Below are 57,671 nucleotides of genomic sequence, written 5' to 3'. Positions count from 1 at the left end.
TGTATCTAGTTTAATACAAAAACATTACCCTTTAGTTCATCACCAAAATCAATAAGCTTATGGATAATTTATTTAATTCAGTTTCAGTAGGGTGTAGCAAATTAGTTACTAAATCTTACAGTACATCATTTACATTGGCGGTAAAAATGCTGGCCCCCTCAATAAGAGATGCAATTTATAGCATTTATGGTTTTGTGCGTTTTGCAGATGAAATTGTAGATACTTTTCATGAATATAACAAGGCAAATTTACTAGAAGAGTTTGAGCAAGATTATTACAAGGCATATCATGAAGGTATTAGTTTAAATCCCATTTTAAATGCTTTTCAACTCACTGTAAAAAAATATAATATTGATGATGATTTGGTGCAATCCTTTTTAAAGAGTATGCGACTAGATTTGACAAAGCATAATTATGATAAAAGTGAATATGAAGATTACATCTATGGTTCTGCCGATGTTGTAGGGCTTATGTGCTTAAAAGTTTTTGTGAAGGGTGATGAAAACAAATTTAATGAACTAAAAAAATCGGCAATGCGGTTGGGTTCAGCATTTCAAAAGGTTAATTTTTTAAGAGATTTAAAAGATGATATTGAAGTCTTAGATAGATCTTATTTTCCCAACATAGATATTCATAATTTAGATAATATTTCTAAATTGGAAATTATAGAAGAAATAGAGGAGGATTTTAAAATCGCATATCTAGGTATAAAAGACCTTCCAAATGAAGCTAAATTTGGTGTTTACACATCTTATATTTATTATAAATGTTTATTAAATAAATTAAAAAGAACACCAAGTAAAAAAATAATGAACACTAGAATACGAGTTTCAAATCCTCGTAAAGTTAGCTTATTAGCACAATCTTTTGTAACTTACAAATTGAATTTAATGTAAATGATAGTTTTAAAATTCATATTAATAACACTGGTTACTTTTCTATGTATGGAAGCGGTAACTTGGATAACGCATAAGTTTGTCATGCACGGATTTATGTGGTATTTTCATGCAGATCACCATCAACCTAAATATGAAAATACCTTTGAAAGAAATGATATTTTCTTTGTCATATTTGCCATACCTAGTATTTTACTTTTTTATTTTGGGGTTGATGGTGGTGTAAATTATTTATTCTTTATTGGTCTTGGGGTACTGTTATATGGTATCTCTTATTTTCTAGTACATGATGTGCTCATTCATCAAAGGTTTAAATGGTTTAAGAAAACCAAAATTAAATATTTAATAGGATTAAGAAAAGCCCATAAAGTGCATCATAAACATCTTGGAAAACAAGAAGGAGAGTGCTTTGGTATGTTGCTTGTTCCATTTAAATATTTTAAGATATAAATGTCACTTTACCTCCTTTTAAATTTAGCGTCTTTTAGTATCCCGTTTTTATATAGTTTTGAAAAACGCATGCATTATATTCAATGGTGGAAAGAAGTATTTTTATCCATTGTAATTGTAGCGACATTTTTTATCATATGGGATATCATCTTCACCATTGATGGTGTTTGGGGATTTAATGAGGATTATTTGATAGGCATCACTATATTTAGTTTACCAATAGAAGAATGGCTTTTTTTTATTTGTATTCCTTATGCGAGTATATTTATCCATTATGCATTTCAATATTTTTTTCCACAAACGCACGTTCCAATTAGACTGTCCAATATAATAACAATTAGTCTTGCTATTTTGTTATTTATAGTGGCCATTTTTAATTTCGATAAGGCGTATACTTTTTACAACTATATCATTTTAAGTACCGTGTTGTTTTATAGTTTTTTTACAAAAAATAAGCAATTACCTATATTTTATATTACTTTTTTAATCATCCTTATTCCATTTTTTATTGTGAACGGAATACTTACGGGTAGTTTTATTGAAGAACCTGTAGTATGGTATAACAATAGTGAAAATTTAGGAATTAGATTAGGTACCATTCCCATTGAAGATGCAGGGTATGCATTTACCATGCTTTTTGGTAGTATTCTGTTCATCGAATTTTTCAAAAAGAAAAGATTATTTTAAAATAAAATCGCCACCAGCGTTTTAAGGCTGATGGCGATTTCGCTATCAAAAAAACCAACCTATTATTTAGGCATTACTACTGAATCTATTGCATGTATAACGCCATTTGACGCTGCAACATCAGTCATAATAATGGTGGAAACGTTTCCAGATTCGTCAGTTAAGATAACATTATCCCCACTCATAGAGGCGATTAGATTACCACCTTGTACTGTAGGAATAGAAAAAGTACCATTATTGTCATTAATAGCTTTAACAACATCTGCAGCCATAAATTTACCAGTAACCACATGATACGTTAAAAGTGAAGTTAAAGCATCTTTACTTTCAGGTTTTAAAAGACCAGCAACGGTACCTTCTGGTAATTTATCAAAAGCAGCATTTACAGGTGCAAAAACAGTAAATGGTCCATCAGCACTTAAAGTCTCAACTAAACCGGCAGCCTTAACAGCAGCCACTAAAGTTGAAAAATCCTCATTGGCAGCTGCAACACCAACAATAGTTGGAGTTTTTTTAACGGCTTCTTTTTCGGTAACATCATCAGAGGTTACTTTCTCTGTTTCATTATGCACATTCTCTTTTTTAGTGTCCGCACACGCAGTGCTAAAAATAAATCCGGTCATGGCAAAAGCAATCATTAAATTTCTTGTTCTCATAATATTTATGTTTAAGTTTCAGCAAATATAGTTAAACAAAAATATGTAATTCAACATTTTATGTTTAAAGTTATGTTAAAAAACTTAAACACAATAATAAATTAGTATCTTGGTCTAATATATAATAGGTGTTTGATTGTATAGATGAGCACTATCGCAAATTATCAACTAGTTTTAAAAATATTATTATGAAAATTTTACTAACGGGTACAACAGGTTATATCGGTAAACGTCTAATTCCTATGCTATTAGAATTAGATCATCAATTGGTGTGCTGTGTTAGGGATATAGGACGGGTTCCTGAAATTGTAAAAAATAATAAGAAGATAACCTTAATTGAGGTAGATTTTTTAAAGGAAGAGACTTTAAAAGCAATTCCAAAGGATATAGATGTTGCTTATTATTTAATTCATTCTATGTCTTCTTCTTCCACAGATTTTGAAAAATTGGAAAAACAATGTGCTGGAAATTTTAAAAACCATATTGAATCTACTGATGTGAAGCAAGTTATTTATCTCAGTGGTATTGTTAATGATAGTAATCTGTCAAAACATCTAGCTTCTAGAAAAGAAGTAGAAAACACCTTGCAATCAAAAATATATGCTCTAACAACGTTTAGAGCAGGAATAATTGTAGGTAGCGGAAGTGCTTCCTTTGAGATTATTAGAGATTTAGTTGAAAAATTACCTTTAATGATTGTTCCAAAATGGGTAAATACTAAATCACAGTACATTGCCATACGTGATGTGTTGACTTTTCTTTCTAAGGCAATTGGTAAACAGGAATTGTACAATAAATCGTATGATATTTTTGGACCAGAAGTACTGACCTATAAAGAGATGATGTTGCGGTTTGCTGAAGTTCGTAAATTTAAACGATATATCTATTCAGTTCCTGTAATGACGCCAAAATTATCATCTTATTGGTTGTATTTTATAACTGCCACGTCTTACAAACTGGCAATTAGTTTGGTAGATAGTATGAAAGTGGAAGTCATTGGAATTGATAGTGATATAAATGAAATGTTGGGGGTTAACCCCATAACTTATAAAGAGGCTGTTCAAAAAGCCTTTATAAAAATAGAGCAGAACAGTAGTGTTTCAAGTTGGAAGGACTCTTTTGTAAGTGGAAGGTTTAATAAGAAATTATCACAATATATAGAAGTGCCTCAGTATGGTTGTTTTAAGGATATTAAAAAAAGGGAAGTAAAAAATGAAACTAGAACTCTAGAAAAGATCTGGTCTATAGGTGGTCATAACGGATGGTACTATGGTAATTTTCTTTGGAAAATGAGAGGGTATCTAGATAAAATATCTGGTGGAATAGGTTTAAGACGTGGAAGAACTCATCCAACCAAATTAAGTGCGGGCGATGCTCTCGATTTCTGGAGGGTTTTGTATGCCAATAAAAAGGAGAAACGTTTATTACTTTATGCAGAAATGAAATTACCTGGAGAAGCTTGGCTAGAATTTGTTATTATTGAGAACATATTATATCAACGTGCTGTTTTTAGACCTAAAGGTTTATTCGGACGATTATATTGGTATGCAGTAGCTCCCTTTCATGGATTTATTTTTAATGGAATGATTTCACGTCTTGTTAATAATTAACATTTTCTTAATAATCTTTCATTAATAATGTTTAACTTTGTACTACAAAAGTTAAACAAAATAATGTTAGATCAACAATATAAAACTTCTATAGTAAGAAAGGAACATTTTAATGCAGCCCATAGATTAAATAATGTCCATTGGAGTCAAGAAAAAAATAGCGAAGTTTTTGGTAAATGCAATAACCCCAATTATCATGGTCATAATTATGAGCTAGAAGTTAAAGTAATTGGCTTTTGCGATCCTGAAACTGGTTATGTCATAGATACTAAAATATTGTCCGACATCATAAAAAATGAAGTGTTAGAAAAATTAGATCACAAGAATTTAAATTTAGATGTTATAGAATTTAGAGAGCTGAATCCTACTGCTGAAAACATTGCCAGAGTAATTTTTACATTATTAAGAAAATATTTAGATAAAAAATTAGAGTTAAAAATTAAACTATATGAAACACCAAGAAACTTTGTTGAATACCCTGCTTAGCGAAAATCACCTTCATAATTTTTCTGATCATGAAATAGGTGACGACCATTTATATACTGGTTTGGAAACTCCACTTACGGCAGATGCATTTAGTATTTCTGATAGTGAAAAAAAGGAAAAAATAGCCTATTTATTTCAAGAAATAATGAAGGTAATGGGACTAGATCTCAATGATGATTCACTAAAAGGCACACCCAATAGAGTGGCCAAAATGTATATTGATGAAATATTTTCAGGATTAAATCCTGCAAATAAACCTAAAATTGCTTTGTTTGATAACAAGTATCAATATAACCAAATGTTAGTTGAAAAAAACATTACTTTTTATTCTAATTGTGAACATCACTTTGTACCTATTATAGGCAGAGCACATTTAGCTTATGTTTCTTCCGGTAAAGTTATTGGTTTGTCTAAATTAAACAGAATTGTACAGTATTATGCAAAAAGACCACAGGTACAAGAGCGATTAACGAATCAGATAGCAAATGAATTGGTAACTATTTTAGAAACTGAAGATGTAGCGGTTATAATAGATGCCAAACATTTATGTGTATCTTCTAGAGGAATTCAAGATGATACCTCAAGTACAGTTACGAGCTTTTATGGAGGGGTATTTAAATCACCATCCAAAATTGCAGAATTACAGAATAGTATTAACAATTAAAAACGTAATAAGTATTGATTTTTTATAATAAGATGATAAAAATGCAACATGTTTTAAGATTAATAATCTTCATTAAAAAATAATATTTAAATCTATTAGTAAATAAAAGCTAGCGAATGAAAACAATTATAATTATCGGTGGAAGTAAAGGGATTGGAAAGGCTATTGTTGAAAGTTTAATAGACCATTTTAAAATTATAAATATTAGCAGAAGTCCATCTCAAATAAATCATCAAAATTTTAGTCAATTCCAATGCGATGTTTTGGAAGATGAATTACCAGAAATTGAGGTAGCAGATTCACTAATTTATTGTCCAGGAAGTATCAACTTAAAACCAATTTCTAGATTAAGTTTAGAAGACTTTAAAACTGACTTTAATATAAATGTCTTAGGAGCTGTGAAAGCTATACAGCACTATTTGCCTATTTTAAAAAAAGGAAATAATCCGTCCATAGTTTTATTTAGTACTGTTGCTGTTAAAATGGGAATGCCTTTTCATTCTAGTATTGCGGTAGCAAAGGGTGGAGTAGAGGGCCTAGTCAAATCTCTAGCGGCTGAATTGGCACCTACAGTGCGAGTTAATGCTATTGCACCTACAGTTACAGATACAGGTTTAGCAGATAAATTATTGAGGAATGATAAGATGAAAGAAAAAATGATAGAAAGGCATCCTCTAAAAAAATACTTAGACCCAAAAGAAGTGGCAACCATGGCTGAGTTCTTAATATCAGAAAAAACAGCCTCTATATCAGGACAAATATTTGAGATGGATTGTGGTATTGTAACGCTAAAAATATAGACCAATGAAATTTAATATATTAGTTGTCATTTTTTTAGTCATAAATTTTGGTGCATTAGCCATTGGCAGTTGGTTAATGAATAATGGACCACAAACCGAATGGTATATTGGATTGAATAAAGCCCCGTGGACTCCACCAGGATGGGTTTTTGGAGCTGCCTGGACGATTATAATGATTTGTTTCTCAATTTATATGGCTCAGTTATATACCAATGAGAATACAGGGAAAATTATTATATTATTTATTTTTCAAGTAGTACTAAATGTGAGTTGGAACTATGTGTTTTTTAACCAACATGCAGTTAGCTTTGCACTGATAATAATTTCTTTACTTACCATATTAATAATCTATTTTTTAATCGCTTATTACAGTAAATTACACTTGATAAGTTTATTGCTATTACCTTATGTTATTTGGTTAGCTATAGCCACATCACTAAATTATTATATTTATACAAACAATTAAAAATCATATTATGTTCAACCTTTTTAAGAAACAATCACCAATAGATAAGTTAAATGATAAGTATAAAAAGCTTTTAGCAGACTCTCATCGATTATCGGCTACAAACCGTAAGGAAAGTGATCGTAAATACGCAGAAGCGGATGAAGTATTAAAACAAATTGAAGCATTAAATAAACAGTAAATGGCATTTTATCAATTATTAAAAGAACAAAAGATTAATAGCACCATTGATGAGATATGGGATTTTATATCATCACCAGCAAATCTTAAAGTAATAACACCTGATTATATGGGGTTTGATATTGTGTCAAAAAATCTTCCAGAAAAGATGTATCCAGGTATGATCATTTCATATAAAGTTAGTCCGCTTTTAGGAATAAAAACGCTTTGGGTAACAGAGATAACAAAGGTAAGAGATAAAAAATATTTCGTTGATGAACAAAGGGTTGGACCTTATTCATTATGGCATCATCAACATATTATTGAGCCCATAGAAAATGGTGTTCTAATGAAAGATATTGTAAGTTACCAACCTCCATTTGGATTTTTAGGAGCCATTGCAAATACATTGATTATAAAAAATAAATTAAAAGAAATATTCGATTATAGAACACAAGCAGTCGAAAAAAAATTCGGTATTTATGAAGAAAATTGAAATTTCAATCTTTTGGTATAGACGTGATTTACGTTTAGAAGATAATGTAGGTTTAAAATCAGCTTTAGAAAGTGGACTTCCGGTACTTCCTATATTTATTTTTGATGATGAAATTTTAGAAGATTTGCCTAAAAACGATGGAAGGCTTACTTTTATTTATACGTCATTGAGAAACATTCATCTAAAATTAAAAAATAAAAACAGTTCATTACTTATTAAAAAAGGAAATATAGGAGAAATTTGGAAAGCGTTAATAACTGAATATGATGTGAAAAAAGTTTTTTTTAATAGGGATTATGAACCATATGCCATTAAAAGAGATCAAAAAATAACTACTTTTTTAGAATCAAAGAATATTGAAGTACGTAATTTTAAAGATCAAGTAATTTTTGAAAAAAATGAAATTCTAAAAGCTGATGGAAAACCGTATACCGTTTACACGCCATATAAAAATAAATGGTTAGAAAAATTTAAACAGAATCCTTTTACTGTAGAAGATGAGAACAATTTAGATTGGGATAGTTTTTATAATTATGAAATGTTATTTCCTAGCTTAGAAAACATTGGTTTTGTAAAAAGTAAACAGAAAGTACAACCTGTTAATTTAAGTGTCATTTCAGATTATGATTTAAATAGAGATTTTCCCGCAAAAAACGGGACCTCTTATTTATCACCGCATTTGCGTTTCGGTACAGTAAGTATCAGAAAATTTGTGATGATTGCTTTGGAAAGGAATGCTGTGTTTTTAAGTGAACTTATTTGGAGGGAATTTTTTATGCAGATATTATTTCAATTTCCAAAAGTGGTAACTCATAATTTTAAATCTAAATATGATGGTATTAAGTGGAGAGATAGCAAAGAAGATTTTAAAAGATGGTGCGAAGGTAATACAGGATATCCTTTGGTAGATGCTGGTATGCGAGAATTAAATGAAACGGGATATATGCATAATAGAGTTCGTATGGTAACCGCAGGTTTTTTATGTAAGCACTTATTGATTGATTGGAGATGGGGTGAAGCTTATTTTGCTGAAAAATTATTGGATTATGAATTGTCTTCTAATAATGGAAATTGGCAATGGGCTGCAGGAACCGGTTGTGATGCCGCACCATATTTCAGAGTATTTAATCCAGCCTTACAATTAAAAAAGTTTGATACAAATTTAGAATATACAAGAAAATGGATTCCTGAATTTGATTTAGGATATTCTGAACCTATGGTAGATCATAAATTTGCCAGAGAAAGAGCATTATCTGCTTATAAAATAGGATTACAACAATAAAATGATTTTCAAAAAAGTAAATATTATAATTTTTTTAATCACTTCAATGGTTTCATGGTCGCAATCTACTTTTAATCTAAAAGTTTCAATTGAGGGTTTAAATTCTGATGAAGGAAAATTATTTGTTGCTATTTATGATCATCGAGATGATTTTTTGAAAAATCCATATCAAGGTGAAATTACAGAAATCATTAACGGGAAAGCAATGGTAGAATTTAACCAATTACCGCAAGGTACTTATGCGATATCCTCTTTTCATGATGAAAACAATAATGGTAAATTAGATAAAAACTATTTCGGAATACCAAAAGAACCGAATGCGTGTAGTAATAATGCGAAAGCAAGATTAGGTCCACCTAAATATGTGGATGCTAAGTTTAACTTAGAGAAAGAGAATACATCCATTAAAATCTTTTATTAGATTAAATTTTAAAAAAATCCTCATATAAATTATATGGCTCCTTCCGAAATTAGCATTTTGATGTGACCATCGTTACCCACTTTGTATTCTGTTTTAACAGTCTTTGTAAGAATTTGCTTTTCATCTTCAGGATCAAAACATGATTCATTATCAATGATAGTAATAGTGTAAGTTTCATCTATGGAAAACTGTCTATCCCAACTACAATCGTAATTAATACCACCAGCAAGTATTAATTTATCAATGACTTTATTGTTTTCATCTATGGTTTGAAGTTCAAAATAGGGTAGGGTCTCATGTTCATCTGTATTCTGATAGGTAAATACTAAGACTTTGATTTCATTTATATTTGGCAGACGCGTATAAAAATAACCTTCACCAATATAGGGGTAGTTTTCGCTATCGGTAATAAATAAATTTTCACTGTTCAAAAAAGTAGTAGAATCAGAAAAATAGGTATTAAGTTTAGCATTTTTGTCAATTAAATTCCTTCTTTCAAAAGACTCTAGGGTGTAATGATAATCCAGAATTGAATCTTTATCAAACGCAAAAGAAAATGGTAATTCTTGAACAGAAATACTATCAAAATCATTTAATGAAATAAGGTCTTTTACTTTTGGGTCTAATTTATTTTGCTTTTTACATGCTGCAAAAAATAAAAGTACAATTAGGGAGGCTACTAAACTCTTTTTAAGCATTATTCTTTGAAAATTTAGATTATTTTTTTATTGTAGGCCAGGTATACTTACCATTTCATTCGTATCTTTTTCATAATCTATTCCGTCAAAATTAAATCCAAATAGATTAAAAAACTCATCTTTATAGCCTTCTAAATCACCAATTTCAGATAAAGATTCCGTAGTTGCTTCTTTCCATAATTGAGCTACTTTTTCCTGAATATCATCACGCATTTCTAAATCATCAATTCGAATTCTTCCTTCGCTATCTACTGGAATTTCGTCAAGATACAATCGCTCTTTAAATAGTCTATAAATCTGTTCAATACATCCTTCTTGAAGGTTTTTTTCTTTCATTACTTTATATAGTAATGAAATATACAATGGTATTACAGGAATAGCAGAACTTGATTGTGTAACTAAGGCCTTATTAACAGAAACAAAAGCTTTACCTTTTATGTCTTTTAAGCCATCAGTAATGTTGAAAGCTGTAGCTTCTAAATGATCTTTCGCTTTACCAATAGTCCCTTTTCTGTAAACTGGTTCTGTAAGTTTAGGACCAATGTATGAATACGCTACCGTCTTAAAATTATCAGCAAGTAAGCCTTCTTTCTTTAGTTTGTCAATCCATAGTTGCCAATCTTCACCACCCATTACCGTAACTGTATTTACAATATCTTCTTCGGTGCAAGCTTCAATAGAAATTTCTTTAACTTCTCCGGTATGAAAATCAACCGTTTTATTTGTGTATGTATTGCCTATAGGTTTTAATGTAGATTTATAACGAACTCCCGTTTCTGGATGTGTTCTAACTGGTGAAGCCAAACTGTAAATTACCAAATCAATCTTACCTAGATCTTTTTTTATCAGCTGAGCAGTTTGCTCTTTAATTTCATTTGAAAAGGCATCCCCATTTATACTTTTAGCATATAAACCTGCTTTATGAGCTTGTTCTTCAAAAGCCGCAGTATTATACCAACCAGAAGATGCTGTTCTTCCTTCTGCTGGTGGTTTTTCAAAAAACACACCAATAGTAGCAGCATTTTCTCCAAAAGCACTGGTTATACGAGATGCCAAACCGAAACCTGTAGAAGCTCCAATGACTAGTACATTTTTTGCACCATCAATAGGGCTTTTTGATTTTATATAATCGATTTGGTTTTGTACATTTTTTGCACATCCTTCAGGGTGAGAAGTGATACAAATAAATCCACGTGTTTTTGGTTGTATTATCATTCGTTAGTTTTTTGTGTTATTTTCTAAACAATTGCTATTCATTTTTTATTTACTCTAAATATTTTTCTTCTCTATGAAATTGATCATTAAGTGTCAAATAGTGAATAGCAATAACTACTTTAGTCCGAATATCTGCAATTTCAAAGGATTTATAGTTAAAAATCAAATTAGCTACCAATGAAGGTCCGAGTCCCCGAACTTGCTTATAGGAATACATATATTGACCAATAGCTTTATTTTCTCTTGCAAATTTATTCAAAAATTTTATATAATTCCCATCAAAATTAAATTCAAGAAATTTCAATGTATCCTGTCTATCTCCTACAGGTAAACTTTTATGAAAACTCCAAATTTCTTTAAAAGTAGAATTATCTATTTTATTGTATAATTTTAATTGCTGTTTAAAATTTATTTTTGTCTTAAATTCAACGTTGGTTTCTGCTTGTTCTTTGATTTTAGAACAATAATCTAGGTAACATTCATTTAAAGATTTAAAGTTTTTTTTTCGCGAATCGCAAATTTGATTAATAAAGAAATCAAAGATTAATTGCAAATCTTTTATCTCCAATTCATTAAAATTATTTGAGATTAAATTATTTGATTTTAAGTCAATATTTTTTTTAGTTGAGCAAGAGATTAAAGTTGTAACTATTAATATGTAGATTATACTTTTCATAATGTCCTTGCTCAACCCATATATAGTCTATTTTATGTTTTAAAACTTAAATTAAAACTTAAATAATTAATTATCTAAAAATAGTTTGTTTTCTGTCTGGTCCAACAGATACAATCTTAACAGGCACTTGCACTTCTTTTTCTATAAAATTAATATAATCAATTAAATTCTTAGGTAATTGATCGGCAGTTTCCATTCCTGTTAAATCTTCATCCCAACCTTTAAATTCCGTATAGTTTACACTAACGTTTTCAGGTTCTATGTTGTAAGGTAAATGTGAAATTTCCTTACCTTGATAGGTATAAGATGTACATACTTTTAAAGTGTCAAAACCTGAAAGTACATCACCTTTCATCATATTTAATTGCGTTACACCGTTTATTTGAACAGCATATTTCAATGCCACTAGATCTAACCATCCACAACGGCGAGGTCTACCTGTAGTTGCTCCAAATTCATGACCAACTTTTGCCATGGCTTCTCCATCTTTATCGAACAATTCTGTAGGGAAAGGACCAGAGCCAACACGGGTTGTATAGGCTTTAAAAATACCATATACTTCACCAATTTTATTAGGTGCTACACCTAAACCAGTACAAGCACCGGCAGCAGTGGTGTTTGAAGACGTAACAAACGGATAGGTACCAAAATCTATATCTAATAAAGATCCTTGAGCTCCTTCTGCTAAGATTGTTTTATTATTTTTCATAGCGTTGAATAAATATTCTTCACTATCAATAAATGTCAATTGTTTTAATACATCAACAGCTTTACAGAATTGTTTTTCTAACTCTTCAAGATCAAATTGAATATCAACCTCAAAATAATTAAGCATTTTTAAATGCTTTTCTGTCAACGCTTTATATTTGTCTTTCCAATCTTCTAATTCAAGATCGCCAACACGCATACCATTTCTTCCTGTTTTGTCCATATACGTTGGACCAATACCTTTTAAAGTAGAACCAATTTTAGCTTTACCTTTAGAAGTTTCTGAAGCCGCATCTAATAATCTATGCGTCGGTAAAATTAAATGTGCTTTTCTAGAGATAAACAACTTTGATTTAAAATCAATATTGTAAGGTGCAAGATTCTCTAATTCTTTTTGAAAAATTACAGGATCAATTACTACACCATTACCAACAATATTTATAGCTTTATCGTGGAAAATACCTGATGGAATAGTATGTAAAACATGTTTGTTTCCATCAAAAATTAAGGTATGTCCTGCATTTGGACCACCTTGAAAACGAGCTATAATGTCATAATTTTTTGTAAGGACATCAACTATTTTACCTTTTCCTTCATCGCCCCATTGCAAACCGAGTAATAAATCAACCATTGTATATTAATTATTTTTTATTTATATCTTTATTTCTTTCACCATAAAAGTATAGTGAATGATTATTTACTTTTATGTCAAAAACTTCTTCTATTGTTTTTTTAATCGTTTGAATTCTAGGATCACAAAATTCAATTACTTCACCTGTATCAGTTAGGATAATATGATCATGTTGTTTATCAAAATAAGACTTTTCGTAATGAGCTTGGTTTTGACCAAACTGATGACGTCTAACTAACCCACATTCTAATAATAACTCTATCGTATTGTAAAGCGTAGCTCTACTTACACGATAGTTCTGATTCTTCATATAGATATAAAGAGATTCTATATCAAAATGATCGTTATGATCATAAATTTCTTGAAGAATGGCGTATCGTTCAGGTGTTTTTCTATGGTTATTTTGTTCTAAAAAATTGGTAAAAACACTTTTTACAATTTCCTGATTTTTAGAATTATCCATATTTATCTTTCATTAAAAAGCAAATTTACGTTTTAAAAATAAGTATTTCTCAAAGGTTTATTAAAAAGTTTAACAACTTTTGAACACCTAACTGTTTAGACGTGATATTTTATCAATACCGTCTATTTTTTTTAACTTTTGCATCAATTTTTTAAGTTGATCATTGTTTTTAATCCCAACTGTTATTTGACCTGTAAAGACACTTTGACCTCCTGAAATATTTATGTTATATATATTAACATTCATATTACTAGAGATAATATGAGTAACTTCATTTACCAAGCCCATATGATCAATACCTGTAAGTTTAAGTAGTACTTTATGTTCTTGCTGCGAAGAATCAATCCATTTTGCACTAATAACTCTATAGGCAAACTGCGATTGCATACTAATAGCATTAGGACAATTTTGTTTATGTACTTTAATCCCATCCGAAACAGTAACAAATCCAAATACTTTATCGCCCGGAATTGGATTACAACATTGAGCCAATTTATATTCTAGTTTTTCATCATCCTTTCCAAAAACAAGTAAATCGAACTTATCGGTTAGTTCATCATTTTTATTTTCACTTGGCTTTTTTTCTCCTCTTCTTATCGTGTTTTTAAAGAAATTATAAATAGCATTACTACGTTGACTTACAAAATTTTTAAGTTGTTGATTGTCTATACCTCCATTACCTAGTCTATAAAAAAGATCGTGACTCGTCTTTAATTTAAAATAACTAACCAATTCATTGATTGTTTTCTCATTAAAAGGAACTTTTAAATGACGAAGTTTACGTTCTAAAACTTCCTTACCATCATTAGCAACTAGTTTTTGATCTTCTTTTAAGGCTGCTTTAATTTTTGATTTTGCTCTTGCAGTTTGAGCAAAGTCAAGCCAACTTAATTTTGGTTTTTGACTAATAGAAGTAATAATTTGAACTTGGTCACCACTATTTAAGGTATGACTTAACGGTACTAGTTTACCATTTACTTTAGCACCTCTACACATCATACCAACATCGGTATGTATGGCAAAAGCAAAATCTAAAGGTGTTGACCCTTTTGGTAAGGATTTTATATCACCCTGAGGGGTAAATACATAAATTTCCTTAGCATATAAATTTAATTTAAATTGCTCAACAAAATCTACTGCATTTATATCAGGATTTTCTAAAGTTTCTTTTAATTTATTTAACCAATTTTCTAGTCCACTTTCCTTTTCATTACCGTGTTTGTATTTGAAATGAGCGGCATATCCTTTTTCTGCAATTTCATCCATACGTCTAGAACGTATTTGTACTTCTACCCATCTTCCTTTTGGGCCCATTACTGTAATGTGTAACGATTCGTAGCCCGTAGATTTGGGTTGAGAGATCCAATCTCGTAAACGATTTGGATTCGGATTAAAACTATCTGTTATAATGGAATAAATTTTCCAAGCATTGAATTTTTCATCAGGTAATTCTGAGCTATAAATAATACGAATAGCAAACTTGTCATAAATTTCATCAAAGGAAACCCCTTGATTCAACATTTTTTTTCGAATGGAATAAATGGATTTTGTTCTTCCTTTTATTACATAATCAAAATTTTCTTTATCTAATGTTTTCTCAACACTTTCGGTAAATGCTTTAATATATTCCTCCTGCTGTTCTTTACTCTCTTTTATTTTAGTGAGAATATCGTTAAAAACTTCTGGCTCGGTATATTTTAAGCCTAAATCTTCTAATTCTGTTTTTATATTATACAATCCTAATCGGTGAGCTAAAGGAGCATAGATATATAAGGTTTCTGAAGATATTTTTATTTGCTTGTGATGTGGCATGGCATCCATGGTCTGCATATTATGCAAACGATCAGCAATTTTTATGAGAATAACCCTAACATCATCATTTAACGTTAAGAGCATTTTTCTGAAATTCTCTGCCTGAATAGAAACTTCTTGCTCCTTATTTAAACGAGAAATTTTAGTTAAACCATTCACTATTTTCGCAACGGTTTCACCAAACAGCCCTTCTATATCTTCAAAAGTATAGTCTTCAGAGTCTTCAACTACATCATGCATTAATGCACACATAATTGAGGTAGCACCTAAACCAATTTCATTGGCAACTATTGAAGCTACAGCAATGGGATGATAAATATAAGGTTCTCCTGTTTTTCTACGCTGGTCTTTATGTGCATCGACAGCAACATCAAATGCCTTACGTATCATTTCCTTATCTGTTTTAGATAGGTGTTGATAAGTAGCACTGAGCATTTTTTTATAACGCCTTGCTATTTCTTTATTTTCCTCTTCGAGGGTTGCAGTGTATGCCATAGAATAAAAGTAAACTAAAGATTTTTATTGAGCAAGTTTTATTAGTTTTTAGTGGCGTGATCTTGCAGTTGTCTAAATACAAATCTAACTTAAAATAATCTAGATGACTACAGTTAAAACCAAGCTAATAAAAATAATTTTCCATATTTTAATTTAAGAACCAATAGTTGACGGATAGCAACATTTAAAGAGTCCAACCCTTCTTTACATCATCGCTTTAACCCTTTGTAATAATGTTGGATGTGAGTAATGCATAAAAACATATGCTTTATGCGGTGTTAAATTGCTCAAACTATTTTTTGATAATTTTTTTAACGAGGAGATTAAAGGTTTCGCACCAAAATGAGATTTAGCATAATCATCAGCTTGGTATTCAAATTTTCTGGAGAAAATATTCATGATTAACCCTGTAATTTCTGAAATGGGACTGTACAACACGCCGAATGCTATTAAACCAATATGGAAACTAGGGATAGCGACAGATAAAGCGTTGGCTAATAATTTACTATCTATAAAAAAGGATAAAAGATACAACGTTAATCCCGTTAAAAGGATAGAACTTATCATATTAAATACAACATGTTTCTTTTTATAGTGGCCAACTTCATGAGCCAAAACAGCAATAATTTCATCGGTATCTAAATCATTAATTAAGGTGTCGTATAAAACGATTCGTTTCTTTTTTCCAAACCCTGTAAAGTAAGCATTGGCTTTGGTAGAGCGTTTTGAACCATCTATAACAAAAATTTTATCGAGGTTGAAACCTACTTTTCCTGCAAAACTTTCTAAAGCTGTTTTCAGCTCACCTTCTTCCAACGGACTTTGTTTATTGAATAATGGCACTATCAACGTAGAATAAAAAAGCATCATAAATACTGAAAAGAAGGCCATAAATACCCAAGTATAGATCCAGAAGTTGTTACCTGTTAGTTGATAAAACCATACTATCAATGCTAAAATTCCACCACCAACAATAACCATTAATAACCATCCTTTAATTTTATCTAAAAAAAATAATTTTTTGGTGGTTTTATTAAATCCGTATTTTTCTTCAATAACAAAGGTTTGGTAGTAGGAGAGTGGTGTTGTTAAAATATCGCTACCTAACATTATAATTCCAAAAAACAATAGTGTAATTATCATTTCATTATCACTAAAACTTCGTGCCCATTGATCTACATAGGCAAAACCTTCCAAAAAGAAGAACGCTAATGTGAGTAGGAATGAAAAGGTACCCGTAATACTTGAAAATTTAAAGTTTTCTTTTTTATAAGCCTGAGATTTTATGTATTCTTTTTCATCATAAACATCCTCTAATAATGAAGGAATAGTATCATCAAAATGTTTAGAATTCAAATAATCTAAGTAATTATCAACAATAAAATTGATGACTAATATGCCAATAATAATGTAAAATACAGTTTGTGGAGTCATCAAATTAATAAATTAAAATACGTTTTGCATAACGGAATTTCTTTTTCCAATACACGTTATCCAACTTAGATTTGATTATACCTTTAGAAGTAGAACTGTGCATAAATAGGTTGTCTCCAACATAGATACCCACATGTCGATATTTTCTAGAAGGTCTGAAAAATATTAAATCACCAGGTTTTAAACTATGTTTGGAAACTTTTTTCCCCATAGTAGCCATGTCCTTCGTCATTCTTGGTAGCTGTGTTTTTAAGCCATCTTTATACACTTTACCTACAAAACCAGAACAATCAAAGCCTCTTCTATCGGTACCACCATATTTATAAGGAACTCCTTTATAGAGTTGATATTGTTTTTCTAATTCAAACTCAACCTTGGATACAGCCGCTGCTTTTTTAGAAGATCCACAACTTGTTAATAAAAGAATTAAAAGGGAAACAAATAGGAATTGAATTTTTGTCATACTGTAAAAAATATTCAGATAGTTATAAACGATTTCTAAAAGAAAGATTTAGGCAAATTTACGTTGTCTTTTGGCTTCAAAAATAAGAATTGCAGCGGAAACAGAAACATTTAATGAATCTATTTGTCCTTGCATTGGTATTATTATATTTTGTGTGGAGTTATTTAGCCATTCTTCACTTAATCCAGTTGCTTCTGTACCCACGACTATTGCGGAAGCCTCAGAATAATCAACTTTTTCATAAGATTTAGATGCTGTTAACGCGGCACAGTAAATATTTATATTGTTTTCCTTTAGATATGTAATTATTTCAGTTGTGGTACCTGTGGCGATTTGATTTGTAAACACGCAGCCTACACTAGACCTAATAATATTCGGATTAAACATATCCGTTTTAGGGTTGGCAATTAATACAGCGTCAACATGTGCAGCATCAGCTGTCCGTAATAAAGCACCAATATTACCTGGTTTTTCAGGAGCCTCAGCCACTAAAATTAATGGATTTTTTGAGGTTAATTTTAATGAGGTCAAACTGAAATTTTTACTGGTAGCAATAGCAATTATACCTTCCGTAGAATCGCGTTGAGCTATTTTTTGATAAACTTCCTTACTTATTTTAATAATTTCAGTTTGAAAATCATCGAGATTAGAATCGGTGTAAATTTCATCACAATAGAGTAGTTGCAATACTTCATAATTACCCTTTATGGCTAATGAAACTTCTCTTTTCCCTTCAATAACAAAACGTCCCGTATTTTTTCTAACACGAGACTTGCTTTGTAATTGAACAATTTCTTTTATAAAACTATTGTTTATGCTTGTTATTTCTTTATGCATTTTTTTATTATATGAGACATGGAGTATTGTATTGTTACTACCACTTATCAATCGTGTGTTTTAAATTTGAGGTTTTTTTAATTTTCTCTATTTACTATTTACTATTCTCTATTCTCTATTCTCTATTCTCTATTTACTATATTTATTACTGTATCTCTTCCACAATTCTGTTTGATGGGTTTCTAAACTTAATAGCCGACCATCAATATAAGCATGTGATAATTGATTGGTACGCATATCTAGAGCATCACCTTCACTAATAAATAAAGTGGCACTTTTACCAACTTCTAAAGTACCATAATCTTTATCAATACCTAAAATTTTTGCCGTATTGCCTGTGATTAGTTGCAATGCTTTTTCTTTATCAAGACCTTGACCAACTACTTGGCCGGCATAAAAGGGTAAGTTTCTACTATTCATTCGTTCCATTGAACCACTATTTTCTAAACCCACTAAAATTCCTGCATCAGTCAACAGTTTAGGGAGTTTATACGGAAAATCATAGTTATCATCATTATGGTTTGGTAAACTTTGTGTTCTTTGCACTAATACTGGAATGGAATGCTTTTTAAGTATATCAATGGTTTTATTCGCTTCATATCCTCCTACGATAACAACATTTTTCACACCCATTTCTTTTGAAAATGTTACAGCATCAATAATTTCACGTGCATTATCAGCATGAATATATAATTTTTTAGCTCCATCAAATAAACCTAACGAAGCTTCAAATGGTAAGTTTTTGGTAGATTCACTACTTAATTTATATGTTTTGGCACCTACCAAAAACTGTTTAATTTCTTCAACTTGTTTGCCATAATCTTTATTTGGTTTTATTCCAGGTTCTTCACCAAATCTACGTCTACCATTAGAAAAGCTATTGGGCCAGTTTAAATGTATACCATCATCAACTTTTACAGCAGCATCTTCCCAATTCCAAGCATCAAGTTGCACAACAGAAGATGTTCCAGAAATTCTACCACCTCTTGGTGTGATTTGAGCCAATAATACACCATTAGGTCGCATACTTTCTACAACTTTAGATTCTGCATTATAGGCAATTAAACTTCTAACATGTGGAATTACCCCTCCAATTTCTGATTGGTCAACAGAAGCTTTTACAGCGTCAATTTCACCTAAACCTAAAGTTGAATTTGGCATTATAAATCCAGGATAAACATGTTTGCCTTTGGCATCAATAATTTTACCGCTCGTATTGGTTGTAGCAGCATTATCAATAGCTGTAATTTTTCCATTTTCAAATGTAATGACACTATTTTCTATAATTTCTCCATTACCTATATGTGCTGTGGCACCTACTATTGTAATTACTTCAGATTGTTTATCTGCCGGCGTTTGTTGTGCTGTTAGTTGAATTGTAAAAACGAACAAAAGACTGGCAACTATATTTTTTATTATTTTCATTTTGTCAAGTTTTAATAGTTGATTGTATCGCAATGTAATTCTTGTTTTACTCTTCTTCTAGGTGCCTGTGTAGGAGCACCTCCACTTTTTTCGTTCAACATCATATTGATGAGTTGTGTACGTTCTTTTTGAATTTTAGATCGTTGTAATTTGTCTTTTTCTAAGTCAAAATATACCTTTCCTTCAATCATTGTTTTTTCTGCCTTCGCATATATAGATAGCGGATGGTCTGTCCATAATACAACGTCAGCATCTTTACCAACTTTAATACTACCAACTCTATCATCAATATGCAATAATTTAGCAGGATTAAGCGTGACAAACTTCCAAGCATCTTCTTCAGACACACCTCCATATTTTACGGTTTTAGCAGCTTCTTGATTTAACCGTCGAGACATTTCTCTATCATCAGAATTAATAGCGGTTATAATACCAACATTATGCATAATAGATGCATTATAAGGTATGGCATCATTAACTTCGTATTTGTAAGACCACCAATCAGAAAAAGTAGAACCACCTGCACCATGTGCTTTCATTTTATCAGCCACTTTATACCCTTCTAATATGTGCGTAAGTGTATTGATATTAAAATTAAATTTTTCTGCTACTTTCATTAACATATTAATTTCACTCTGTACATAAGAGTGAGCCGTAATAAAACGCTCTTTATTTAAAATTTCAGCTAATACTTCCATTTCAATATCTTTTCTAAAAGGTGTGCCACTTTTTTTAACAGCATCATATTCTTTGGCTCGTTGAAAATAATCAGTGAGCATTTGCTCAACTCCCATTCTCGATTGTGGAAATCTGTTTGTTGTCGTTGGATATCTTGATTGCTTTACATTTTCACCTAAAGCAAATTTTATGAATTTTGGAGAATTGGTATAAATCATTTCATCACCAATTTCACCCCATTTTAATTTTACAATGGCTGAGCGTCCGCCAATTGGATTAGCAGAACCATGTAAGATTTGCATTGAAGTTACACCACCACCTAGATTTCTATAGATATTAATATCTTCACTATCAATATTATCTTCAATGGAAACTTCTGCACTTGAATTTTGCCCAGCCTCATTAACCGATTGAGCAGCAACATGTGTATGTTCATCAATGATACCAGCCGTTAAATGTTTACCGGTAGCATCAATAACAGTGGCAGAACCTGCTGATAAATTAGATCCAACCTTAGCAATTTTTCCATTTTTAATTAATACGTCTGTATTTTTAAGAATTCCTTCATTTTCATTTGTCCAAACCGTTGCATTTTTAAATAGCATGGTTTCTTCTTTTGGTTTTTCTGAAAGCCCATATCCTATATTTGGAAAGGTTAATGGCATAATCTCTCGCAAATTTTTATTCTTTTTATCCTTCTTTTCTTTTGATGTAGAAGGCTTTTTTATCGCCGACCAGTTAACTGTTTTACCATTTGCCAATTGAGCATTACCGTTAATATTATCAGAATCAGATTGAATTCGAGCACTAAGCTGAATATTATCACCTTTATCAGATAGTATTAGACCTAACCAATTGTCATTATAAGTGGCACTACCTTTTAGTTTAATGGTATCTCTTTTTATGGTTGCTTTTGGTTTATTTGCTTCACCAGTAAAAGTAAGGTCATATGTCTTCCCATCTAAGTTCAAGGTGTAGTTTCCTGATAAATCTTTAACAGACATGTCTTTAATTACATTTTTGGTTCCTTGCACCCAATTTTCGTACAATTTTGTGTTGGAATCAAAAATATCGCCATCCGTAATTAAAAAATTGGCTTGCATTCCTTTACCTAAGGTACCAATTTGATTGCTCTTACCTAATATTTGTGCAGGAATTGTAGTTAATGCTTCTAAAGCTTTTGTTTTATCTAATCCGTAATCAATTGCTTTTTGTAAATTTTTTGTAAAATCTTTTAAGGACTTTAAACTATGCGTTGTCAATGAAAAAGGAACATTGTTTTTGGCTAACACACTTAAATTTGTAGGTGCTTGATTCCAATATCGCATATCTTCTAAATTGATATAATCAGCCTGATATGGGTTCGAAACATCATAAGCTTTTGGAAAGTTTATCGGAATGATATAGGTAGCGTTTGTTTTTTTAATTTCATTTACCAATTGATATTCATTTCCCTGACCCACTATGGTGTATTGAACACCAAACTGATCACCTATTTTATCAGCTCGTAAAGCATTGTGTTTATCACCAGCATAAAATATTTGTTTTAAATTTTTATTGGTATTAAAAGCTTCAAGTGTTAAATCTTTAGTATCAATAGTTCCTTTGGCATACCAATCAGCGTCAATATATACTTGACGAAGTAATGCCATGGCTCCCATTAAAGAAGTTGGATATACTTGTTTTGAAACACTACTCTTATTAAAAGATAAGTATTGGGCAGAATTAACATCTAATAACCTATCCGCATTAGAGCCTTCTGAGTTTAGAGCTACTAAAATTCCGTTTCCTCGTACAATTCCGTCCTGCATATGGGTGTTTACAACTCCAAATCCGGCATTACGAAGTTCTTCTGCCTTTTTAGAATCAAAGTTAAAGACATCTAAAGCATTAGTTTCCGCTCTAATATGTTCATTCCAATAATATCCTTTACGGTTAGTATCATATTGTGGAGCTTGACCAAAACTACGACGTTGCGGTTTTGTTTCTGAAATTCCAAAGTTGGAATAGACATCAATGAAAGAAGGATAAATACTTTTGCCTTCAAGGTCAATGCTAATCGTGTTTTTTGGAATGGAAATATTAGAACCAACATTAGTTATTTTTCCATCCTTAATAAGGAGTGTACCCTTTCTTATGGTTTGTGCGGGACTTACAATTATAGTAGCATTAGTAAAAGCCGTATAATTTGTGATTTTTGTTTTAACACCATCGTTTTTAGGAAAATATTCTTGAGCAGTAAGTGCTGTGAAACTTAAAAAAGTTAAACAAAAGAATAGCCTAAACGGTAGTCTATATAATTTAGATTTCATACAATATTAAGAGTTTGGTTAAATTAGATTTCTAAAAATATAGATAATTAGCTAGTTGAGTTAAGATATCGTTAAAATTAACATTTCTTTAAGGATTTTTAAAAGGAATTATCATTTCTTAAATTCTAAGCTTGTCACTTAAGTTTTTTGATAATTAAATCCCATATTTCTGATCATAAGCAATTAATAAATTTACCATTCTACTATATGTTTTCATCCCTTCTTTTTGTTGATTGGCTTTTAGATAACCATCATAAAATAATTTAAAAAAAGGCTCCAATTTATTTTGATAAGCTAACCAGAACTCTTCAGACTGCTTAATGTTTTTCAATACACCTTTAGGTATTTTTTCAATATATGATTGGGCTGCGTTTTCATCTAGAATGTATAAACCAGCAATTGAGAATCGTAGAGCTTTTAGATAAGCGGAATAATTAAAATAAAGATCATTACTTTTCGTAGCAGCTAAGAACCCTATAAAATTGGCTTCATCTTCAAAACCAATTCCCAATTGATGAGCAACTTCATGACAGGTAATGGCGGGTAAATTAACTTTCGGAACATAGCTATTGACTTGTGCTTCACCCGAAATGGGATTTAAGTATCCAGCAAAGCCCATATAACTTAGAGGCAAACTAAAAAGTGATTTTTTTAAAGATACATTTTTGTAATTATAAACAGGAAACTCTTCAGTTAAGGCCGTATAGGCCAATTGAGTTTTTTCTAATATTTCCGTTTTAGAGTATGGAACAACTACTGCTAAACTATCATTTGATACCAGTTGATGTTGTGTCCGTTTTAAATTTTCCAAAAGTTTTTCAGTGAGTTCACTTAAGTTTTCGATGGTAATTTGTTTTTTGTCAAGTTTTAGATTGGTATATAAGGAATTTCGATAATAGTTTAATCCCCATAAAAAATGAAACAAAAAATAAAAAACTGATACATAAGCACCTAATTTAAAAAGCTCCTGCCAAGTATTTTTGAATTTACTTTTAATCCATTTCACGATACCAATTAAGAGTGATAACCCTATTAAAAAATAAAGTATATCTCCAACAGAAAATGGTATCCAGCTAAATGTAAACCTAAAAATGTTGGAAATAATTGGATAAATTCCATTTGAATAATAAAGATCAATTGTATTTGGAAAGTGTGAAAGTAATTTTACTAAAAGTATTTGTACAACTAGCAATAGGCTAAGTAATTGATATACGGTTAGTTTCTTCATAGGTCAAAAATACTTAAAAATTATAGTTGTCAAACTTATTAACAAATATATGACTTGTTAACAGTTTCTGTTCAAATATAATCGTATTTTAGAGTAAAATTGAAAAAGAAAAAATTACATTTGCCACAATGGAAAACGTACAACCTGTTAGAACTAAAAAAGCCAATAAAGGTACTTTAATTAACCTAGAAAAAGGCAAGTTACCACCACAAGCAGTTGATTTAGAGGAAGCTGTATTGGGGGCTATGATGATTGATAAAAAAGGTGTTGATGATGTAATTGACATTTTACATGCAGAGGCGTTCTATAAACAGTCGCATCAAATTATCTTTGATGCTATTTTTAAGTTGTTTAATGAATCTGAACCTATAGATTTATTGACGGTTTCTAGTCAGTTAAAAAAAGATGGTCAGCTAGAGAGTGCCGGTGGCGATTTTTACCTTATTGGTCTTACTCAAAAAGTAGCATCTTCTGCACACATTGAATTCCATGCTCGTATTATAATTCAAAAATACATTCAAAGACGTTTAATTAGTATTTCAAGTGAAATTATAGATGAAGCTTATGATGAAACTTCTGATGTATTTGATTTATTAGATTCTGCCGAAACTAAATTATTTGAAGTTACTCAAGGAAACTTAAAGAAAAGTTCAGAAGCGGCCGAAGGTTTGGTATCTCAAGCCCTTAAAAAGATTGAAGAAATATCTAATAAAGAGGGGATGAGTGGTGTGCCATCTGGATTCTCAAAATTAGATGCATTAACGTCTGGTTGGCAACCTTCAGATTTAGTGATATTAGCAGCGAGACCAGGTATGGGTAAAACGGCATTTGTAATGTCTATGGCCAAAAATGTGGCGATAGATTTTGATACACCCGTAGCCATATTTTCTTTGGAGATGAGTTCTGTTCAATTAATTACAAGGATGATTTCTAGTGAAACAGGAATTTCATCTGGTAAGTTAAGAAAAGGTGATTTACAACCACATGAATGGGAACAATTAAATGTAAAGGTTAAAAACTTATCAAAAGCACCTATTTTTATTGATGATACGCCTTCCTTATCTATTTTTGATTTACGTGCCAAAGCAAGACGTTTGGCGTCACAACATGGTGTTAAAATAATTATTATTGATTATTTGCAATTAATGACTGCAGGTAATATAAATAAGGGCGGTGGAAATAGAGAACAGGAAATCTCTACCATCTCTAGAAACTTAAAAGCATTAGCAAAAGAATTAAGTATCCCTGTAATTGCACTATCACAATTATCTCGTGCTGTGGAAACACGTGGTGGAAGTAAGCGTCCGTTACTATCAGATTTACGTGAATCTGGAGCGATTGAGCAAGATGCAGATATTGTATCTTTTATATTCAGACCAGAGTATTATGGTTTAACCGAGTGGGATGATGATGATCACAGTCCGTGTGAAGGACAAGCTGAGTTTATTGTAGCCAAACACAGAAATGGTGGATTGGAAAATATACGTTTAAAATTTACAGGCCATTTAGCATTATTCTCAGATTTAGAAGAGTCGTTTTCAAGTGAATTTCAATCTAAAATGAATGATTTCATCACGCCACAAAATCCACAAGATGCTTTTGGAGATGTTGCGGCACCAGATGATGATGATGGTGATGTTCCGTTTTAAATTAAATTAGTGTATGTCTAGAAATAACCATGACTTAAGAAAGGTTGAATTTCCTGATAGCTTAACTAATATTATACCTTGTGGAGGAAAATGATATTTCGATCGTTGTTTTAAAGAAAGGAAAGTGATTATTGGATTAATTGTAGTAGAGGACTGATCTTTAAGGAAAATATTAGCAAGAAATATTCAATTTGTAGATTTTCAATGAGAAGAAAGGGTTTATATATAACTTTTTTTTAAGCTCCAGAGGAGTAACATGTTAATAGAAAAATAATGCCATTTTTCATTTAAGCTCCATAGGAGCGGTATTAATCGTCGCTAAAAATATATTCCGTTTTATAATCAATGTCATAGGCACTTAGAAAATTAATATATTCTTCTTTAAATGTTTTTGTTTTATGATGTTCTTCTTGTTTTTTAATGTAATTGATTATTTTAGGCAGTTGTGATTGACCAATAGAAAATGCACCAAAACCAGTTTGCCATTCAAACTTTCCATTAATAAATTGTTTTTCATTTATCCATTTGGAAGAATTTGATTTAATATCTCTGATCAAATCCGATAGATTACAATTGGGCTTTGTTCCAATTAAAAGATGAATATGGTTTGGCATTCCGTTAATAGTAAAAAGTTTTGGTTTTTGTTAGAAATTATTCCTGATATGTATTTATACAATTCATCTTTCCATTTTGATAAAATTATATTGTTACGACCTTTTACGGCAAATACAATATGAAAATAAATTTGTGTGTAGGTGTTTGCCATTTTATTATGTCGCTCCTAAAGGAGTTTAATTATATGAATTAAATCTTTTTCTATTAATATTTTACCACGCTGTGGCAACTTTCTTAAAATTTCGTTTTACATTCAGATACCTTACAAATATACCAAATACAAAATGTTAAAGTATAACTACTTAATTTTAATAATTGTAAATTTGGCTTATAATAAAGTACGTCCTTGCGTCTCATTTAAATTTTTAAACCTTGAATTTTAAATTAAAATATATTTTTATATCACTAATGTTACTCTTAAGTGAGGTGTCTTTTGCTTCGTTTATACTTATTCCGATGGATGATGCAGGGCAAAAAAATCATTTAAAAGCTTATGGTATCACTTATTTTTCTTTGGAAAAGGGAAATGATGTAAAATGGTTGTTAAATTATAAAGGGGGCTCTTTTTTATTAGAAGACCATAAAGAGTTTAGAAATGAATGTAAAATAAGAGGAGTATCATACGAAGTCATTTCAGATACTGAGGCCTTACAAATTTTAGAATTGATTGCGAGTCCATCACAAAATATGGAAGCAATTACCTTAGAAAAAGCTCCAAAAATAGCGGTATATTCCCCAAAAGATAAAATGCCGTGGGATGATGCGGTTACAATGGTACTTAATTATGCTGAAATCCCTTATGATGTCATTTATGATGAAGAAGTTTTACGTGATGAGTTGATTAAATATGAATGGTTGCATTTACATCATGAAGATTTTACAGGACAATATGGTAAGTTTTATGGATCGTATAGAGCTACACCATGGTATATTGAAGGAAAGGCATATTCTGAAAAGTTAGCAAAAAAGTTAGGTTATAATAAAGTATCAGAAGAAAAGTTAGCGGTTAGTTTACGAATTCGTGATTTTGTAATTGGTGGTGGGTTTATGTTTGCCATGTGTTCTGCTACCGATAGTTTTGACATTGCCCTTTCTGCGGAGGGAGTTGATATTTGTGAAGCAATGTTTGATGGTGACCCTTCAGAAGCGAATTATCAAGACAAAATTGATTATGAAAAGACATTTGCATTTACCAATTTTAGATTGGTAAGAAACCCAACGGAATATGAGTTTTCATCTATTGATATGACTCAAAAACGTTATATTCAAAGAACTGCAGATTACTTTTCTTTACAAGAGTATTCAGCCAAATGGGATCCAGTGCCTACAATGTTAACACAAAACCATACTTCTTTGGTAAAAGGTTTTATGGGACAAACGACAAGCTTTGATAGAAAAAATGTAAAATCGACTGTATTGGTGATGGGTGAAAATAAAACAAACGAAGAGGCGAAATACATTCACGGCGTAAAAGGAAAAGGTATGTGGACATTCTATGGTGGTCATGATCCTGAAGATTATACGCATAGGGTAGGAGATCCAAAAACAGAATTAGACTTACATCCTAATTCTCCTGGGTATCGTTTGATTTTAAACAATGTATTGTTTCCAGCAGCAAAGAAGAAAAAACAGAAAACTTGATTTCCGTTTAAGGAAGTAATACTTTTGTTGATAGACAGAGACAAAATTGATGTTTTTCTTTTCTTGTTTATCGCCCAAAGTCATCTAAAGTGACATTCTCAAAAAGCATATTTTTATTTCGATAACTATCAAATGAAATCGTTCTAGATTTAATTTTAATTGATGGAACTTAATTTAGAACGAATTGTCCCCTTGAGGGGACTTTAGGGGTGTGTTGCCAATATAAATATCTAAAAATTAATTGTTCTATTTATAAAACGGTAATTTAACAACAATTGCCGGAATCGATTTTTTACGAATGGCGATATAGATGGTAGAACCTACTTTAGAATATTCAGTAGGTACATAACCTAAACCAATACCTTTTTTTAAAGAAGGACTCATGGTACCAGAAGTAACTACTCCAATTTTTTTATCATCTGCGTCAACAATATCATAATCATGACGAGGAATACCTTTTTCAGTAAGTTCAAAACCTACTAATTTTTTAGTAACACCTTCTTCTTTTTGTTTTTTTAGATTTTGAGAATTGGTAAAGTCTTTGGTAAATTTAGTAATCCATCCCAAACCAGCTTCTAATGGCGATGTACTATCATCAATATCATTTCCATATAGACAAAATCCCATTTCTAAACGAAGGGTATCTCTAGCTGCTAATCCGATGGGTTTGATGCCTTCAGCTTCACCAGCTTCCATCACTTTATTCCACACCTGTTCAACTTCAGAGTTTTTACAATAGATTTCAAATCCACCAGAACCTGTATAACCAGTAGCAGAGATAATTACATGTTCAATACCAGCAAAATCAGCAACTTCAAAAGTATAGTACTTCATGTTCTCTAAATCAATAGAGGTCAAAGATTGCATTGCTTTAGCCGCTTTTGGGCCTTGAATTGCCAATAAAGAAAAATCTTCAGATAAATTCTTCATTTCCGCCTTCATGGAATTGTGTTTGCTAATCCAGTTCCAATCTTTATCAATATTTGAAGCATTCACTACTAATAAATACTTTTCTGAATTTAATCTGTAAATTATTAAATCATCTACAATGCCTCCATCTTCGTTAGGTAAACAGCTGTATTGAGCTTGGCCATCTACTAATTTTGAGGCATCGTTAGAACATACTTTCTGAATTAATTCTAAGGCATTGGGGCCGGTAATTAAAAATTCACCCATGTGTGAAACATCAAAAACACCAACACCATTTCTTACCGTCTCATGTTCTACATTAATACCTTCATATTGAACAGGCATGTTGTATCCTGCAAATGGGACTAGTTTTGCTCCAAGAGCTTCGTGAATGTGTGTTAAAGCTGTGTTTTTCAATGTATACTGTTTTAAAAATTTATATTTTGGTGAGGATCAGAATGTTTTCTGAAAAATTCTCATCCCTACATATTATGCAAAAAGTAGCAGTTGATCAATCATAGAATTAAAATCAACTTAAACAAAGTTAGGAATTATTTCGTCAATAAAAAAGCCTTCAATTCATCATATGTTTTTATGAATGTAGCTTTTTTAGTTTTATTAATAACCGCTTCAATTTGAGGAGGATACTCCAATGATTTTTCAATGACAGGTTCTACGACATCTAAAAACTTTACAGGATGAGCAGTCTCCAAAAATATACATTGTGTGTTTGGGGTATTTTCTTGATATTTCTTGCAACCTAAGTAACCTACGGCTCCATGAGGATCAGCAATATATTTATCCTTATGGTAGATGTGTAACATTGCTTTTTTAGTTTCTTCATCCGTAAATGAGTAGGAGTGAAGGTCACCTTTTAACGTTTCCAAGTCATCATTATAAATCTTTTGAATCCTTATAAAATTACTAGGATCTCCAACATCCATAGCGTTAGAAATGGTTTGATGGGAAGGTTTCGGATGGTATTCTCCAGTTTCTAAAAACTTAGGAACGACATCATTAATGTTGGTAGCTGCAATAAATTGGTGAATGGGCAACCCTAATTTTTTGGCCATCATTCCTGCACAAATATTACCAAAATTTCCACTCGGTATAGAAAAAACTAATTTTTTATTTTTATCCTGAAGTTGCTTGTACGCAAAAAAGAAATAAAACATTTGTGGTAACCAACGAGCCACGTTTATAGAATTGGCGGACGTTAGTTGTTTGCAATCTGTAATGGAATTATCTAAAAATGCCTTTTTTACCATCGCTTGACAGTCATCAAAAGTTCCATCAACTTCTAAAGCAGAAATGTTTGCTCCTAAGGTTGTTAGTTGCTTTTCTTGTACATCACTTACCTTTTTACTAGGGTATAAAATAACCACTTTTACATTTTTAACACCTAAAAAACCACTTGCTACGGCACCACCAGTATCTCCAGAAGTTGCAACCAATACAGTTACTTCTCTATCGCTATCTCTATTAAAGTAGCTCAAACAACGAGCCATAAACCGTGCACCAACATCTTTAAAGGCCATCGTTGGACCATGAAATAATTCTAATGTTTTAATGTTGTCTTCAATAGCAACCAAAGGAAAATCAAAACTTAGGGTTTCTGCGATAATATTTTTTAAAATAGATTCGGGAATTTCGTCACCAACAAATTGTTGTATTGCAGCAAAAGCAATTTCTTCATTTGAATAGTTATTGATATTTTCAATAATTTCTTTTGAAATTTGATTTATTTCTTCTGGAAAATAAAGTCCTTTATCTTCCGCTAAACCTTTTATAACCGCATCTTTAAATGATACTTCTTTGGCTTTATTATTTAAACTATAGTATTTCAATGTATATGTATTGTTAGTTGTTAAAAAAACTAAACATACTACTACCATATCTTTTCGAATAACTAAAGTTTGGTAAGTCAGAAATATCAGTATGTTTAGAATGTTCTATAATTATTGTTCCATCAGTATTCAACATTTTATTATCAAAAACAGAACTTAAAATTACAGTAAGTTGTTCTTTGGTAAAATCATAAGGTGGATCAGCAAAAATAATATCGAAAGTTAATTGATTCTTCTCTAGAAATTTAAATACATCACTTTTTAACGTTCTAATATTAAGCTGAAGTTCATCAGAAGTCTTTTGAACAAATTGTACGGAATTATAATGACTATCAACACTAATTACTTCTTTGGCCCCACGAGAAGCAAATTCTAAACTAATGCTACCAATTCCTGAAAACAGGTCCAATACAGATAAATCCTCAAAATAATAATCGTTATTAATGATATTAAAAAGAGCTTCTTTAGCAAAATCTGTAGTAGGTCTAGCCGGTAATTTTTTTGGAGCGGTAACTCTTTTGCCTTTATGCTTGCCTGAAATAATTCGCATATAATGTATTTAGCCTGTTAATATTGATTGAGTATGGAATAATAAGTACGTTTATCGGTCTCGGAAAAAGCTTCGTCAAAACTATATTTTGATCTATTTTCTAACAAGCTTACATTTCTAATATATTTATATGCCATAGCAAAGATATCGTCCGTTTTTTCGATAGAACCTAAAAATAGAAATTCAAATTTTTCAGGATTTAATTTTAGTTGCTCAGCGGTAAATAGCACATAGTAAATAAAATCTTCTTTCGTAGAAAATTTAAAAGTATTATAGAATTGTAATTTCTTATTGGCAATAACAATCAGTTCAAAATGACCATTTGCCATATGAGCAAATACTTTTGGCACCAAACTGTACTTATAAATTGCCAATAAATTTTCTATTAAAACTGTTGAGTTATGCTTGTATTCAAAATGGTTAAATTGATCAATTAAAAAATTATTGATATTCACAAAAGGAATAAAAACACTAACGATGTCCATGTTTTTTAATTCGTCGAACACCAAATAATCTTGAGGGTATACTTTAGTATTAAAACTTACATAATCCTGAAGCCTATCTTCATTAAATAAAGGTTTAGGTACAAGCGTAAATAAATCATTTATATGGGTTACAGAAACGGAATTGTACTTTTGTTTTAATAACTCATCATTTCCGAAAATAGAAGAAATATTTGCAATAAGACGTTGCGGAGAGTTATTGGGCTCAACAAAGTCATAATCATTAAGAGCTATGAATGTATTATTCTCTCTGTCTAAGACACAAAAAGAAAATCCACCCAAACTGAATTGGATGGATAAATGATTGTTCTCTAGATGTTTAACATCTAAACTATTCGTTTTTATCTTTTTCTTCTGCTGTATCATATGAAGGAGGCCAGTTACCACCAGTTTTAACGTCTTCTAAAGATCCTACAGAGATAAATTCACCTCTAACATCTACACCACCTAAAGCTTCTTTTTCTTGTCTAATAAAATCTTTATCTAAACCTTCCAAAACTACTGCCTTATCTACTTTAGCTTCAAAAACAGAAGCACTTATTCCTTGTACTTTTTCTACAGAACTTGTTTGCAAATCAAATTTAGCACTTGTACCGGGCACTTCAAACATTTTGGCATAATTTTTACCTGCAAAGTCTGCTCGAACATCTTTAAATCCTATGGTATCAACAACTCTTTTTTCTACATCAATGGTAAGTGCACCTCTTTGCTCTTGAACTACAATGTTTCTTGTTTCAGTAATAGCAAATTTTGCAGTATCAATAAACTTAATAAGATCCGAAGGTTTATCAGTAAATACGCCGGTTACTTCTCTGTGAGCTAATTCAGCATCACGAATCATTTTTAAATTGTCAATTACTTTTGAATACCTAGCTACTTTTTCTTTATTAAATGCTATTGGAGCCATAATAGCGGTGTAAATACTATAACCTAAAAAAGCAATAAGAAGCCACAGTACTATAGAAATTACAGGTCTTACTCCTTTAGGAATTTTATTAACAATTAAATAGGCAAGCAGACCAACGACTAGAACTGCTGCAATGATGGTTAGAATTGTGTACATCTTTAAATAAATTTGATTTTTATATGGTTATACAGCAAAGCTACAAAAAAAAATTAAAGTTAAAACTTTTATGGTGAATCAATTTGTACCTTTGATCTTTTAGTAAAAAAACGTAATGATTTCAACCCCTTTAGACTTTTATAAAGTACTCAAAAGTAAATTTCCTTTTACGCCAACTAGTATTCAGGATAGTTTATTGCACAAATTGTCTGCTTATATTTTTGATAAGGATAGAAATACCATTTTTCTATTGAAAGGTTATGCTGGTACAGGTAAAACGACGACTATGAGTACTTTAGTCAATAATATGTGGCAAGTGGGTATGAAATCTGTGTTATTGGCACCTACAGGTAGAGCGGCTAAAGTGATTTCAAATTATTCAAAAAAGAAAGCATTTACCATCCATAAAAAAATCTACCATCCAAAGAAAGCGAGTAATGGAGGCGTTGCTTTTACTTTACAACAAAATAAACATACCAATACTATATTTATTATAGATGAGGCATCTATGATTCCTGATAATGCTGGGAATGTGAAATTTTCCGACCAAGCATCTCTATTAGATGATTTAATATCATATGTGTATTCAGGTAAAAATTGTAAAATTATTTTTGTGGGTGATACAGCTCAATTACCCCCTGTAAAATTGGAATTGAGTCCCGCATTAAAAGCAGAGACTCTTGAGATTAACTATAATAAAAGCGTTATTGAAATTGAATTGAATGAAGTGATGCGTCAGCATCAAGATTCTGGAATTTTAGAAAATGCGACCAACATAAGAGGATTATTGTCTCATGGTGATTTTGAAAATTTTACTTTTAATTTAAATTTCCCAGACATTATACGTTTAACGGATGGTTATGATATTCAAGATGCAATAACCGTTGCATATGATAGCAGTGGCGTAGAAGACACGGCCTTTATTGTACGTTCAAATAAAAGAGCTAATCAATATAACGAACAAATTAGAAGTGCCATTAGAGGGCAAGAAAATGAAATTGCCACCGGAGATTTCATAATGGTTGTAAAAAATAACTATTTTTGGTTAGAAGATAATGCCGAGGCCGGATTTATAGCAAATGGTGATATTTGTGAAATTTTACGCATTTCTGATTATAAAGATCTCTATGGATTTAGATTTGCAGGAGTTACGGTTAGAATGATAGATTATCCCGATCAACAACCTTTTGAAACTGTTGTTTTATTAGATACACTATCGAGTGAAAGTCCTTCATTAACTTATGATGAGTACAATACTCTTTATCAAGAAGTTTCTAAAGATTATGTAGATGAGAAATCGGCATATAAAAGATTGTTAGCAGTTAAAAGTAATATCTATTTTAATGCATTGCAAATAAAGTTTTCATACGCTATGACCTGTCATAAATCTCAGGGTGGACAGTGGAAAACCGTTTTTTTAGAACAACCCTATTTGCCAGAAGGGCCCAGCCTTGCTTACTATAGATGGTTATATACCGCAATTACAAGAGCACAAGAAAAGTTATATTTAATAGGATTTAAAGATGAATGTTTTGAAGAATAAAAGATGGGGAAATACAATTAAAATATTGATTATTAGTATTTTGTTATCGTCATGTGGAACCACGTATCAATTAAAAAGTGACTTGAATAAGAATGACAAGTCTTCCGCTTTTTTTAATGGTTTTGTATTATATAATCCAGCAACAAAAAAGCAGATAGTAAATCATAATGGAGCAAAATATTTTACACCAGCATCAAACACCAAACTATACACCTTTTATGCCGCCTTTAGAACGTTTAAAGACTCCGTTAAAAGTTTGGCCTATTATAGAGCGAATGACTCTTTAGTTATTAAAGGAACAGCAGATCCTTCGTTTTTGTTTGGTTTTGACAGCTCTAAAGTATTAAATTTTTTAGGAAATGAAAAAGACAGCATCTATTTGATAGATGCACACATTGAGGATCCTGCATTTGGTAATGGTTGGTCTTGGGATGATTATGCGTATTACTATCAACCAGAAAAGAGTCTTTTTCCCATTTATGGTAACTTATTAACTTATAAATGGAATTTAGGTCAAATTAAAAGTTATCCCACCTATTTAAAAAAGAACATTACGGTTTTGGATTCTATTTCACTAAGACGTGATTTAAGCCAAAATAATTTTTATATCGAAAAAAATAGCAAGCGTAAGTATGAAGTTCCCTTTATGACAACCAGTAAGTTAACTGCAGATTTATTAAGTGATACTTTAGGCAAGCCAGTGACGTTAATAAAACCGAATACACAGCACGATTTTAAGTATGTCTATGGTCAGATGTACGATAGTTTATACAAACAAATGTTAACGGTGAGTGATAATTTTATAGCAGAACAATTAATGTTACAAGTAGGTAACGAAATGGTTGGTAAATTCAATACCAAAGAAGCAATTAAGTACGCTAAAGAAAATTATTTAAATGATCTACCTCATGATTTTAAATGGGTAGACGGTTCTGGTCTCTCAGTGTATAATAAATTTACCCCTGAAAATACGGTAAAACTATTGGAAAAAATGTACCGCGAAATTCCGAGAGAAAAACTATTGAATTATTTTCCGGTAGGTGGCCAGTCAGGTACTATAAAAAGTTGGTATGCTAACAATGGAATACCTTTTGTTTATGCCAAAACAGGTACCCTGAGTGCTGTAACTTCTTTAAGTGGTTACATCATTACGAAAAAAGGAACATTGTTGATTTTTAGCTATATGAATAATAATTATTTAGTTTCTTCCAGTGAGATAAAAAAGGAAATGGAAACGGCTTTAATGAAAATTTACAATACATATTAAATGAAAAAACTAATTGGTAAATTCACGCTCTTTATCTTTGGATGGAAGTTTACATACCCCGAAGAATTTAAAGTAGATAAATGTGTAATGCTAGCGGCACCACACACTTCTAATTGGGATTTAATCTATGCTTTAGCGGTGTATTGGAAAGCTGGGGTAGAGTCAAAATTTTTGATAAAGAATGTGTATACAAAAGGGTTACATGGCTTCTTTTTTAGATGGTTAGGTGGCATTGGTGTTGACAGAAGTAAAGTAAATAATTTGGTTGATTATGCCGTTAATTTATTCAATACGCAAGAAAAATTAATTTTAATGATTCCAGCTGAAGGGTCTCGAAAATGGGTAGAGAAATGGAAAACGGGATTTTATTATATCGCTAAAAATGCGAATGTGCCGGTTGGATTAGGCTTTCTAGATTATACTAATAAAATAGCAGGAGTTGGAAAAATTGTTGAGATCACGGGTGATTTTGATCATGACATGACAATAATACAGGATTTTTATAAAGATATAGACGGTAAGTTTCCCAAAGATTATAACAAGAAAATATTTTAATTCAAATTGATTATACAATTAAATTATTTAAGGATTCAATAATGTTTTCAGGAGTATCTTGATAATCGAACCATTTAATAGTAGCATCTTTTCGATACCAAGTCAATTGTCTTTTTGCAAACCTACGTGTATTCTTTTTAATTTCTTCAATAGCAAAATCGAGCGTGATTTCTTCTTCAAAATGAGCGAAGAGCTCTCTATACCCAACCGTTTGCAGTGCGTTTAGGTTTTTATACCTAAATAGTTTTTTGGCCTCGTCTAACAGTCCGTTTTCCATCATTAAATCAACCCGCATATTAATTCTATCATAAATAATTTGCCTATCAGCATTCAATCCAATTTTAATGGGAATAAAATTTCTTTTTACTTTATGTTTATTTTGGAATGAAGAAAATGGTTTACCTGTACCCATACAAATTTCTAAAGCTCTGATAAGGCGTTGATGGTTCTCTAAATCAATATTTTGATATGTTTCAAGATCTAATGATTTTAATTTTTCTTGTAAAGACGAAATCCCTTGTTCTTCCAACTGAAGCTTTAAGTTTACACGCATTTGAGGATCAACCTTAGGGAAATCATCTAAACCGTATAAGACAGCATCAGTATATAAACCACTACCGCCAACCATTACAGCAACATTATGCGTCTTAAATAGTTCATCAAGTTTTAAGAGTGCCTCTTTTTCAAAATGACCCACACTATACGAATCTTTAATAGAAATATGTTGGATAAAATGATGTTGTACCGCTTCTAATTCTTCTGAATTAGGTACAGCAGTTCCAATATTCATTTCTTTAAAAAACTGTCTAGAATCAGAGGAAAGTATTTCTGTATTGAAATGTTTTGCAATTGCAATGCTTAACGCTGTCTTGCCAATTGCTGTAGGTCCGATAATGGTAATTAAATAGTTAGGCATCTGGTAATTTATGTCCGCATTTTCTACAGTAGTCAGCATCATTACGATGAATTTCTGCACCACAAGAAGCACAAGATCTACCATCATCATGATGGTTGTTTTTCTTATTTGCCATGGTATATTCAGCCGATACAATTCCTGTTGGTACGGCAATAATTCCGTAACCAATTATCATAATTATTGTGGCTATAAACTGTCCTAATGGGGTTTCTGGTGAAATATCTCCATAGCCCACTGTTGTTAAGGTTACAATGGTCCAATAAATACTATGCGGTATACTGTTAAAACCATGAGCGGCACCTTCTACTAAATACATCACGGTACCCAGAATAACAGAGATAATTAAGACTGAAAAAACAAAAACAAATATTTTTGCTTTACTCGCACTAATCGCTTTGATTAAATTGTCAGATTCACCTAAGAAACGAACTAACTTTAAAATTCTAAAGACTCTAAGTAACCTTAAAGCTCTTAAAGCTGCAAAATATTGTGAGCCCCAGAAGAAAAAAGATAAGTATTTTGGCATGGTAGAAAGTAAATCAATAATACCATAAAAGCTAAAAATATACTTTTGAGGTTTTTTAACGCAGATAACACGCAACATGTATTCAATGGTAAAAAGTATGGTTACTACCCATTCTGAGATATTAAAAAAGTTGTGGTAGGCATCGTTATATGCTTTTACACTTTCAAGTAAAACGATAATAACGCTATAAAGAATTAGGACTAATAGAAGCACGTCAAACATACGACCTGCCGGTGTATGTGTACCATATATCACTTCATGCAATGTAGCACGCCAATGTCTATTTTGTTTATCGTTTTTTGCTCCCAACAGATGTTTATATTTTTTCTAAAGTTATCAAAGAATTCTGAGTTTTGATAATTTGTGCATAAAATTCTTTAAGATAAGGATATTCTTCTGGTATAAAGTAGCTTTTTCCTATTACAAATTTATACATCATTATAATTACATTTTCTTTCTGCTGAATATTAAACATGAAACTTCCACCATTATTTGGCAATTTAAAGGCGATATTCTCTGGAATAGATTTGATACTGTAACCTTCTGGTGTTTTCAGTTTTAAAGTATATAAAAAAGAGTGAGCATAACCAAAGTCAATAGGATAGGTTCTTTCTTTTAATTGAAATGGGTTTTTAGAGATTTTTGAAAGAATAAAAGGATTAATAAGCATCAGATTCTCATTCAAATTACTTTCCATAGTAATATCAAATTCTTCTTTCAAATTATTTTCTTCACCATCTAGATTGAAATTATTATAGGCGTTTACGATTATTTTATCGTCATTCTCTATTTCTTCTAAGTAATCATCCTCTGAAGCGTCATTGATTTCATTTCTTTTATTAAATGCTCTATAGCCTGAATACAATTTTTTTATAGAACCGTTAAAATTACCGTTTTTACCGATTTCTAAATCTACGGTCATTAATACTCTATTGTTTTTATCAGGAGTTATATCAACCCAATAACTTCCTTTACTAAAATTCATTACCCTGGCATAGGAGTTTAATAAATCAAAAGGAAGCATTCCAAAAGGCATTGTTTTATGGGTGGCATCTAATAAATAGCTTTTACCATCTATATTAAGTTTAGCTATAGCATAATTGAAATCCGTCATTACAGGATATAATTTGGTGGGTAAGCCATAATCTCTTCTAGATAGTAATGCAATTTCAGCATCAAAACCAACCGCATTTAACGCATTAATAAGGGCAATGTTTATTTCTGTAGAATTACCCATCTTATTATTAAACGCGTCTTTTACCTTAACATCTTTAAATAATTTTATTTTATTATTCCATGTAAAATGTGCTTTTATAAAAGCATAGATTTCTTTTGCTTTATCGAGGTCATTAGTTCCGTTTAAAAAAGCTTCAGGGATTCTTTTTTCTAAGTAATCCACTTTTCTTAATTGTCTGCCAATATTCTTATCGCTTTTAAATTCTTTATCTACACTTTTCCAAGTTTCAGTATACTTATGATTTATGCCGTCAAAACCTCTAAATTCAGAAAGTTCAAATTTTAAAGAGGATAAATAATTAGATTTAGAAGTCATATAATCCTCCTCAATAAAAGCAGGAATGTTTTCCATGGCATAAATTAATTCTTCACAATCAGCTTCACCGGCAATACCTGAAATAGAAAAACATCTTTTCTTTATTTTAGATTCATTTTTAGATAATTTTTGAAATCCCATTAATCTTCTATTATAGATATAATTACCTGGAATTAAAGCATAAAATTCACTTTTAATTTTGGGAATATTGGTCTGAAAGTCCCACCCAGTAAAATTAAATTTAAAAGGAGATTCTAAGATGTATTCATATTCTATAATGCTGTTTTCCTTTAGGTTTGGCATTGTAAATTTAACATTGGACCAATTATCACTGATTTTATCCGTAAAAATATCATTTTGAGATAAATGCATTTTTTGCATTCCATTATGGGTGATAGCCTTTATATCTTTTACTTTTTCACTAGTACTATTATTGTTATAAATGGGTATTTCAATTGTTGCAACATCAAATGCTTCTTTATTGAAAATTTTAATTTTAGCATAATATTTAGTGCTAATAACAATAGAGTTTGAGGTTTGAATAAATGTAGTTTTACCTTTTTCATACAAGTAGACTGCGTTTGCCGTAGAATCTCGTTCATAAATTGTAAGGTCGTAATCTTTTTGTGAAATTTTACCAAAAGTATACTCTTCTTTTGTTTGAGCAAAGCCACTAAAACTAATGTAGAACAGGAAAAAAGGAATAAAATATTTCATGTAGATGCTTATAGATCAATTATTTTTTTCACCTTATTTCTGCGTAAATAGCTTTTTATAATATGTTGTACATCACGGTTATTTTCCATGGAAGTAATAAGTGATTTTAACACATCAATATTATTAATCTGATAGTTCAGATTATAAAACCCTATCCCCTTAAAGATGCCATTTTCAATCAATAAAGCACTATGCTCGTCATATTCACGCCCTTTATCAATTATAACCATGTTTTTATTCTCAAAACTATGCTTGTCAATTACTTGCTGTACACGTAAATTGTATACTTCGGCACTTTCCTCAAGAATACAAGCTCCATTACATGCTTTAATGGTATAACTAAAGCAATTTGTTTTGGTGTTATAGATTCCCGTTAATTTCTGACACAATTTAAATTCTTCTGTAATTTTAAAAAGGTGACTTTTAGCACTTTGTCTATTCGCAAAAGTAGTTATCGGATTTTCTCTTCCATCTGCTTTATCAATTTCTAAGTTGATATAGCCTTTATCATCTATAAAGCTATATAAGGCATGGGTAAATACAGTTCTGCGTAGAGCTCGGTTAAAAATGGGTTTGTTACGCTTAATTTCTTCACTTTCTTTAAGCAAGGCTACGAGTTCACTTCCTGTAATTTCGTACGTAACTGTACTTACGAGGTTTTGTATTTTCTTAGATTTTTGACTGCTATTGGTAAAGTGTTGATTGATACGTTTCTTAATATTTACACTTTTACCAATGTAAATAATTTCACCATCTGAACGATGGATATAATACACACCCGTTCTAGCGGGCATATCTTCAACAATATCAATTAACTTAGGGTCTAACTGTAATTTGGGCTTGTTTCTTACTGTGCTTTTAATAATCTCTTTTTCAACATCTTTATCCAATAACAATTGAAAAAGTTTAACAGTAGCAATGGCATCACCATTCGCTCTATGCCTGTCGGTTACTGGAATACCTAATGTTCGGCATAACTTTCCGAGTTTGTAAGAATCTAAATCGGGAATTAATTTTTTACTAAGTTCAACGGTACATAAAGATTCACGTTCATATTCATATCCTAAACGTTTGAATTCCGTTTGTAAAATACGGTAATCGAATTTTGAATTATGGGCAACAATGACACAATCCGTTGTAATCTCTATGATTCGTTTGGCAACCTCAAAAAACTTGGGTGCATTACGTAACATTTTATTGTTAATACCAGTTAGGTTTACTACAAACGGTTGTATGCTTCGTTCGGGATTTACCAAACTGATAAAGCTATCTACAATTTGATGCCCATCAAATTTATGAATGGCGATTTCGGTAATACCTTCTTCGTTAAATTTACCTCCCGTAGTTTCTATGTCGACAATGGCGTACAACTATTCTTTATCTACTTTTAATGTTTTATCTCTATTTGCAATTTCCCAAGCGGTGTAAAACACTAATTGTGCTCTTTTTTGAAGTAAATCATATCTTATTTTATCTGGTGTATCTGTATGTTTATGGTAATCTTCATGAACTCCATTGAAGTAAAAGATTACAGGTATATTATTTTTAGCAAAATTATAGTGATCCGATCTGTAATAAAATCGATTCGGATCATTTTCGTCATTATAGGTATAATCTAACGCTAATTTTGTGTATTTTTTATTAACAGCTTCTGAAAGTTCATGTAATTCTGTACTCAATTTATCAGCTCCAATTAAATATATAAATTCAGGAGTTTCATCATGTTTTTCATCAATTCTACCTACCATATCTATATTTAAATCGACAATAGTATTTTCCAACGGAAATATAGGGTTCTCTGAGTAGTATTTAGAACCAAACAAACCAATTTCCTCCCCGGTAACATGTAAAAATACTAAGGAACGTTTTGGGCCATTACCTGCCTTTACTGCCTTTTGAAACGCTTTGGCGATTTCTAAAACGGCGGTTGTACCTGAAGCATCATCATCAGCACCATTAAATATTTTACCACCTTTTATACCAAGGTGATCGTAATGAGCCGAAATTACAACATATTCATCTGGTTTTTCAGTGCCTTTAATATAGGCAACAACATTTTCAGAACTGAATTTTGCCTTTCCCTTGAAATAGGTTACGGGAATTTCTTGTAAATAATTACCATCAGCATTAGCAGCTGAAATACCTATTTTTTTATAATATTCGGTTATGTATTGTGCAGCTTTTTTTTGTCCAGGTTCGCCAGTAAAACGCCCCTCGAAATCATCAGAAGCCAGTGTGTATAATACTTCTTTTAAGTCTTCTTGGATAATTGACTCCGCATAAATCTTACCATAATCACTAACCAAATTAATTTTGGAAGGCTCTTTAACTAAGTTTTCAACAGGGTCTATACTGGTACTTCGATGTGTAGTTTCTGATTGTGAATCGGAATTTTTTTGTGAACTTCCACAAGAAAGTACAAATGAAAAAATAACGACGATAATACTAATCTTCATATTTTAAAATAATATTACTTCAATTTCACGCAAAGCACGCTAAGTTATCACAAAGCACGCTAAGCCTATTTTATTACAAATTATTCACAATTCTGTGAATATTATCTTTCAACAATTTACTGTTAAAGTTTATTAATAGTCCTAATTTTAAATTTGATAATTTTAAATAAGTCAAGGTCTGTGAAAAATGAACGGGTGCCACTGTTTCAACTGACTTTATCTCTATTAAAACTTTATTATTTATTATCAAATCAATTCTATAACCTACATTTTGTTTAACTTTTTTGTAAACAAAAGGCATTGGAACTTGCTGTTTTACTTCAAGCCCTAATTCTACTAAATCATAAGCCAAGGCACTTTCATAGGCAGATTCTAACAATCCAGGACCTAAAGTCCTATGTAATTCTATAGCTGCACTAATTATTTTATAAGAAATGTCATTTTCTGTCATAAAAAATATGGTGCTCTGCGGGCTTTGCGTTTTAACTTCGCGTCCCGACATGTCGGGATTGCGTGAAATTTCAATGACCTCAGATTATTCATCTTAACTTTACAAGTTCAAAAGTAACCATTTAATCAGTATTTATAACGAATTGTTTAGAACTCGCATCAAATGTTACTAAATTGGAACTAAATAATGTGGAAACACTGCCGTCAGTAATTAAAGTTTCAGTATCCCCAGCAATTAAACCTTTTTCATTCATTAATATTAATTCGTCAGACAACTGTAATGCTAAATGAATTTCATGCGAAGAGATTAATACTGTTTTATGATACTTTTGGCATAAGGTTTTTAATAATTTATAAATTTCTACTTTATTCTGAATATCTAAATGTGCCGTTGGTTCATCTAAAATAATGAGATCCGTATTCTGTGCTAAAGCTCTCGCTATCATTACTTTTTGCAACTGACCATCACTAAGTTCATTATACCTTTTATCAATTATATGTTTTATATTAGTTTGTGAAATAGCAAGATCTATATAATTGACATCATCTTCCGTTAAACTACCAATCCAATTGGTATAGGGCTGTCTCCCTAAGGCAATGAGTTCATAAACGGTAAGGTTACTTTCGGGAATTTTCTCCGTCATTACCAAACTCATTTTTTTAGCCAAATCAATATTTGTAATAGATTCTAATGCAATCTCACCAATAAAAACAGTGCCTTCTAATTGAGGTTGCACCTTGGTTAAGGTGCGGATTAATGTAGATTTACCAATTCCGTTTTTTCCTAACAAACAAATAAACTGGCCTTTTGATAAGCTAATATTTATTTTTTCAGCGATACAAAGTGTTTTCTTTTTATGTTGATAACCAATTTTTAAATTTTCGGTTTTTAGAACGATATGTGAATGGTTTGTAATCAATAGCTATTTCTTTTTCTAATAAGTAACCAAATCACTACAGGTGCACCAAATAAGGAGGTCACAGCATTAATTGGTAATGTATATTCACTGGTAGGTAATTGGGCAATGGTATCGCTAAAAAGCATGATAATGGCTCCAATAATAGATACTGCTGGTAAAATAATTTTATGATCTGATGTTTTTATAATCAATTTTGTTAAATGCGGAACCGCGAGCCCAATAAAGGCAATGGGTCCGGAAAATGCAGTTATTACACCAGTAAGTAATCCTGTGACAATCATTGTTAAATTTCGTGTTTTTTTCAGGTTTACCCCCAAGCTTACAGCATAATTTTCTCCCAATAGTAAACTATTTAGCGGTTTTATAATCGTAATTACAAGGACTAAACTTAACATTGTTACTAATAATAGAATCAAAATTTCGCTCCATGCTAAGTTCCCTAAGCTTCCAAAGGTCCAAAAAACATATTGTTGTAAGCTTTCTGCACTGCTAAAATAGGCAAGAATGCTAATAATTGCAGCCGTAAAACTCCCAAACATTAATCCAATAATAAGAATGGACATGGTATTTTTTATATTTCTAGCCACTAGCATCACAACAGACAAGACAAAGAAAGCACCTAAGCTAGCAGCGAGAGCAATGCCTACATTTGAAATGGATAGGGTAGCGGCAGCACCTGCAAAAGTAGAAGTTCCTAATATTAATAAGGCGACACCCAAACTTGCCCCAGAACTGATTCCTAATACAAAAGGACCAGCAAGAGGGTTTCTAAAAAGTGTTTGCATTAAAAGTCCACTTATAGATAAGCCTGATCCTACTAATATTGCGGTTATTGATTTTGGTAAACGAAAATCAAGTATAATATCTTGCCAAGAACCTTTAATGGTTTCATTACCAAAGAGTATCTTCACAATATCTTCAAGTGGAATATCAACGGAACCCAAACTAATATTTACAAGAAATGCTACCAGTAATAAACATAGCAACATTATAAACTTCAGACCATATGCACTTTGTAATCTCAATTTAATTTTTGTAGATATACAGGTTCATAGTTCGGTAATAAATCTGCATGTGTAATTTTAATAATGTCTTTCAATACGATATGGGGTTGCACGGGAGCCAATTCGTAATACAACGCTCCGCCTGTCGCACCTTTTTTCTGAGTAAAGGAAAATATCTTATGGTTTTTAAACGCATCAAATTTTACATAATGTTCATCGGCTTTTTCTAATTGCTCTAAGCTAGAATAATGACCCGGAGCCAACCATAATTCGGCATGTTGTCCTTTATCATAAACAGATTCAAAACTTAGTGATAAACTTCCTTTTCCTTTAGTATTTGCCCAAAGGTAATTGGTGTTGGCATCTTTTAGGAATTTTGCTACAAAACTTTCGCCAGCAGGTAAATTCCATACATCTTTATAAAGTACACCTGATAATATGGTTGGTTTTGTGGTCGCTTTTGTTGCTATTGTCACTGCGGCTTTATAATCTGTTTCAATAGTTGTAAAAATACTGTCCGCTTCCTTTTCTTTCTCAAAAAACACGGCAAAAAATTTAATCCATTCTGCTCTACCTAAAGGTGTTTCTTCTAACCAATCACCGTTTAAAACAACGGGAATTCCCGCTTTTTCAATGGTATTGAACATTTTATTGTTGTTGCTCATAGAAAACCCAATCAAAAGTTCAGGAGCCACATCTAATAAAATTTCTGTATTGATACTTTCTTCGTTACCCAATTCTGTAATTAGATTTTGATCAATCCTGTCACGCGTTTTTGAAGAAGAAATATATTTTAAATTAGGGAAACCTACCAATGCATCTTCTTCATCTAATAATTCTAACATAGGAATATGCGTAGTAGAAGTAACCACAACTTTCTCAATTGGGGTTCTAATTATTTTAAACGTTTTTAAACTATCAGGAACGCTATTTTCTTTTGGGATAATTATATACTCCAATGCTTCTTCGGCGTTGGGATAAGGCGTGTTTATAATTAATTTTTTATAAGTATCAAACTCCTGTATATCAAATCCTTTAGCGTATGTAACTGAAGTGTTTGTGTTTGATTTAGGTGAAGCTTTCTTTTCTTGTTTACAAGCGGTAAAAAGTACGAGTGTACTAAGAAAAAGTAATGATTTAATAATTTTCATTGAACGATTTTTGTCATTGCAAAGGTATTAAAAATATGAGGATAATTCTCGTGATTCATATGTCATTTTGAAGGAGTTTAGGTAATATTGTTAGGTAAATGTTAATAGTAATGCGTGTTATGTCCTATCCCCAGCCCTTTCCCAAGGAAAGGGAGCATGATTCTCTTTAAATTCAGCAATACCGAACACCATTGATATAGTCATTGCGAGGAGCATAACGGAATTTCCTTCAGTTAGCACTTGTATTTTATGCGACGTGGCAATCTATTTATTTTTTCTCGGTAGTTGTTCAAGCAAAAACACTCCCCTTAGCCCCTCTCAAGAGGGGAATTACTTATTCATTGCGAGGAGCATATCTTGAATTTTCTACGATTAGCACTAATAATTTATGCGATGTGGCAATCCTATTAAGGTCCTATCCCCAGCCCTTTCCCAAGGAAAGGGAGCATGATTCTCTTTAAATTCAACAATACCGAACACCATTGATATTGTCATTGCGAGGAGCATAGCGGAAATTTATTCAATTAGCACTAATAATTTATGCGACGTGGCAATCTGTTCGTTTTTACACGGTACTTGTTCAAGCAAAAACACTCCCCTTAGCCCCTCTCAAGAGGGGAGTTACTTTGTCATTGCGAGGAGCATATCTTGAATTTTCTACGATTAGCACTAATAATTTATGCGATGTGGCAATCCTATTAAGGTCCTATCCCAGCCCTTTCCCAAGGAAAGGGAGCATGATTCTCTTTGAATTCAGCAATACCGAACTCCATTGATATTGTCATTGCGAAGACATTCATGTAATACTATACTTAACCAAAGGTTTTAATGCCTGTGGCAATCTCATTAATGATACTCGTATGCCAATTTTAGGGCTACGCTATTTTTAATTGTCTTTTTCATTGGTGATTTTGTTTTTTGGAATTTATTTGGATTTTTATTTTTTTTTGAGATTTCAATTTTGGAATTTTGTTCTTTCGTTTAAAAGACCTCCCCCTAGTCCCCCTCCGAAGGAAGGGGAATTCGTAGTTGTTATTTTACTTCAATACTTAAATAAAAAAACATTATTGTAACCTTTGTCATTGCGAGGAGCATAGCGGAAATTTATTCAATTAGCACTAATATATTATGCTACGAGGCAATCCTATTAAGGTCCTATCCCCAGCCCTTTCCCAAGGAAAGGGAGCATGATTCTCTTTAAATTCAACAATACCGAACACCATTGATATTGTCATTGCGAAGGCATTCATGAAATTAAAAACACTCCCCTTAGCCCCTCTCAAGAGGGGAATTACTTAGTCATTGCGAGGAGCATATCGAAAATTTATTCGATTAGTGCTAATAATTTATGCGACGAGGCATCTTATTAAGGTCCTATCCCCAGCCCTTTCCTAAGGAAAGGGAGCATGATTCTCTTTAAATTCAGCAATACCGGACACCATTGATATTGTCATTGCGAAGGCATTCATGTAATACTATTATTAACCAAAGGTTTTAATGCCTGTGGCAATCTCATTAATGATACTCAAATGACAATTTTATTACATCTGTATTTTTAAAATTTTGGAATTTGAGATTTGTTTTTTTTTTGAGATTTGAATTTTGGAATTTATTTGGATTTTGCTTTTTTTGAGATTTGTTTATTACCCTAAACCCTCACCACAAACGCTTCTTTCTCTTGTTCTTTTCTAAAGAAAACAATTCCCCAATAAAAAGTATCAATGCTCACGGTGACACTTGGGTGGTTTTTAATATATTGCCAGGCTTCTGACATACCTTCGCTCCAATAAATGTCATCAAAAATAAAGACAGTCTCATTATGAGTATGAGGCAAACAGGTTAGAAAATAATCTATGGTGGCTTGTTTTTGATGATTACCGTCAAAATAGATGAAGTCGTAGGTTTTATTTTTAAGCACTTTTGGCAACGTTTCAGCAAAGCTTCCAATAACAATAGTTATGTTTTTTAACTCAAATGTTTCAAAACTATTTTTTGCAATTTGAGCAGTATTAGGGCAACCTTCTAATGTGGTAATTGAATTTTTTGGATTAGCGAGATGCATTGCTGCAGTTGAAATACCCAATGAGGTTCCAATTTCTAAGGTATGTTCTATATCAAAATAGGAGACCAATCTCCCTAATAATTGTGCTCTTTTTAAGGTTATGCCAGCATTTTTTGCAATAGATGCTACGTTGCGTTGCTTTTTATCTAAGGCTTTTGAACCAGCTCCAAAATCTTTAACAGCGATACTGGTGTTATTCTTTAATAAAGAACGTCTGTAATTTCTCACTTTTGAATACCATGGTTTGTTTGTTTTATCGTAAAAACATTCGGTTAGTAACTTAAAAACAAATGGAGAATGCACACCATGTTGGTTTGTAGATTTTAATAAAAAGTTGAAATAAGATTTAATTTGAAATAGCATGTTCACATTTTTAACCTGCAAAATTAAGGATAATAGAGATTTTAAAATTATATTTGCCGACAAGTTAAAAAAACTAATGCTACGTAACGTTTTAATCATATTAAGTTTAGGTTTATTAATAAGTTCTTGTATTCCTAAAAAAGAGTTGACCTATTTTCAAGGAGAACCTTCTGCGAATAAAGAGATGTATAAAATCTTAAATGAACCTTATAAACTGCAGGTTAATGACATTTTAGATATAAAAATAAAAGCCGATAACGAAACGTTAGTGGCTTTATTTAATCAGTCAGAAAGCCAGACCACTGGTAATATAGGTCAAGTTAGTGCAGATCAATTTTATTTAAGTGGCTATACCATTGACCGACATGGGAATATTAGATTCCCATATATAGGAGAAATAAATGTATTGGGCTATACAGAAAAAGAAGTCCGAGAAAAACTAGAGATTGAATTGGCAAAATACTTTAAAGATCTTGATGATGTTTTTATTACCGTTAAATTGGCAGGGATCCGTTTTACCGTGTTGGGTGAAGTTGCAAACCCTGGCCCTATGGTTTTGTTTCAAAATCAAGTAAATGTTGTAGAAGCCATTGCCAGTGCCGGTGACATAGAAATTACAGGAGATCGTAAAAGAGTGACCATTGTGCGTAAACAAATTGATGGTACAAAAAAAATCATGTTGGATTTAACGGATATAGATGTATTTAATTCAGACTCGTTTTATATTCAATCTAATGATATCGTTTATATTGAACCTTTAAAGCAAAAATCTTGGGGTACGGGTACAACTGGGGTGCAAACCTTTACGACGATTGTGTCCGTCTTATCGTTTGTAACGACTACTATTTTACTAGCTAAAACTTTATAATACATAATGAAGCAATTAGATAAATTTGATCTTAATGTTAATGATATAAAATCATTTGACATCAAGGAATATATTTTTAAAGTACTGTCGCATTGGAAGTTATTTTTAGTGATGTTGCTTATAGGGTTGCTAGTAGCATTCTATATTAATAAACGAAAAATACGTATCTATAGCTTAAATAGTGTTATTGCAGTAAAAGAAGAACAAAATCCACTATTTAATTCAAGTACCAATATTGCATTCAATTGGGGAGGGCCGAGTGATAAGGTAGAAAATATTATTACCATATTACAATCGAGAACACATAATGAAAAGGTGGTAAGAAAATTGGAGTATTACATCAATTATTTACAAGATGGTAGTTTTAGAAAAGTAGATGTATATGGTAAGGTTCCTTTTTCAATAGAAATAGATTCGCTTGGTTACCACTTGTTAAATACCCCAATAAAATTAGAGTTCTTGGAAAACAATGAAGTTTTGGTTTCTGCTGATTTTGAAGAGGAAGACTTAACCTTAATAAATTATAGTGCGAATACTTTAGAAAGTTATATTGCATCGGAGAATAATTTTTCAAAAGCTTTCAATGTAAGTAATCTTATTAAAACTCCTTTTACCGAATTTAGAATTAATAAGAATAGAATAGGCGTCGACTTATCAAATGCTACCTATTATATTTTGTTTTCTGATTTTAATGGTACGGTTAAAAGGTATCAAAATATTAATGTAGACACAAAAAAAGATGGAACTTCAATTATAGAATTGTTATTGACCGGTGCTAATAAAAAAAAGATAGAAGATTATATCAACGAATCAGTAAAGGTGTTAGGTGATGATCAACAAAAGCAGAAAATTGAATATGCTGAAAAGACAAGAGAATATATTGATGAAGTTTTCAATAAAGCGGCTACAAATTTAAAAAAGATTGAAGAAGATTTAGGGAATTTTAAACAACAAAGCGGGGTTTATGATTTAAGTTCTCAAGGGCAAAGCTTGTTAGACGGTGTTACGGAATTAGACAAGCAGCAGCAAGAAGTAAATGATCGGTTGCAGTATTACGACAGTTTAGAAAGTTATATCACATCCAATGATGAAATTGGGCAAGACATTCCGGCACCTGTAAATTTAGGTATTGAAGATGCTAATATCACCAAAAATATTGTAGAGTTGGTGGAGTTATCTAAGCAAAAAAAGAACTTAGAACAAACGGTTACTCAAGACTATCCACCCTTAAAAAATATTAAAGACAATATTGATATTACACGTAAGGTGGTACTTGAAAATTTGTCAAATTTAAAAAGTCAGACGTTAACCAACTTAAATAATATTAAACGGAGAATGGGTACCTACAATTCTAGGTTAAATACCTTACCCAAAAAAGAACAAGGGTTAATTCAATATGAACGTAATTACAACATAACGGCTACGAATTACGAATATTTAAAACAAAAACAATACGAAGCGGGCACAGCCATTGCAGCCAATGTTTCAGATATAAAAATATTAGATCAAGCAAAAGATGTAGGTCAGGGACCCATTAGTCCTAATACACGTTTTAATTATTTAGTGGGAGCCTTATTAGGTCTGGGGCTACCATTTATATACATTTTGATTAAAGAAGCTTTAAATAATAAGATTATTACGGTTGAGGAGATTGAAAAAACCTATAAAATTCCTGTGTTAGGGGTTATAGGGAGTGGTAATATTGAGAGTTACTTAGCGGTTTTTGACAGTCCAAAATCATCTTTGTCAGAATCCTTTAGAGCCTTACGTTCTAATATCCAATTTTTATTTAAAAAAGGTGGAAAATCGAAGACAGTAGTGGTTACTTCTTCCGTGAGTGGAGAAGGAAAAACCTTATGTTCCATCAATATGGCATCCGTATTTGCCATGAGTGAGAAAAAAACCATTTTAATTGGATTAGACCTTAGAAAACCAAAATTACATGACGATTTTGATGTAAGTAATGAAACAGGGGTGGTTAATTATTTGATAGGACAGAAAGAATTGAGTGAAGTGATTCAGAAAACGAGAATTCCGAATTTAGACATCATTACTTCAGGGCCCATTCCTCCAAATCCGTCTGAGTTATTAATTAATGATCAGGCCGAAGAGATGATGGCGTATTTAAAGGAAAATTATGATTATATCATCATAGATACACCACCAGTAGGTTTAGTAGCTGATGCTATTGAACTTTTTAAATATGCCGATGCTATTATGTATATTATTAGGCAAAATTACACGCAGCGTGGTATGCCTAAGATGATTGATGATAAATATATAAATGGTGAAGTAAAAAATATCAGTTATGTATTGAATGATTTTAAAATCAGAGATACCTATGGCTATGGTTATGGTTACGGCTATGGTTATGGCTACGGTTATGGTGGTTATGGTAAATATCAGAACGGTTATCATTCCAATGAAAAAGAGTCTTGGATAAAAAAGTTATTTAAAAAATAATTTTTCAAGATAATTGACGTTTGTTTAAACATTAATGAGATTGCCACAGGCACTTTAAATTTGTAGTCTAATTCTTAAGCTACTTGAATGCCTTCGCAATGACAATTGTAAAATGACAATAAAAAAGTATGAAAGAAACTAAAATTGCAATAATAGGTTTAGGATATGTAGGTTTACCACTAGCGGTTGAATTTGCAAAGAAATATCAGGTTGTAGGTTTTGATATCAATACCAAAAGAATTAATGAATTAAGAGGGAATAATGATTTTACCTTAGAAACTTCTTCAGAGGAGCTTGAAGGTGTAAATGTTACTTCGTTGGAGAATTTAAAAGATTCGAAAACGGGACTTTGGTTAACGGATAATTTGTCAGATATAGAAATGGCTAATTTTTACGTGGTTACGGTACCCACTCCAGTAGATAAAAGTAATAGACCCGACTTAACACCTTTATATAAAGCAAGTGAAACCGTAGGTAACGTTTTGTCTAAAGACGATGTAGTTGTTTATGAATCTACTGTTTTTCCAGGTGCTACTGAAGATGAATGTATTCCAATTTTAGAAAAAGTTTCTGGTTTAGTTTTTAATAAAGACTTTTATGCTGGATATTCCCCTGAAAGAATTAATCCGGGAGATAAATTACATACAGTAACAAAAATTTTAAAAGTTACTTCGGGCTCAACTCCAGAAATAGCAACATACATTGATAATGTGTATAAATCCATCATTGTAGCAGGTACGCATTTGGCTCCTTCTATTAAAGTAGCTGAAGCTGCTAAAGTGATTGAAAATTCGCAACGTGATATTAATATTGCTTTTGTAAATGAGCTGTCAAAAATATTCAGATTGATGGGTATTGATACATTAGAGGTCTTAGAAGCAGCGGGAACAAAATGGAATTTCTTGCCATTTAGACCAGGTTTAGTGGGTGGACATTGTATTGGTGTAGATCCTTATTATTTGGCTCAAAAAGCAATGGAATTAGGGTATAATCCTGAAATAATATTGGCAGGTAGACGATTAAATGATAGTATGGGACCTTTTGTAGCACAAGAGTCTGTAAAAATGATGATTAAAAAAGGAATTCCTATCAAAGGATCTAATGTATTGGTATTAGGAATCACTTTTAAAGAAGATTGTCCTGATATTAGAAATTCAAGAGCCATTGATATTGTTCGCGAATTTGAATCATTTGAAGTAAATATAGATGTTTATGATCCTTGGGCTACGGCTGCAGAAGTAAAACATGAATATGGTATCGATTTAATTGTTAATGAAAGTGATATTAAGAAAAAATATGATGGCGTTATCATAGCTGTTTCTCATAAGGAATTTAAAGTATTAGACCTTTCAAATTATTGTGCAACTGATCATATTGTTTTCGATGTAAAAGCAACTTTACCAAAGGATAAGTCGGATAGTAGGTTGTAAAAAAATTTGCAGTTTGTGGTAAATAAGTTCTCGATACGATGCGTAATGATACAGTTAGTAATAAGCGATTTTGTAGCATCACTCGAACTGACAACTAACAAAGTAACGTCATTTCGAGTGTTTTCTAAGAGGCTATAGCCGATTAGAAAAAGTATCGAGAAGCAAGTGAATGATAGTCATTTAGTAGCGTTGCAAAGCGAGCGAAGAATCTGCCAATCCGTAACGAAGAATTCAACAGATTCTTCATGCCTCGGAATGACATATATTAGACTGTCATTCAGAGCGGAATGCAATGGAGCGAAGAATCTGTCAAAATAAGAGTTAGAATTTAAATTACATTTAAAGTAATAATGAAAGAAAACATATCAGAAAAGGTCCTCGTAACCGGGGCAGCAGGCTTCATAGGCTACCATTTATCAAAATTATTGACAAAAAACGGATATGAAGTTGTTGGTATAGATAATATTAATGATTACTACGACCAAAACTTAAAATATGCGAGACTTGAAGATTTAGGGATAGAACGAGCTAAAATTTCTGACAATGTTCGGGTTAAGGGTGATATTACTTTTGTAAAGTTAGATTTACAAGATAAAGAAAACCTGATGCAACTTTTTAAAGAAGAAAAGTTTGATTATGTGGTTAATTTAGCCGCTCAAGCAGGGGTTCGGTATTCAATTGAGAATCCACAAACCTATATAGATAATAACATTACTGGTTTTTTAAACATCTTAGAAGGCTGTCGTAATTATCCAGTAAAACATTTGGTATATGCTTCATCAAGTTCCGTTTATGGATTGAGTGAAGAAATTCCTTTTTCAGTAGATAGTCATACGGATCATCCAATGGCAATTTATGCAGCAAGTAAAAAAGCCAATGAAATGATGGCTCATTCGTATTCTCATTTATTTGGAATTCCGAGTACAGGCTTACGTTTCTTTACGGTATATGGCCCAATGGGAAGACCAGATATGGCTCTGTATTTATTTACAAAAGCAATTGTAGAAGATAAGGAGTTTGATGTATATAATCATGGAAACATGAGTAGAGATTTTACCTATGTTGCTGATATTGTTGAAAGTATAAAAAGGTTACTACCTTTAGCTCCTATGGCTAACAATCCTAATTTTAATCCTAAGAAACCCATTCCATCTTCTAGTACGGCCCCTTATCAACTTTTTAATATTGGTAATAATAGTCCGGTTCAATTGATGGACTTTGTTAAAGGTGTAGAAAAAGCATTAAATAAAAAGGGTAAGATTAATTTAAAACCGATACAACCAGGCGATGTACCGAGTACCTATGCTAATGTTGAAAGTTTATTTGATTATATCGATTTTAAACCATCTACACCCATTCAAGAAGGAATTGATGCTTTTGTTGCCAAGTATTTGGAAATGAATACATAAGTTGACTAGTTAATGCGTCACATCGAGTGTTTTTTTCGAGACATTAGTCGAGAATAATCCCGACGTTTCGGGAGTATCGAGATGAAGTGTATTGTACGAGACATTTGTTAATATTCCCAAAATATTAGCATTATCAAGATTATTATAGAGAACACATTAAAGTATCGAGTTGAAAATTAGTTTAGTTAACTTATGTGAACTAATTTTGTTTTTATTGATAATTAAAGTAATAAAAAAAAATAATAAAGTGAAAATAATTGCTGAAATAGGTCAAGCTCATGAAGGTAGTTTGGGTATTCTCCATTCTTATATTGATGCCGTAGCTAAAACAGGTGTCGATGCTATTAAATTTCAAACACATATTGCCGAAGCAGAAAGTAGTGAACACGAACCTTTTCGCGTTAATTTTTCTTATGAAGACAAAACACGTTTTGAGTATTGGAAACGTATGGAGTTCTCTTTAGAGCAATGGAAAGAAATCAAAAGGCATTGTGACGAAGTTGGTCTAGAATTTATGAGTTCACCATTTAGTAATGCCGGGGTAGATTTATTGGAAAATGTAGGTGTAGAAACTTACAAAATAGGATCAGGTGAAGTCAACAATTTTTTGTTATTAGATAAAATTGCTCAAACAGGTAAACCAGTAATAATTTCATCTGGTATGAGTTCTTTTGAAGAACTCGATAGAACCGTTCATTTTTTGAAAGAGAAAAAAGTTAATTTTTCTATTTTACAATGTACAACATCATATCCTACAGCACCAAACCAATTTGGTTTGAATGTGATTCAAGAATTAAAACAAAGATACAATGTGTCTGTTGGCTATTCTGATCATTCGGCTAAAATTGAAAGTTGTATTGCGGCAACTGCTTTGGGAGCAGAAATATTAGAATTTCATGTAACCTTTAGTAAAGAATTATTTGGACCTGATGCTAAATCATCATTGACAATGACCGAAACAGCACAGTTAGTAGCTGCAGTAAAAAACATTAATACTGCAATTCAAAATCCCATTGATAAAAACGATACTGATAAATTTACGGAGCTAAAAAGTATCTTTGAAAAATCTTTAGCAGTTAATAAAGATTTAAAAAAGAATCATGTGATAACTTTTGACGATTTGGAAGCAAAAAAACCAAAAGGTTATGGTATTTTAGCAAGTGAATTTGAAAAAGTTGTTGGAAAACAATTGAAAAGAGAGATGAAGCAATGGAGTTTTTTGAATGACGAAGATATAGTATAATATGAGTAAACGTAAGATTTGTGTAGTGGTCACTGCAAGACCTTCATATAGTAGAGTTAAAACCGCTTTAAAAGCAATAAACGAGCATCCCAATTTAGAATTGCAATTAGTGGTTGCAGGTTCTGCATTGTTAGGAAGGTATGGTAATGCTGTTGATGTTATTGAAAAAGACGGGTTTACTATCAGCGAGAAAGTTTTTATGGTGTTAGAAGGGGAGAACAAAACAGCGATGGCAAAAACTACGGGTTTGGGAGTAATGGAATTAGCTAATGTGTTTTATAAATTACAACCAGACGCTGTGATAACCATTGCGGATCGTTTTGAAACAATAGCAACCAGTATTGCTGCCGCCTACCAAAATATTCCTTTAGTTCATTTACAAGGAGGAGAAGTAACAGGTAATATTGATGAAAAAGTACGTCATGCTAATACCAAACTTGCCGATATACATTTTGTGTCCACGGATGATGCTAAAGAACGTGTCATAAAAATGGGTGAAAATCCTGATTTTGTTATCAATACAGGATGTCCATCTATTGACTTGGCAGATGAAGTCTTGCAACATCCTGACTTAGATTTTGATCCTATAGAAAAATATGGTGGCGTAGGTTCAAGCTTAAATTGGAAAGAAGGCTATATTGTAGTGATGCAACACCCTGTTACAACGGAATATAAAGAAGCGAGAAATGATGTAACGAAGACCTTAGAAGCTGTACACGAGCTAAACATACCTACGTTTTGGTTCTGGCCTAATGTTGATGCAGGTTCAGATGGTACCTCTAGTGGTATACGGTCTTTTAGAGAAAGAATAAAGCCCCAAAATATCCATTTTTTTAAAAATATGGAACCAGATGATTTTTTAAGGTTATTAATAAACAGTCAATGTTTAATAGGCAATTCTAGTGTAGGTATTAGAGAGTGTTCTTATTTGGGAGTTCCAGTGGTTAATATCGGTACGAGACAGAATAGAAGAGAACGTGGTAAAAATGTAATGGATGTTACTTATGATAAGCAAAAAATTGCAGGAGCAATCAAAGAAAGAATAGCCAGTAAAAGAGAAAAAGAACAAATTTATGGTAATGGTACATCTGGTGAGAAAATTGCAGATCAATTATCTAAAATAGAATTGAATTTTCATAAAACCATAATGTATTAATGAGAATTTTAGGTCTTATACCCGCAAGAGGAGGTTCAAAAGGTGTACCACGAAAAAATATTAAATTATTGAATAGTAAACCCCTATTGCAATATACAACTCAAGTAGCATTAGAATCAAAGCTATTAACAAAAGTAATTTTGAGTTCGGATGATGATGAAATTATTCAGATAGCAAAAAAAATAGGTATAGAAGTTCCATTTAAAAGACCAGAACTATTGGCTAATGATACATCACCTACGTTGCCTGTAATTCAACATGCACTTCAATTTCTAAAAGAGAATAAAAATGAAGAGTTCGATGCTGTTTGCTTATTACAAGTTACCACACCTTTTAGAACAGTTGGGTTTTTAGACGAAGCTCTTCGAAAATTTATTGAAAGTGATACAGATTCTTTAATATCCGTTCAAAAAGTACCACATGAATATAATCCGCATTGGGTTTTTGTTAAAAATGATGCTGGGAATTTAGAAATTGCAACTGGAGAAAAACAAATTATTGCTCGAAGACAAGAGCTACCGGATACGTTTCATCGAGATGGTAGCATTTATATAACTAAAGTAGAAATATTATTGAAAGGTAATTCTTTATATGGTGATTCAATTTCGCATATTGAATCACCTCATGAGTCTTATGTAAATATTGATACAGAAAGAGATTGGGAAAAAGCAGAGGAACTGGTTAAACTTATCAGA

53 protein-coding genes and 1 pseudogene (2 of these 54 only partly in view) are annotated in these 57,671 nt (G+C 31.6%); 25 read left to right on the top strand and 29 right to left on the bottom strand.

Going from position 1 to position 57,671, the window contains the following annotated elements; genetic code table 11:
- The 4 genes in view from crtID to JBL43_RS10315 are tightly spaced (at most 4 nt apart) and all read left to right on the top strand, a layout consistent with a single transcriptional unit that may run on beyond the window.
- Positions 1–55 carry the 3' end of a bifunctional phytoene desaturase/3,4-desaturase gene (gene crtID / locus JBL43_RS10330; RefSeq protein WP_198841364.1) on the top strand. The gene continues 1,430 nt to the left of window position 1, outside the view, so the window shows 55 of its 1,485 coding nt (coding positions 1,431–1,485); its start codon lies off the left edge, out of view; its stop codon occupies positions 53–55.
- Between the two features lie 4 nt (positions 56–59).
- Complete coding sequence (locus JBL43_RS10325; protein WP_198841363.1) at positions 60–896, top strand: phytoene/squalene synthase family protein; 837 nt, start codon at positions 60–62, stop codon at positions 894–896.
- On the top strand, positions 897–1,346 hold the full coding sequence (locus JBL43_RS10320; protein WP_117880590.1) for a sterol desaturase family protein: 450 nt from the start codon (positions 897–899) through the stop codon (positions 1,344–1,346). It abuts the gene before it with no gap.
- Positions 1,347–2,033 (top strand): lycopene cyclase domain-containing protein, encoded by a 687-nt coding sequence (locus tag JBL43_RS10315; protein WP_198841362.1) that lies wholly within the window; start codon positions 1,347–1,349, stop codon positions 2,031–2,033.
- Between the two features lie 62 nt (positions 2,034–2,095).
- On the opposite strand, the gene JBL43_RS10310 is transcribed toward JBL43_RS10315, so the two are convergent.
- Entirely contained in the window at positions 2,096–2,689 is a 594-nt protein-coding gene (locus JBL43_RS10310; RefSeq protein WP_198841361.1) for a fasciclin domain-containing protein, read from the bottom strand.
- Positions 2,690–2,877: 188 nt separating this feature from the next.
- Here JBL43_RS10310 and JBL43_RS10305 point away from each other — a divergent pair, with 188 nt between their 5' ends.
- The 9 genes from JBL43_RS10305 (at position 2,878) to JBL43_RS10265 (ending at position 9,073) form a co-directional block, all read left to right on the top strand.
- Entirely contained in the window at positions 2,878–4,299 is a 1,422-nt protein-coding gene (locus JBL43_RS10305; protein WP_198841360.1) for an SDR family oxidoreductase, read from the top strand.
- A 63-nt stretch (positions 4,300–4,362) separates the two neighbouring features.
- A complete protein-coding gene (locus JBL43_RS10300; RefSeq protein ID WP_198841359.1) occupies positions 4,363–4,785 on the top strand; it encodes a 6-pyruvoyl trahydropterin synthase family protein in 423 nt (140 codons plus the stop codon).
- On the top strand, positions 4,748–5,449 hold the full coding sequence (gene folE / locus JBL43_RS10295; RefSeq protein WP_198841358.1) for a GTP cyclohydrolase I FolE: 702 nt from the start codon (positions 4,748–4,750) through the stop codon (positions 5,447–5,449). Before JBL43_RS10300 ends, folE begins: the two co-directional genes overlap by 38 nt.
- A 116-nt stretch (positions 5,450–5,565) precedes the next feature.
- Positions 5,566–6,249, top strand: a complete 684-nt coding sequence (locus JBL43_RS10290) for an SDR family NAD(P)-dependent oxidoreductase (protein WP_198841357.1) — start codon at positions 5,566–5,568, stop codon at positions 6,247–6,249.
- A 4-nt stretch (positions 6,250–6,253) separates the two neighbouring features.
- The gene (locus JBL43_RS10285) at positions 6,254–6,715 is read left to right on the top strand and encodes a TspO/MBR family protein (protein ID WP_198841356.1); all 462 of its coding nucleotides are present in this window, start codon (positions 6,254–6,256) and stop codon (positions 6,713–6,715) included.
- 10 nt (positions 6,716–6,725) lie between these two features.
- Positions 6,726–6,896 (top strand): Lacal_2735 family protein, encoded by a 171-nt coding sequence (locus JBL43_RS10280; protein ID WP_198841355.1) that lies wholly within the window; start codon positions 6,726–6,728, stop codon positions 6,894–6,896.
- On the top strand, positions 6,897–7,370 hold the full coding sequence (locus tag JBL43_RS10275; RefSeq protein ID WP_198841354.1) for an SRPBCC family protein: 474 nt from the start codon (positions 6,897–6,899) through the stop codon (positions 7,368–7,370).
- On the top strand, positions 7,357–8,652 hold the full coding sequence (locus tag JBL43_RS10270; RefSeq protein WP_198841353.1) for a cryptochrome/photolyase family protein: 1,296 nt from the start codon (positions 7,357–7,359) through the stop codon (positions 8,650–8,652). Before JBL43_RS10275 ends, JBL43_RS10270 begins: the two co-directional genes overlap by 14 nt.
- A 1-nt stretch (position 8,653) precedes the next feature.
- Positions 8,654–9,073 (top strand): DUF2141 domain-containing protein, encoded by a 420-nt coding sequence (locus JBL43_RS10265; RefSeq protein ID WP_198841352.1) that lies wholly within the window; start codon positions 8,654–8,656, stop codon positions 9,071–9,073.
- Positions 9,074–9,102: 29 nt separating this feature from the next.
- Here the strand turns inward: JBL43_RS10265 and JBL43_RS10260 are convergent, their stop codons facing one another.
- From JBL43_RS10260 to JBL43_RS10205, 12 genes are all read right to left on the bottom strand, one after another.
- Entirely contained in the window at positions 9,103–9,771 is a 669-nt protein-coding gene (locus JBL43_RS10260; RefSeq protein WP_198841351.1) for a hypothetical protein, read from the bottom strand.
- Positions 9,772–9,798: 27 nt separating this feature from the next.
- Entirely contained in the window at positions 9,799–10,986 is a 1,188-nt protein-coding gene (fabV, locus tag JBL43_RS10255; RefSeq protein ID WP_198841350.1) for an enoyl-ACP reductase FabV, read from the bottom strand.
- A gap of 49 nt (positions 10,987–11,035) precedes the next feature.
- Positions 11,036–11,662: a hypothetical protein gene (locus tag JBL43_RS10250; protein ID WP_198841349.1), complete on the bottom strand. Its 627-nt coding sequence runs from the start codon at positions 11,660–11,662 to the stop codon at positions 11,036–11,038.
- A gap of 70 nt (positions 11,663–11,732) precedes the next feature.
- Positions 11,733–13,001: an adenylosuccinate synthase gene (locus tag JBL43_RS10245; protein WP_198841348.1), complete on the bottom strand. Its 1,269-nt coding sequence runs from the start codon at positions 12,999–13,001 to the stop codon at positions 11,733–11,735.
- A gap of 10 nt (positions 13,002–13,011) precedes the next feature.
- Entirely contained in the window at positions 13,012–13,464 is a 453-nt protein-coding gene (locus JBL43_RS10240; RefSeq protein WP_117880605.1) for a Fur family transcriptional regulator, read from the bottom strand.
- An 87-nt stretch (positions 13,465–13,551) separates the two neighbouring features.
- Positions 13,552–15,771: a RelA/SpoT family protein gene (locus tag JBL43_RS10235; RefSeq protein WP_198841347.1), complete on the bottom strand. Its 2,220-nt coding sequence runs from the start codon at positions 15,769–15,771 to the stop codon at positions 13,552–13,554.
- 204 nt (positions 15,772–15,975) lie between these two features.
- A complete protein-coding gene (locus JBL43_RS10230; protein WP_198841346.1) occupies positions 15,976–17,205 on the bottom strand; it encodes a M48 family metallopeptidase in 1,230 nt (409 codons plus the stop codon).
- Positions 17,206–17,209: 4 nt separating this feature from the next.
- Positions 17,210–17,668 carry a C40 family peptidase gene (locus JBL43_RS10225; RefSeq protein WP_198841345.1) on the bottom strand — a complete coding sequence of 153 codons (459 nt, stop codon included), beginning with the start codon at positions 17,666–17,668 and terminating at the stop codon, positions 17,210–17,212.
- Between the two features lie 48 nt (positions 17,669–17,716).
- Positions 17,717–18,505: a TrmH family RNA methyltransferase gene (locus JBL43_RS10220; protein ID WP_198841344.1), complete on the bottom strand. Its 789-nt coding sequence runs from the start codon at positions 18,503–18,505 to the stop codon at positions 17,717–17,719.
- A 129-nt stretch (positions 18,506–18,634) separates the two neighbouring features.
- Complete coding sequence (locus JBL43_RS10215) at positions 18,635–19,930, bottom strand: amidohydrolase family protein (RefSeq protein ID WP_198841343.1); 1,296 nt, start codon at positions 19,928–19,930, stop codon at positions 18,635–18,637.
- Between the two features lie 11 nt (positions 19,931–19,941).
- The gene (locus JBL43_RS10210; protein WP_198841342.1) at positions 19,942–22,920 is read right to left on the bottom strand and encodes an amidohydrolase family protein; all 2,979 of its coding nucleotides are present in this window, start codon (positions 22,918–22,920) and stop codon (positions 19,942–19,944) included.
- 154 nt (positions 22,921–23,074) lie between these two features.
- Positions 23,075–24,148, bottom strand: coding sequence for a DUF3810 domain-containing protein (locus JBL43_RS10205; RefSeq protein WP_198841341.1), 1,074 nt, complete (start codon positions 24,146–24,148; stop codon positions 23,075–23,077).
- Positions 24,149–24,276: 128 nt separating this feature from the next.
- On the opposite strand from JBL43_RS10205, the gene dnaB reads away from it, so the two are divergent.
- Positions 24,277–25,797: a replicative DNA helicase gene (dnaB, locus tag JBL43_RS10200; protein WP_198841340.1), complete on the top strand. Its 1,521-nt coding sequence runs from the start codon at positions 24,277–24,279 to the stop codon at positions 25,795–25,797.
- Between the two features lie 308 nt (positions 25,798–26,105).
- Here the strand turns inward: dnaB and tnpA are convergent.
- A pseudogene (gene tnpA / locus JBL43_RS10195) lies at positions 26,106–26,563 on the bottom strand (IS200/IS605 family transposase).
- 257 nt (positions 26,564–26,820) lie between these two features.
- On the opposite strand from tnpA, the gene JBL43_RS10190 reads away from it, so the two are divergent.
- On the top strand, positions 26,821–28,053 hold the full coding sequence (locus JBL43_RS10190) for an asparagine synthetase B (protein ID WP_198841339.1): 1,233 nt from the start codon (positions 26,821–26,823) through the stop codon (positions 28,051–28,053).
- A gap of 246 nt (positions 28,054–28,299) precedes the next feature.
- Here JBL43_RS10190 and gcvT read toward each other — a convergent pair whose 3' ends face one another.
- From gcvT to JBL43_RS10165, 5 genes are all read right to left on the bottom strand, one after another.
- Complete coding sequence (gene gcvT / locus JBL43_RS10185) at positions 28,300–29,379, bottom strand: glycine cleavage system aminomethyltransferase GcvT (protein WP_198841338.1); 1,080 nt, start codon at positions 29,377–29,379, stop codon at positions 28,300–28,302.
- A 134-nt stretch (positions 29,380–29,513) separates the two neighbouring features.
- Positions 29,514–30,809 carry a threonine synthase gene (gene thrC, locus JBL43_RS10180; RefSeq protein ID WP_198841337.1) on the bottom strand — a complete coding sequence of 432 codons (1,296 nt, stop codon included), beginning with the start codon at positions 30,807–30,809 and terminating at the stop codon, positions 29,514–29,516.
- A gap of 13 nt (positions 30,810–30,822) precedes the next feature.
- Positions 30,823–31,359 (bottom strand): 16S rRNA (guanine(966)-N(2))-methyltransferase RsmD, encoded by a 537-nt coding sequence (gene rsmD / locus JBL43_RS10175; protein ID WP_198841336.1) that lies wholly within the window; start codon positions 31,357–31,359, stop codon positions 30,823–30,825.
- A gap of 17 nt (positions 31,360–31,376) precedes the next feature.
- A complete protein-coding gene (locus tag JBL43_RS10170; protein ID WP_198841335.1) occupies positions 31,377–32,228 on the bottom strand; it encodes a DUF3822 family protein in 852 nt (283 codons plus the stop codon).
- Positions 32,194–32,925 carry a hypothetical protein gene (locus JBL43_RS10165; RefSeq protein ID WP_198841334.1) on the bottom strand — a complete coding sequence of 244 codons (732 nt, stop codon included), beginning with the start codon at positions 32,923–32,925 and terminating at the stop codon, positions 32,194–32,196. The genes JBL43_RS10170 and JBL43_RS10165 overlap by 35 nt, the downstream gene beginning before the upstream one ends.
- A 115-nt stretch (positions 32,926–33,040) precedes the next feature.
- Here JBL43_RS10165 and JBL43_RS10160 point away from each other — a divergent pair, with 115 nt between their 5' ends.
- The 3 genes from JBL43_RS10160 to JBL43_RS10150 are packed head-to-tail and all read left to right on the top strand — an operon-like array spanning position 33,041 to position 36,290.
- The gene (locus JBL43_RS10160) at positions 33,041–34,468 is read left to right on the top strand and encodes an ATP-dependent DNA helicase (RefSeq protein WP_198841333.1); all 1,428 of its coding nucleotides are present in this window, start codon (positions 33,041–33,043) and stop codon (positions 34,466–34,468) included.
- A complete protein-coding gene (locus JBL43_RS10155) occupies positions 34,458–35,735 on the top strand; it encodes a D-alanyl-D-alanine carboxypeptidase (RefSeq protein ID WP_198841332.1) in 1,278 nt (425 codons plus the stop codon). Before JBL43_RS10160 ends, JBL43_RS10155 begins: the two co-directional genes overlap by 11 nt.
- Entirely contained in the window at positions 35,736–36,290 is a 555-nt protein-coding gene (locus JBL43_RS10150) for a 1-acyl-sn-glycerol-3-phosphate acyltransferase (protein ID WP_198841331.1), read from the top strand. It begins immediately after the preceding gene.
- Positions 36,291–36,300: 10 nt separating this feature from the next.
- Here JBL43_RS10150 and miaA read toward each other — a convergent pair whose 3' ends face one another.
- From miaA to JBL43_RS10100, 10 genes are all read right to left on the bottom strand, one after another.
- Entirely contained in the window at positions 36,301–37,206 is a 906-nt protein-coding gene (miaA, locus tag JBL43_RS10145; RefSeq protein ID WP_198841330.1) for a tRNA (adenosine(37)-N6)-dimethylallyltransferase MiaA, read from the bottom strand.
- On the bottom strand, positions 37,199–38,041 hold the full coding sequence (locus JBL43_RS10140) for an ion transporter (RefSeq protein WP_233098753.1): 843 nt from the start codon (positions 38,039–38,041) through the stop codon (positions 37,199–37,201). The genes miaA and JBL43_RS10140 overlap by 8 nt, the downstream gene beginning before the upstream one ends.
- Positions 38,042–38,048: 7 nt before the next feature.
- Positions 38,049–40,001, bottom strand: a complete 1,953-nt coding sequence (locus JBL43_RS10135; protein ID WP_198841329.1) for a transglutaminase family protein — start codon at positions 39,999–40,001, stop codon at positions 38,049–38,051.
- Positions 40,002–40,009: 8 nt separating this feature from the next.
- The gene (locus tag JBL43_RS10130; RefSeq protein WP_198841328.1) at positions 40,010–41,371 is read right to left on the bottom strand and encodes an exonuclease domain-containing protein; all 1,362 of its coding nucleotides are present in this window, start codon (positions 41,369–41,371) and stop codon (positions 40,010–40,012) included.
- The gene (locus JBL43_RS10125) at positions 41,372–42,457 is read right to left on the bottom strand and encodes a M28 family metallopeptidase (protein ID WP_198841327.1); all 1,086 of its coding nucleotides are present in this window, start codon (positions 42,455–42,457) and stop codon (positions 41,372–41,374) included.
- A gap of 73 nt (positions 42,458–42,530) precedes the next feature.
- On the bottom strand, positions 42,531–42,908 hold the full coding sequence (locus JBL43_RS10120; RefSeq protein ID WP_198841326.1) for a GxxExxY protein: 378 nt from the start codon (positions 42,906–42,908) through the stop codon (positions 42,531–42,533).
- 121 nt (positions 42,909–43,029) lie between these two features.
- On the bottom strand, positions 43,030–43,827 hold the full coding sequence (locus tag JBL43_RS10115) for an ABC transporter ATP-binding protein (protein ID WP_198841325.1): 798 nt from the start codon (positions 43,825–43,827) through the stop codon (positions 43,030–43,032).
- On the bottom strand, positions 43,824–44,816 hold the full coding sequence (locus JBL43_RS10110) for a FecCD family ABC transporter permease (protein ID WP_198841460.1): 993 nt from the start codon (positions 44,814–44,816) through the stop codon (positions 43,824–43,826). The genes JBL43_RS10115 and JBL43_RS10110 overlap by 4 nt, the downstream gene beginning before the upstream one ends.
- A 32-nt stretch (positions 44,817–44,848) precedes the next feature.
- Positions 44,849–45,982 carry an ABC transporter substrate-binding protein gene (locus tag JBL43_RS10105; protein ID WP_198841324.1) on the bottom strand — a complete coding sequence of 378 codons (1,134 nt, stop codon included), beginning with the start codon at positions 45,980–45,982 and terminating at the stop codon, positions 44,849–44,851.
- Between the two features lie 1,648 nt (positions 45,983–47,630).
- The gene (locus JBL43_RS10100; RefSeq protein ID WP_198841323.1) at positions 47,631–48,407 is read right to left on the bottom strand and encodes an O-methyltransferase; all 777 of its coding nucleotides are present in this window, start codon (positions 48,405–48,407) and stop codon (positions 47,631–47,633) included.
- A 76-nt stretch (positions 48,408–48,483) separates the two neighbouring features.
- On the opposite strand from JBL43_RS10100, the gene JBL43_RS10095 reads away from it, so the two are divergent.
- From JBL43_RS10095 to JBL43_RS10065, 7 genes are all read left to right on the top strand, one after another.
- Positions 48,484–49,275: a polysaccharide biosynthesis/export family protein gene (locus tag JBL43_RS10095; protein WP_198841322.1), complete on the top strand. Its 792-nt coding sequence runs from the start codon at positions 48,484–48,486 to the stop codon at positions 49,273–49,275.
- A 6-nt stretch (positions 49,276–49,281) separates the two neighbouring features.
- The gene (locus JBL43_RS10090) at positions 49,282–51,738 is read left to right on the top strand and encodes a polysaccharide biosynthesis tyrosine autokinase (protein WP_198841321.1); all 2,457 of its coding nucleotides are present in this window, start codon (positions 49,282–49,284) and stop codon (positions 51,736–51,738) included.
- Between the two features lie 128 nt (positions 51,739–51,866).
- Positions 51,867–53,168: a nucleotide sugar dehydrogenase gene (locus JBL43_RS10085; RefSeq protein ID WP_198841320.1), complete on the top strand. Its 1,302-nt coding sequence runs from the start codon at positions 51,867–51,869 to the stop codon at positions 53,166–53,168.
- 350 nt (positions 53,169–53,518) lie between these two features.
- Complete coding sequence (locus JBL43_RS10080; protein ID WP_198841319.1) at positions 53,519–54,577, top strand: NAD-dependent epimerase; 1,059 nt, start codon at positions 53,519–53,521, stop codon at positions 54,575–54,577.
- 247 nt (positions 54,578–54,824) lie between these two features.
- Positions 54,825–55,820, top strand: coding sequence for an N-acetylneuraminate synthase family protein (locus JBL43_RS10075; RefSeq protein ID WP_198841318.1), 996 nt, complete (start codon positions 54,825–54,827; stop codon positions 55,818–55,820).
- 1 nt (position 55,821) lies between these two features.
- Positions 55,822–56,976 carry a UDP-N-acetylglucosamine 2-epimerase gene (neuC, locus tag JBL43_RS10070; protein WP_198841317.1) on the top strand — a complete coding sequence of 385 codons (1,155 nt, stop codon included), beginning with the start codon at positions 55,822–55,824 and terminating at the stop codon, positions 56,974–56,976.
- Positions 56,976–57,671: the 5' portion of an acylneuraminate cytidylyltransferase family protein gene (locus JBL43_RS10065; protein WP_198841316.1), read on the top strand. Its footprint extends 6 nt past the window's final position; the window shows 696 of its 702 coding nt (coding positions 1–696); its start codon is at positions 56,976–56,978; its stop codon lies beyond the right edge, outside the window. The genes neuC and JBL43_RS10065 overlap by 1 nt, the downstream gene beginning before the upstream one ends.

Origin of the sequence: Aureibaculum flavum, from assembly GCF_016406085.1 — a bacterium.
GTDB classification, from domain to species: Bacteria; Bacteroidota; Bacteroidia; order Flavobacteriales; family Flavobacteriaceae; genus Aureibaculum; species Aureibaculum flavum.
This window is presented reverse-complemented; position numbering and strand designations above follow the sequence as displayed.

Coding starts and splice junctions, on each gene's coding strand:
- JBL43_RS10325 (WP_198841363.1), top strand. CDS start 60: ATGGATAATTTATTTAATTCAGTTTCAGTAGGGTGTAGCAAATTAGTT.
- JBL43_RS10320 (WP_117880590.1), top strand. CDS start 897: ATGATAGTTTTAAAATTCATATTAATAACACTGGTTACTTTTCTATGT.
- JBL43_RS10315 (WP_198841362.1), top strand. CDS start 1,347: ATGTCACTTTACCTCCTTTTAAATTTAGCGTCTTTTAGTATCCCGTTT.
- JBL43_RS10310 (WP_198841361.1), bottom strand. CDS start 2,689: ATGAGAACAAGAAATTTAATGATTGCTTTTGCCATGACCGGATTTATT.
- JBL43_RS10305 (WP_198841360.1), top strand. CDS start 2,878: ATGAAAATTTTACTAACGGGTACAACAGGTTATATCGGTAAACGTCTA.
- JBL43_RS10300 (WP_198841359.1), top strand. CDS start 4,363: ATGTTAGATCAACAATATAAAACTTCTATAGTAAGAAAGGAACATTTT.
- folE (WP_198841358.1), top strand. CDS start 4,748: ATGAAACACCAAGAAACTTTGTTGAATACCCTGCTTAGCGAAAATCAC.
- JBL43_RS10290 (WP_198841357.1), top strand. CDS start 5,566: ATGAAAACAATTATAATTATCGGTGGAAGTAAAGGGATTGGAAAGGCT.
- JBL43_RS10285 (WP_198841356.1), top strand. CDS start 6,254: ATGAAATTTAATATATTAGTTGTCATTTTTTTAGTCATAAATTTTGGT.
- JBL43_RS10280 (WP_198841355.1), top strand. CDS start 6,726: ATGTTCAACCTTTTTAAGAAACAATCACCAATAGATAAGTTAAATGAT.
- JBL43_RS10275 (WP_198841354.1), top strand. CDS start 6,897: ATGGCATTTTATCAATTATTAAAAGAACAAAAGATTAATAGCACCATT.
- JBL43_RS10270 (WP_198841353.1), top strand. CDS start 7,357: ATGAAGAAAATTGAAATTTCAATCTTTTGGTATAGACGTGATTTACGT.
- JBL43_RS10265 (WP_198841352.1), top strand. CDS start 8,654: ATGATTTTCAAAAAAGTAAATATTATAATTTTTTTAATCACTTCAATG.
- JBL43_RS10260 (WP_198841351.1), bottom strand. CDS start 9,771: ATGCTTAAAAAGAGTTTAGTAGCCTCCCTAATTGTACTTTTATTTTTT.
- fabV (WP_198841350.1), bottom strand. CDS start 10,986: ATGATAATACAACCAAAAACACGTGGATTTATTTGTATCACTTCTCAC.
- JBL43_RS10250 (WP_198841349.1), bottom strand. CDS start 11,662: ATGAAAAGTATAATCTACATATTAATAGTTACAACTTTAATCTCTTGC.
- JBL43_RS10245 (WP_198841348.1), bottom strand. CDS start 13,001: ATGGTTGATTTATTACTCGGTTTGCAATGGGGCGATGAAGGAAAAGGT.
- JBL43_RS10240 (WP_117880605.1), bottom strand. CDS start 13,464: ATGGATAATTCTAAAAATCAGGAAATTGTAAAAAGTGTTTTTACCAAT.
- JBL43_RS10235 (WP_198841347.1), bottom strand. CDS start 15,771: ATGGCATACACTGCAACCCTCGAAGAGGAAAATAAAGAAATAGCAAGG.
- JBL43_RS10230 (WP_198841346.1), bottom strand. CDS start 17,205: ATGACTCCACAAACTGTATTTTACATTATTATTGGCATATTAGTCATC.
- JBL43_RS10225 (WP_198841345.1), bottom strand. CDS start 17,668: ATGACAAAAATTCAATTCCTATTTGTTTCCCTTTTAATTCTTTTATTA.
- JBL43_RS10220 (WP_198841344.1), bottom strand. CDS start 18,505: ATGCATAAAGAAATAACAAGCATAAACAATAGTTTTATAAAAGAAATT.
- JBL43_RS10215 (WP_198841343.1), bottom strand. CDS start 19,930: ATGAAAATAATAAAAAATATAGTTGCCAGTCTTTTGTTCGTTTTTACA.
- JBL43_RS10210 (WP_198841342.1), bottom strand. CDS start 22,920: ATGAAATCTAAATTATATAGACTACCGTTTAGGCTATTCTTTTGTTTA.
- JBL43_RS10205 (WP_198841341.1), bottom strand. CDS start 24,148: ATGAAGAAACTAACCGTATATCAATTACTTAGCCTATTGCTAGTTGTA.
- dnaB (WP_198841340.1), top strand. CDS start 24,277: ATGGAAAACGTACAACCTGTTAGAACTAAAAAAGCCAATAAAGGTACT.
- JBL43_RS10190 (WP_198841339.1), top strand. CDS start 26,821: ATGTTACTCTTAAGTGAGGTGTCTTTTGCTTCGTTTATACTTATTCCG.
- rsmD (WP_198841336.1), bottom strand. CDS start 31,359: ATGCGAATTATTTCAGGCAAGCATAAAGGCAAAAGAGTTACCGCTCCA.
- JBL43_RS10170 (WP_198841335.1), bottom strand. CDS start 32,228: ATGATACAGCAGAAGAAAAAGATAAAAACGAATAGTTTAGATGTTAAA.
- JBL43_RS10165 (WP_198841334.1), bottom strand. CDS start 32,925: ATGTACACAATTCTAACCATCATTGCAGCAGTTCTAGTCGTTGGTCTG.
- JBL43_RS10160 (WP_198841333.1), top strand. CDS start 33,041: ATGATTTCAACCCCTTTAGACTTTTATAAAGTACTCAAAAGTAAATTT.
- JBL43_RS10150 (WP_198841331.1), top strand. CDS start 35,736: ATGAAAAAACTAATTGGTAAATTCACGCTCTTTATCTTTGGATGGAAG.
- miaA (WP_198841330.1), bottom strand. CDS start 37,206: ATGCCTAACTATTTAATTACCATTATCGGACCTACAGCAATTGGCAAG.
- JBL43_RS10135 (WP_198841329.1), bottom strand. CDS start 40,001: ATGAAATATTTTATTCCTTTTTTCCTGTTCTACATTAGTTTTAGTGGC.
- JBL43_RS10125 (WP_198841327.1), bottom strand. CDS start 42,457: ATGAAGATTAGTATTATCGTCGTTATTTTTTCATTTGTACTTTCTTGT.
- JBL43_RS10120 (WP_198841326.1), bottom strand. CDS start 42,908: ATGACAGAAAATGACATTTCTTATAAAATAATTAGTGCAGCTATAGAA.
- JBL43_RS10110 (WP_198841460.1), bottom strand. CDS start 44,816: ATGTTGCTATGTTTATTACTGGTAGCATTTCTTGTAAATATTAGTTTG.
- JBL43_RS10105 (WP_198841324.1), bottom strand. CDS start 45,982: ATGAAAATTATTAAATCATTACTTTTTCTTAGTACACTCGTACTTTTT.
- JBL43_RS10100 (WP_198841323.1), bottom strand. CDS start 48,407: ATGCTATTTCAAATTAAATCTTATTTCAACTTTTTATTAAAATCTACA.
- JBL43_RS10095 (WP_198841322.1), top strand. CDS start 48,484: ATGCTACGTAACGTTTTAATCATATTAAGTTTAGGTTTATTAATAAGT.
- JBL43_RS10090 (WP_198841321.1), top strand. CDS start 49,282: ATGAAGCAATTAGATAAATTTGATCTTAATGTTAATGATATAAAATCA.
- JBL43_RS10085 (WP_198841320.1), top strand. CDS start 51,867: ATGAAAGAAACTAAAATTGCAATAATAGGTTTAGGATATGTAGGTTTA.
- JBL43_RS10080 (WP_198841319.1), top strand. CDS start 53,519: ATGAAAGAAAACATATCAGAAAAGGTCCTCGTAACCGGGGCAGCAGGC.
- neuC (WP_198841317.1), top strand. CDS start 55,822: ATGAGTAAACGTAAGATTTGTGTAGTGGTCACTGCAAGACCTTCATAT.